Here is a 57,671-nt window from a genome sequence, read left to right on the forward strand (position 1 = left end):
TCCTCGATGACCGGCGCTGCGGGCGTCGCCCGCGTCTCCGCGACGCCTGCGCGGTAGGTGACGCCGAGGACGAGCACTTTCGCGTCCTCGATGTCGGTGTGGCGACGCGAGAGCCCTTCGAGTAACTTCTCGACGCCGAATCCGGGCATCGAGTCGTTGACGTCGCGGGCGGTCTGTATCAGCGGCGTCTGTTCGGGGACCTGCTGCATCAAAAAGTACGGGTAGTACGGGATGCAGTGGCCGCCGACGCCGATACCGGGCGTGTGGATGTTGCAGTACGACTGCGTGTTCGCGGCCTCTATCGCCTCGGTCGTGTCGATACCGAGGCTGTCGGTGACGCGGGCGAGTTCGTTCGCCAGCCCGATGTTCACGTCGCGGTAGAGTCCCTCGAACACCTTGACCGCCTCCGCGGTGGTCGCGTCCGAGACAGGAATGACGTCGTTGTTCGTGATCTCGCCGTAGATCATCTCCGCGATGCGCGTGCTCTCGTCGTCGATGCCGCCGACGATCTTCGGGTGCGCTTCGCGGAGTTTGTACAGCGCCTTCCCGCTGGACGTTCGCTCCGGGCAGAACGCGAGGCCGAACTCGCCGCGCGAGAGGCCGCTCTCGCGTTCGAGAATGGGCATGACGACGTCCTCGCACGTGCGCGGCGGAACGGTACACTCGATGATGACGAGGTCGCCGGCGTCGAGTCCGCTGCCGATGTCGGCGCAGACCGATTCGAGCGCACCGAGGTCCGCCTCGTGCTCGTCGGTGATGAGCGTCGGTACGATGACGACGTGAACCGACGACTCCTTCGCGACCGCTCGGGAGTCCGAACTCGCCTCGAACCGGTCGCGTTCGACCTGTTCTGCGACGAGCTCCGGCAGACCCGGTTCGCCGTCGATGTGGCACTCCCCGCGGTTGATTCCGCGGACGACGTCCTCGTCGATGTCGACGCCGGTGACGTTACCGCTCATCTCGGCGTAGACGCCGGCCAGCGGGAGCCCCATCTTGCCGAGTCCGTAGATGGCGATGGGAACCGCACCGCTCGTGAGTCCGATGCGCTGTGCTTGCGTCGAGTACTCCGACCCGTACAGGCCGATTCCACGCGGAATGCTACTCATTGGATCACCTCGTGACGTTCGACCTCGGAGGCCAGTTCGTCGATTTTCCGGGTCACTTCGATGGCTCGGAGGGCGTCTTCGCCGGTGACGCGCGGTTTCTCGCCGTTCTTCGCCGCCTCGACGAACGCCGTGAGTTCGTCGCGCAGCGGCTCGTTCTTCTCGACCATCGGCTGTTCGACGATGCTCTCGTGGCGGTAGCGCAGTTCGCCGTTCTGCTTGATGTACTCCGGCAGCGAGTTGCGGTGGATGTCGACCGACTGACTGATGTAGTCGACGTCGACGCGGCACTCGTCGGCGGTGACGCTGAGCGTGCGAACTTTCCGTTGCGTGAGTCGACTGGCCGTCAGCGAGACGACGGTGCCGTCGTCGAAGCGAATCTGGGCGTCCGCGTACTGCGTGTTCCGCGTACCCATGGCCGAGACCGACTCGACCTCCGCGTCGACGAGCGAGAGGACGATGTCCACGTCGTGGATCATCAGGTCCATCACCACGCTATCCTCGAGGTCGCGGTTTATCGGCGGTCCGAGGCGGTGAGCCTCGATGGCGATGATGTCGAGGTCGGTGGTGATGTCGCTGAGCGCCGTGATGGCGGGGTTGAAACGCTCGATGTGGCCGACCTGCAGCGTCACGCCGGCCTCGTCGGCGCGGCGGACGAGTTCCCGGCCGACTTCGAGGTCGTCGACGAACGGCTTCTCGACGAGGAGGTCGACGCCGGCGTCGATGCAGTCTCGCGCGATGGACGCGTGGAAGCGCGTCGGCACCGCGACCGAAACCATGTCGACGGTGTCGAGCAGGCTCTCCATCGGGTACGCCGTCGTGCCGTACTCCTCGGCGATTCGGTCCGCCTGTTCGTCGTCCGCGTCGAAGACGCCCGCGAGGTCGACGCCGGGCATCTCGCTGTAGACTCGGACGTGGTTCTGTCCCATGTGACCGACGCCGATGACGCCGACTTTGGGATTCACGCCATCACCTCCTCGCCGTGGGCGAGGACGGCGTCGGCGACGACCTCCAGGTCGTCGGCCGACAGCGCCGGGTGAACCGGCAGCGAGAGCGCTTCCGCGGCGGCCGCCTCCGCGTTCGGAGCCGCGTGACCGAGGTCCGCGTACGGTTTCTGCTGGTGAATCGGGACCGGGTAGTAGACACCGTACCCGACGCCGTGGTCGTCGAGCGTCTCCTGCAGTCCGTCCCGGTCGTCAGTTCTGACCGTGTACTGGTGGTAGGCGTGTTCGTAGCCCTCGGGCGTGTACGGCGTCGTCACCGACGACGCTTCGAGCAGGTCGTTCAGGCGAGCGGCGTTCTGCCGTCGGGCCTCGATGAACCGGGGCAGTTTCTCCAGTTGCGCTCGGCCGATGGCCGCACCGAGACTGGTCAGCCGGAAGTTGTGGCCGACGGAGACGTGTTCGTAGGAGGAGCTCCCGCCGTAGGCGTTCGAGCGTCCGTGGTTGACGTACTCGGCGACGCCCTCCGCGACGTCGCGGCGGTTCGTAACGACCATCCCACCTTCGCCCGTCGTCATGTTCTTCGTCGGGTAGAAGGAGAAGCAGGCGGCGTCGCCGAACGAGCCGACCGGTCGGCCGTCGATTTTCGCGCCGTGCGCCTGGGCTGCGTCCTCGACGAGCGCGAAGTCGTGCTCTTCTGCGAGTTCGACGAAGCGCGGCATCTCGGCCGGCAGTCCGTAGAGGTGGACCGCGAGCACGGCATCTATCTGTTCGCCGTCTCGCAGCGCCGCCTCCAGCGCGTCGGGGTCGAGGTTGTACGTCTCGGGGTCGATGTCGAGAAACACCGGCTCCGCGCCGGCGAGTCGGACGGCGTTCGCGCTCGCGATGAAGGAGAACGGCGTCGTGGCGACGCGGTCTCCGGGGCCGATGTCCAGCGCCTCGAAGGCGGCGTGGAGCGCGGTCGTTCCGTTGGAGGTGGCGACGCCGTGGTCGGCGTCGCAGTAGGTCGCAAACTCCTCCTCGAAAGCGCGTACCTCGGGGCCGTCCGCGAGATATCCGCTTTCGATGACGTCTTCGACGCGTTGCTGTTCCTCGGGGCCAAGTTCGGGGCTGGCGATTGGTATCATTCGAGTAAGTTACCTCCCTGAAGGTTCTCCGGCAGGGCCCGGTGTTTCGCGGGTGCGCCGACGGCGAGCGTTCGCGGCGGAACGTCTTCGGTAACGACCGCACCCGCGGCGACGAACGCTCCCTCGCCGACGGTAACACCGGGGAGAATCGTCGCGTTCGCGCCGATGGAGACGTCGTCTTCGAGCGTCGGGCCGACGAGGTCGACATCCTTACGAATCGGGTAGGGGTCGTTCGTCAGCGTCGCCGCAGGACCGACGAAGACGCGGTCTCCGATGGTCGTCCCGGTCGGGATGTACACGTTCGTCTGGAGGCTCACGTTCGAGCCGATCTCGGTCTGCCCGTCGATGACCGTGTTCGTCCCGACGAGCACGTCGTCGCCGAGCGTCGTGAGCTCCCGGATCAGCGCGTTGTGACCCGTGTTGAGCCCGTCGCCGGCGACGACGTCCTGATAGATGATGGTGCCCGCACGCACGGTCGCACCCTCGCCCAACACAGTCGGTTCCGACGCGTTACCGTGCGGATGACCCAGTACTGCGGTCTCGTGGACGTCTGTGTCGGAGCCGAGCTCGACGGGCGACTCTCCGGCCGCGTGGCGGCGTATCTCCTCTGTTTCGCCGTGATTGTCTCTTTGTGTCATGAATGACGTAGTGTAACCTCGACCGGGCGTCGGTCTCCCAGTCCGTACAGTTGCAACCCACACCTGATGGTGTCGTAGCTTTGTTATTCACAGCCTGATGGAGGAGTATGTGCCAGTTTACCATTTTCCGTAAGGTTTCGTAGTGTAATTATCCGCAAACGCCACGATAGAACGGGGCGGCAGCTACATTACAACGAACGGTAACTACAGGCCCTCTGAACGTTAGTCGGCGGATAGTAAAGTGGAGATAGAGTGGATGAATAGGATATGTACTGCCAGCCTAGCCGAATCGTGGACGGAGTGAACTCATGGCCTCACGCGAGGGATGACTAACGCGCCGTCCAGTGGACTCACGCAGGGTGAGTTGTTCGACACGCTCTGCAACGAGCGTCGGCTCGGCATCATCCGTCACCTTCAGGCCAGCGATGGCACCTCGGAACTGAGTCCGCTCGTCGACCACGTCGCCGCCGCCGAAAACGACAAGCGACCGGGCGAACTCGCTCGCGCGGAACGCCGGCGCGTCTACATCTCGCTGTACCAGACGCATCTACCGATGCTCGAGGAGCGTGGCATCGTCGAGTGGGACCGTTCGGACAACGTCATCTCGCTCCGTCCCAGCAGCGACGTCGAGAAGTATCTCGGTCACGGCTCCGAGAGCAAACTTCCCTGGCACGTGGGGTATCTTCTCACGGGCGTCTGCGGAATCGGGCTGCTGCTGTTGCAGACACTCAGCGTCGCACCGTTCGATGGACTCTCTCTCTCGTGGACTCTCGCCGTAGTGAGTGCCACCGTTCTCGGCGTCGTCGTCGTCCGATACGTACTCGAACGGCCGTCACGGACACCAATAACACCCTGAGGCAAGAAGTTGTGAAGACAGACGGTCGTGAAAAGACGTCCCGCAGCGACGAGCAGCGTTCGATGACCGACACGGAACGCGACGGGCGACTCGAATCGAAGCACCAGCCGACGGCCGACAGAGTGCTGGTTCTCGACGCCCACTGTCGGTACGCGTTAACGGCGATTCGAAGTCTCGGGAGACGGGGCGTCGAGGTAGTTGCTGGCAGCCCCCTCCACCGGTCGGCGGGGGCGCTATCCAAGTACGCCGCCGAGGCTCGACGGTACCCCTCGCCTCAACAACACCGAGAGGAGTTTCTCGCGTGGCTGGAGGCAGAGCTCCGAGAGGGCGACTATCGGATGGTGCTTCCGGTCGCGGAGGCGACCGTTCGACCCGTCTCGGAAGCGCAGGAGCGACTCGAACCGTACGCTGTCGTCCCGTTGCTCCCGTACGAACGGTTGCTCGTCGCCCTCGACAAGTCGAGAACGATTCGGGCCGCCCAAGCGGCGGGCGTGGCACATCCGAAAACGCTGTTTCTGGACTCTCCGGCGTACGACCGCGCGGTCGAGGAGCTCGGTCGACCGCTCGTCGTCAAAGCGCGACAGGGCTCGTCTCGGGCGGGCGTGTACGTCTGTGAGAACCGGGCGACGTTCGAAGAAGCGTTCGAGGCCGCCTACACGCCGGCCGGCGCTCCGCTCGTTCAAGAGTACGTCCCTGACGGTGGGGAGCGCGGAGTGTACACGGTGTACGGCTGCGACGGAGCGTTGCTCGGACTCACGATACAGCACCGCCTCCGCTCGAGCCACGACGACGGCGGTGCGAGCACGTACCGCGAGACCGTCGACGACCCGAAGCTGCAGCAGACGGCGAGACGACTGCTGGACCACCTGGAGTGGCGGGGTGTCGCGATGGTGGAGTTCCGCGTCGACGCGCGGACCGGCGAACCGAAGCTAATGGAGATAAATCCCCGTCTGTGGGGAAGCCTCGCGCTCACGGTCGAAGCCGGCGTCGACGTCCCGCATCTGCTGTATCGGACCGCGTGTTTCGGCGACGCGGAACCGACGCTGACGTACGACGCCGGCGTCCGGATGCGGTGGCTACTCGGTGACGTGATGCGACTCAGGAAGACGGACGACCGATGGCGAGTGATGACGGAGTTCGTCTCCGACAGCACGGACCGAACGGGGTACGACGTCCTGTCGTTCGACGACCCGCTCCCCTTCTTCGGCAGCGTCGAGACGGTGCTCAGAGACGCCTACTCGCAGGCGAGCGGCGTGCTACCGGTTTCGATTCGGTAGTAGCGACGAACCGAACCGGAACCGCGGCAGACCGGGAGCGCCGTCCCACAGCCAGAGCAGAAACGCCGTCCCGAGAAGACCGAGTTCTAAGAGGATGTACACGACGCCTTCGGGACTGGCGAGCGTCTCCATGTAGTTTCCGAGATAGTAGAAGAAGTTGCTGAAGAGGCCGGCCCGCGACGGCGAAGACGTCTCGTACAGCGGCCAGAGCAGGAACGAAAACGACGGGCTGTCGCCGTAGGCGACGCCCGAGACGCCGTCGCCGACGAGGTGCGAGAGGTAGCCGACGAGGAACGGAATCCAGAGGCGTTTGAACCCCGTCACGCGGCCGACGAGATACGCCGCCAGCGTGACCGGCGGGACGAAGAACATCGAGTGAGCCAGCGAGACACCGCTCGGGAGGACCTCGAACGTCCACGCCAGCGGTTTGTCTATCAAGTCCGGCAGCTGCGTCGCGAACGCGACAGCGAGTGCCGCGGGAGTAGTGACTCCTCGGCGTGCGGCGAGTCGATGCGCGACCGAGTACAGGATGTATCCGAACGCGAGATGTTCCCAGGGCCACATCTCAACGACACCTCGTACCGGAGTTCGCGCACGGTCGAGAGCGTGCCACGGCGGGAGTCGTGCCGGAAGTTGTCGAGACGGATGCCGTCAGGGTGCGGTTACAGTGATCCATATGTGGAGGGTGTCGTCGGCGTTCTGAGTGCGGGGGTCGGCCGGTGGTTCTCCCTCGTACAGGAGATACTGGACTCTGAGGTCCTCGCCGGTCATCGAGGGGACGATAGAGTGTTTGTGCTGCCACGTTCCGCCGTCGCCGACGGTACGCGAAAAGCGGGTGAGTTCCTGTCGTTCGACGACCTGTTCACCGTCCATCCGCTGCAGTTGGACGACGACCGAGTAGTTCGTCTGCTCGCCCTCGTTGTTCTCGATGCTCGTCGCCATCGGGATGGCCGTTCCCTGCGTCACCTCCGACGGGAACCCCGCCGACGAGAACGTCCCGTTCTCGTTCTGCGTGAGAAGCGAGAAGTCGGTGAACTCACCGCTGGCCGGCGGTGCGGCGAGTGCGAACGCCATGCTGCTGGCGGCGGCGAGGACGCCGAGGACCAGCAGGACGTTGACCGCCGTCACGGCGGTGCCGCCGTTCGAGAGGCGGCGGCGGAAGCGGGCGTATCCGACGGTGAACGACGGGTTGTACCGTTCCTCGACGGGGAGTCGGTAGCGACGGACGACGCTCACGAGCGAGAACAGCGTCACGAAGAGGCCGAACGCGCCGAGAACCGACTGGAGCGTGATACCCCAGACTGACGCACCGAGGCCGAGGACGAGCAGCGGTCCGATCACCAGGCTCAGGCCGAGCGAGAGCGCCAGACGTTCTCCGCCGCTGACGCCGTGGACGAGCGGTTCGCGTACGTTCGACCACGTCCGGTCGGTCTCTCCGGATACCTGGCGCGGGAACAGCGCCGCGACCAGCGCGTACCCGGGGAGGAACAACAGGAGCGGAAGTCCGAGGAGTAGGCGAACAAATCCCACGGATGGCGGGACGAACAGCGCCGCGAGTACGCCCCCGCCGGCCAGCAGCAACACTGCAAAGATGTCGGTCGGGAGCAACTGTTCGGTAGAGAGCTGTGTCGATGTCTTAGTTTCTGATTTCATATTGCCCGTCGTGCGTTCAAACTCGTCCGTAGCTCGCAACTAGTCAGTCACACAGAGGCCCGCTTCGGGTTTTGTTATGCCGCGGTTACCTCTGGCTACGCGAATCGCGTGCGAGTTCACTCCTGGAACGAGAAATGCTTCTCTTCCCACTCGCGGCGTTCTCGCATCGATTCCTCACCGCGTTCGGTGAGCGCGTAGTAGTTCGTCCGCCTGTCGAGCTGACCCTTCTCCACGAGTTCCTTGTTGACGAGCGTATCCAAGTTCGGATACAGCCGTCCGTGGTTGATCTCGGTGTCGTAGTACTGCTCGAGTTCGTCTTTCACTTGCTGTCCCGACGGTTTGTCGTACCCGCTGATGACGTACAGCAGGTCTCGCTGGAATCCGCTCAAGTAGTGCATCTGTACATTCTGGTAGACCGTTCACTGGACTGGGTATTTGTTATCCGTGTCATAAACGACAGTACCCTCCGATTTCTCCCGCTCGAACCGCTGAGACCGCGTTACTGGTGGTTCTGGCCCCAAATTTCGACGAACTGCTCGAACATCTCGTCGGAGAGGCCGATCTGGACGGTGAGTTCCCGGTCGACCGCGTCGGTGCGGACGTGTTCGAACGGCATCTCCGAGAGCAGTCGCATGAGGTGGTACGAACTGCCGTTCTGGTCGTGCGACGTGACCTCGAACCCCTCGTCGGAGAGGTCGATGTCGACGTGCGAGAACGTCGTCCTGTACACCTTCTGTCGTCCCGAGTTCGTGCCGAACTCGATGGACTCCTCCAGGAGGCCGTGGTCGAGGAGCGTGTTGATTCGGCGATACACCGTCGCCGGCGAGACGTCGCAGGAGTTCGTCAGCTCCTTGGCGGTCATCGACTCTCGGCCGGCGGCGGCGAGGATCGAGCGCGAACACTCGTCACCCAGTACGTCGAGAAGGGCTGTACTCGCAACCGGACTGTCGGTTTTCGTTTCGGTGATATTCTCTGGCATGTGTGGACGTGGAGTGGAATCGCTACTGACACACCGGGTGACCCGGGTCGTCGGTACTCCCACGAGCGGTCACATAAGCCCTCGTGGGAGGCGTGTCAGCAGCGAGTCGGGTTCGATCGATGTCGTGCCTGAAAGCGGGTCGACTCGGAGTCGGACGAACAGCGCTGCGTCCGATTCCGTAGCGACGAGCGCCGAGAGCCGTCGCCGGAGTGCCCGTTCGATGTGGAGTAGTGTCGGTCACCTGTACAGTTCTCCCTGCAGTCGATATACTCAGACGGATGTATGTCCAAGAGGCTGTAACATTATTACTTGCAGGTTAAAAATCGGCTACGGGCGGAAACCGGTCCGTGAGTTCGAATCAAGCACCGCTTTCGTCGTTCATCGCGTTTCCGAAACCGTTGAACGATACGGAACGAACTGCCTTACCGGGTGGTTACGCGAAGATGCGGATTCGGGGGGTGTAACCCTCATTCGCGGAGAAATGTACATCTACCCGGCATGAACTCGAATAAACCCTAACAAACGGTGTTCCTCTTTTATCAGGTCTCTGCACTCACGAGAGTACTGAAGGCGGAGACACCCGGTCTGTGGCCGTTCGCGGCCACGAGCGGAGAACCAACGACCGTCGGTGGTGGTCGACGCCACCGAAGCAAAACGGACACACAGGGAGAATCCAACAATGGCAGACCTGAACTGGAACGGAAGGGGAGCATCGAACACGAGTCCACGCTGTAGCAACTGTGGTCGGCACGTAACACCGCAGTTCGCTCGGGTGTTCGGTGACAACATCGACGACGTACACGGCTGTCTCGACTGTACGACGTCCCGCGAGCGACAGACGGGTGAACACATTCCGCAACAGCGGATGAACGGTTGAGCGGCGGCGAACGAAGTTCGTTTTCGGATATCGTATTCACCGAACGGGGCCCAGAAAATATATATAATGCTATGCAGAGCGTGGACAGTGTACTATGAGGATCTCCGGACTCCTGTCTACGTTCACCGACAGCCGCTCGGCAGGCGACGAAACGGGCGGACAGAGCGGGCGTAGCGACGCCGACGGGACTTCGGAGATAACCGACCGGCTCGTCGAGCGCCTCCCGCTCGACGGCGTGGAGACGACCGTCGCCCGCGAAAGTCTCAGGCTGATGCTCGAACGCGGAACGCTTCCGGTCGCCGTCGGGTCCAAGACGGTTACTGACCACGGCGAGACGACCGACGGTTCGCTGCGGCTCTCTATCGACTCCTTCCCCATCGAGGGGGTGTCGTGGAACAGTTACTACCTCAGCACTGCGAGCGTCGGCGTGTTGTTTCTCCTCGGAAAGCTACTCGGAGCGCCGTACATCCGGACGTTCAACGCGTTGCTTCCCATCGTCGTCGTCTTTACGCTCCTCGTCTGCGGGGCGCTCTACCAACTACATACGCGGACGAATCTCGTGTTGTTCGGACTCGTCAGAGACACGGAGTGACCGTTCCCACGACTGAAGCCGGGGAGCACCTCCTCGACTTCCGTAACGCGTTTGTCTGTTCGCTATCCATTATTTTAACACAGTATTTTAGTTGTAAATGTAATACTGAAAGCGAACGTGACAGTGCGAACTATTAAACCTGCCTGAAGACACAAGCAACATATTGAGCCGAGACTGGGACAGTGGGTCACACGACGCCGTGCGAGGACTGAAAGAGGGACAATGAACTCGTTAGAGAGAATGACCGGCGAGGTAAACACGGAAGGAGAGCTGGACGAGGCGGAGATATTCCACATCTTGGGGAACGACCGCCGGCGGGCCACGATCAACGGGTTGGCCGAAAGCGGAGGGAGCATCGCCGTCTCCGAGCTCGCAGAGCAGATCGCCGCGCAGGAGGCAGACGACGAGGAGGACGCACAGAAGCTCTACAAGAGCGTCTACGTTTCGCTTCGCCAGACGCATCTTCCGAAGCTCGAAGAACAGGGAATCATCCGGTACGACGCGGACGACCAGCGTATCATGCCGGGCGCTCGTATGAACGAGATTCAGGTGTACACCGACGGGACTACCGGCCTCGAAGCGATGCAACAGTCGGTGTATCTGATAGTGAGCGTCGTCGGACTGCTCACGATCATCGGCGCCCAACTCGGCGTTCCCGTTCTCGACGCGCTCGCCGTCGAGGTGTGGGCGGTCATCTTCCTCACGCTCATCATCGTTCTCGGCGTCTACCAGCAGTACCGCTGAGGGTCGTTTTTAGAGGTCGAGGTCTTCGAACGCCACCAGATCCGGGAGTTCCGCGACCGCCTGGTGAGTGCCCCGATACGCCGCGACTTCGGTCGCGCGGTTGAACGTCGGCACGTCCGGATACTCGCGGAGCGTGAGGACTCGGCCGTCAGAGACTGCGAAGACGACCTCCACCGTTCCGTCCTCGTACTGGTACTGGTCGGCTTTGAGAGCGTCTCCGGGGGCAGTCGAATCCATACCTCACCGTCGTCTGCGACCGACTTATCCCTTCGGCAGGATAGCAGCGAGTGAGACCTCAGCGTCGGGATCGACGCGTGAGGCCGACCGCGAACAGCATCAACGAGAGGAACGCGACGACGGTTCCGAACCCGGGCGTCGTGGTCGAACTCGTCGTTTCGGACGCGCTCTGCTGGTTCTGAACCTCGTCGACGGAGATGTCTAACGTCTGTCTCGTCTCCGCGCCGAACTCGTCTCGAACGACGACGACGACAGACTGTTCTGTCGCGGACTGCGGCGTGTACTCGACCGTCGAACCGGTCTGGTTGCCGCCCGGCAGCAACCACGTGACCGTGGCGTTGCCGACATCGTTGTCGACTGTTGCACTCAGTTGCGCGGATTCACCGACCGACAACGACTGCGGGGCGTCGACGGTGACGGTCGGTTGGTCGTTTACCAGGACCGAAACCGTCCGTTCGTCGGTGAGACCGTGCGCGTTGGTCACCGTCGCGGTGACGTTGTGGTGACCGGGCTCGTCGAACTGGACGGTCGCAGATTCGCCTTCGGCGGTGCCGTCGGCGAACGACCACGAGACCGAGACGTTCTCGTCGGACCCGCCGGTCGAAGCGGACGCGTTCAGGTCGACGGACTCACCGGGGGCGACCGCTCCCTGCGGAACGCCGTCGACGACGGCGGTCGGGGTTTCGAGCGACGAGACGCCGTACGTGGCGTCAGCCGACGAGGGCAGCGTCGCGCGGACGACGACAGTTCCGTCGTCGACGGTCGTCTCGCTGTTCGCGAACTGCCACTGTCCGTCGGCGTAGTAACCGAGACGGAGCGACGTCGCGGAGACGTTCCGTTCCTGGAGCATCGCCTCGTCGAACCGCGCGCTGACCTGCGTCAGTGACGCTTCACCGTCGTCGGCGCTGTCGATGCTCGCCGCGTACATCGGGGTTCCCGGCATCGACCGGTCGAGGAACTGACGACGCGTGAGCGACGGCGACGTGTCGCTCTCGTTTCGTTCCCCGTCGTAGCTGAGCTGCAGCGGTTCGTCGCCGAACGTCACCGTCGAGGTGCCGTTCTCGGTGGAGAGCGTCCCGTCGACGCGGCGGGAGATGCTGACGTACCAGCCCTCGTCGCCGGTGAACCCGGCGGCCGCGTAACCGCTGTCGGTGGCGACGATCGGCCAGAAGGCGTCACGGTCGGTCGTTCCGAGACGCTCTCTCCACTCGGAGTTGCCTTTCTCGTCCGTCCGGACCAGCCAACCGTCGAGGTCCCAGGAGGCGAACAGTCGATTGCCGCCGCTGAGGATGTACCCGTCGCCGGTGTAGGCGATACCCTCCAGCATGTCGTAGCCTCGGTCACCGTACGTTCGGCTGTTGCGGAACTCGCCGGTGTCGCTGAAGCGCGCGAACAAGCCGTCGGGTTTCTCGTTCGATTGCCCGCTGTCGACGCCGGCGATGGCGAACTCGCCGTCACCGGCGGCGACGGCGCGGTACTCCACGTCGACGCCCGCGTTCTCGTGGGTCTGTTCCCAGAGGAGCGTCCCGTCGGTGTCGAGTTTCGCCACGTAACCGGCACTGTCACCGGTGGACGCCTCCGAGTCGCCGACGAACACGACGCCGTCGTCGGTCACGACGCTGTCACGGATGTACTCGTCCTGTGAACCGTCGGTGGTCCACTCCCAGTCGACTTCGCCGGTTTCGTCGACGGCGGTGACGTACCCGTCAGCACCGTCGTCCGTCGGCGTCCATCCGCTCAGCAGGTAAGTGTCGTCCGCTCGGCTGACAGACCAGAAAGCGTCGCCGCGGGCGTCGCCGTACTGCTTCTCCCAGTCGACGGTGCCGTCGTTCGAGAGCCCGACGGCCCACGCCTGCGACCAGCCCGTGTCGTCGTTCGAGCGGCCCACGGCGATGTAGCCGTCGTCGGATTCGACGATGTCGAACAGGCGGTCCGTGCCCTCGTCACCGAATCGCTTCACCCACTGGCGCTCGCCCGCGGCGTCGACTTTGACGACGGTCGCCTGCTCGCCGAGGTCGTCTTTCCCGCTGTCGACCCACCCGGCGAGGAGGAACCCACCGTCGTCGGTCTCTACCATACTCGAGAAGACGACGCCGTCGGCGCCGTGGTACGTTTCGTTCGATTCGATCGGTGTAGAGTTCGAGGCGACCGTGTCGAGGTCCCCGACGGCGGCCTGGTCGGTCGCGTCCGGAGTCGCCGCGGCGACCGGACCTGCTATCGAACTCACGAGAAGCACCGCAGCGAGCACGATCGCGGCGGAGCGTCTCGATGCCGTCGAACCGGCTACAGACCGGCACAGACGGCGCGTCGTAACGAGAATTCCTGTTTGTAGACTCATAATCACTCCCCACCCGCACCGGTAGATGCGGGCGTCGGTTCGGAAATTGACTGGTTGGGGAGATTGTTATTCGTCTGCTGAAACAGGTTAGGTGATAGTTACTACGCGGGGTCTCAGTTCTCCTGAGCGGCGGCGAACGGAGAGCGGGACGCTTCTGGTTCGCAACCGCGGGTGCAGATGAGGTTCTCGCGGCCGAGGCGGAGTTTCGTTATCTCGCCGTCCTCGTCTAACTGCGAGAGCAGTCGGCTCACCTTGGCTTTCGACCACTCGACTTCCTCGACGATCTCGACCTGTCGCATCTGGCCGTCGTGCGCTTCGAGTAGTTGCAGGATGCGCTCCTCGTCGCTGAGCGTCGACTCCGGTTCCGCGAGCGACGGTTCGACCTCGCGTTCGATACCGTTCGGTGCGGAGAGTCGGCGGTACGCGACGAGACCGATGCTCACGAGTACCGTCGTGAGGCTCAGCATGAGCGCGAAGTAGTCGATTTCGGCGAGTTGTTCGTCCGGATTCGGATTCATCCACTCGATGGGCGGTGCGGCGTGCACGTCGTCGCTCGTCGCCGACGTCACATCGACTCGCTGCGTCGCCGCGGTCGACGCAGCGTCTAAACGACCCAAGAACATCGTCAACGCGAACCCGGGCGAGTGCTCTCGGAACAGCGAATCGTCGAGGACGGTGTCCACCAGTCTACTGCCGACGTCCGCCACGAACGACGGGAGGACAGCGGCCGAAAGGGAATCGACGTCAAGATACGCGTCCGAGTCGCTCGCGGTGAACTGCCAGAGCGGATGGGCGAAGGGCGACGTACCGTCGGTGCTCCAGTCCGCGACGGCCGTCGAGACGTCGGTGGGTTCGGCGGCGGAGGCTGCCGATTCGCCAGTTGCGGCGACCGAACCGCACGCGACGCTCAGCAGGACGATGCAGAGTACGAGCAGTTTAGCGTACGCGCCAGTATCGCTGCCTCGAATCATGTTCGAACGACGCTGATATCTTGTCTCATCTTTCCTTCAAAGTGATACGGGGTCAGCCGCGACGGCGTCGCTGTCTCCGGATTACTTATGCACAGACTGTTTCGGGGAATATAGCCTTTATCACGTTACAAACGTTCGAAAATAACTGCCGAATAGTCTGTCGCTCTCGTTGATGTGTGCGACAACGGGGCCATCGAACCGGAGCGAACCGAACCGGGACGAACCAAACCGGGGCGAACCGAGTCGGGGCGAACCGAGCCGGGGCGAACCGGACGAGGCTACCGGAGATCCGATGTCGCGCACCCGTTCACTTATCGGGGGCTACTCGCACAACGACGCCAAGCCGTCGGCGAGCGTCACGGTCGGTTCGAAGTCGAGTGCATCGCGGATACGCGAGATATCCGCCCGACTGTCCCGAACGTCGCCGGGACGAGCGTCGACGTGCGTGATCTCCGACGAGGAGTCCGCGGCCTCTCGAATCTCCTCGGCGAGGTCGTTTATCGATATCGTGTCCCCGGTGCCGACGTTGTAAGCACGACCGACCGCATCGGTCGTCCCCGCCGCCAAGTTCGCCTGAACGACGTCGCGCACGTGGACGAAGTCCCTCGTCTGCCCTCCGTCGCCTTCGACGGTTATCGGTTGGTTCGACCTCGCCTGTTCGAGAAAGATGCTGATGACGCCGCTGTAATCGCCGGCAGTCTGGCGCGGACCGTAGACGTTGAAGTATCGAAGCGCGACCGTCTCGAGTCCGTAGAGGTCGTGATACAGTCGCGCGTACGTGTCGAGCGCGAGTTTGTCCGCGCCGTACGGCGACTCCGGATTCTTCGGATGCGACTCCGGGACCGGAACCTCCTCGGGTTGCCCGTAGATAGCGGCGCTCGACGAGAGAACGACTCTCGCGCCCTCCGCTCGGGCGTGTTCGAGCAGCGAGACGGTCGCCGACGCGTTCGTGCTGTGGCTCAGCACCGGATCTTCGACTGACGCCGAGACGCTGACCAACGCCGCAGTGTGGTAGACGAGGTCGACGCCCGAGGTTGCGCGTCCGACGAGGTCGTCGTCTCGGATATCCCCCTCGAAGACGGTGACGTCGTCGCGGAGGTTCTCCCGCCGTCCGGACGAGAAGTTGTCCAGCACTCTGACCTCGTTCTCCTCGACGAGGGCGTCGACGAGATGACTGCCGATGAATCCTGCGCCGCCGGTTACGAGCACGGTCTGTCCCGTTGGTGATTCGCTCATTGTGTACTCGTTCGAGCGACGGCCCTTTGGTATGCGTCGGTTTCCGTCGGCGGTCGCGGACGATTCGACGCCGAAACCCGCTCGCCTCTTTACACGGGTATCCGTGTAATCCGAGCGAGCGCAGGCAGTTAGATTCGGGTGCGCTTCCGACGGGGAGGGCTGTGGAGAAAGACAAAAGAACGTGAATTACACGTTCGACGAAAAGTTTAACTCGTCAATCGGATACGGGAGTAGCAGCCATGAACCAGCAGCGGGACACGGCCGACGAGTCAGAGGACGGCTGCGGGTGCAAGGTCGAACGGGTCGCCGAGCAGTACGAACTGGACCGAATCGACGAGGTTCTCGTCGCTCGATGGTTGGGCGAAAGCGGCGAGCGATACAGTCTCCGTCGCCTGGAGACGCACTTCAACGAACGGGTACTGGAGTCGGCGATGGCTGAGACGCCGATAACGGTGTTAGACGGCGACGTCGCCCACCTCTACGAACGCCTGAGCGACGGATCGGTGAGCGCTGGACAGCGAGCGGAGACGGAGAACTATCTCAAACGCGCGGGAGTCAACGTAGAACGCGTACGCAACGATTTCGTCTCACATCAGACCGTCCACACGCACCTCCGGGAGTGTCTCGGCGCGACGCGGGACCGAATACACGACCCCGAGTCGCGCGTCGAGAAAGCCGACAAGACCGTCCTCTCGTTGCAAAACAGGATGCGATTAGTTACCGAAGAGACCATCGAGCGGTTGGAACGCGCGGATATCGTATCCATCGACTCGTTCGACGTGTACGTGGATACGACGATCGTCTGTGGCGAGTGCGACCGGTCGCTGTCGTTTTCGGAGTTGCTCGACCGTGGGAACTGCCGCTGTCAGGTCGACGAACGGGGCGCCGACAATCCAGCAGTCTGACTACGGTTTACTCACCGCCTCGCCAGCGAAGTGGGTGTGTCCCGCCGTGCGTGGACGGAAATCGACCGAAATGTCGTGAGCAGCCGCCCGGTTACAGCGCGATTCCGGCGAGCAAAAGCACCAAAAACGCGTACCAAAGGCCGACGAGGAGGTTGCGCTTTGGAGCGTGTGGACGCATTCCGGGTACGTGTCGTGTGGCTGTCATGGTGGTGGGCGCGACTTGCGTTTCGGGTACTCGCCGAGACGACTGTTCTCACGTACACGGGCTTCACAGATAGCTATGGACGGCGTTACCGAGAGTAACAGTAGCTTAGTCGGTCAGAGAAACCGTCGCAACTGCCGAGCGAAACTCGGGGGCGCGGCGGCGAAAGCGGTGTTGTTCGAACAATCTGTCGATAATCAGGAGGAAACATCAGGCTGAATGATAACTTCCACGGGTGCCAAAATCACCGTATTCACAGTCATTAAACGCTATATTACTGGATTTTCTGAATAAGAATGAATACGGACTACACACTTGGTAAGGTGTGATGTTCGCGGAACTGAGTCCTGTCGGTGAAAACGGGCGTGCCGAGACACCGAATCCGACGGCGAGAGAGGACATCGTCTTCGATCTCCTCAAAAACGATCGCCGCCGGATGGTGATGTCACTGCTGGCCGAAGAGGCCGAATCGGTGACTATCGGCGATATCGCTCGGACGATCGCGACCGCCGAAGCGGATGAGAGCCCAGCGCCGGAAAAAGTGTACAAGAGCGTCTACGTCTCGCTCCAACAGACGCACCTCCCGAAGTTGGCGGAGAACGACGTCATCGAGTACAACCGGAGCACTGGGACGGTTGCACCGGGGCCGAACCTCGAAGACGTGCTCGTGTACGTCGAGCCTTCGAGTGCTCGTGACGTCTGGCAGTCCGAAGAGTTGATTCTCGGGTTCGTTGGACTCGTAGTGACGCTCGGCGCGGTCGTCGGCGTACCGATCGTGAGCGCTCTAGCGGCGGAGGTGTGGGCGGTGCTCTTCTTCACCGCTATCATCTGTTTGAACGCCTATCGCCTCCTCGCGTAGCAGAGCTCACAGAACGACCGAACAGGACCCAAATCGGGCCGCGAACCGTTACGTCCCGCCGCCGTCGAACTCGTCGAATCGATCGTCGGCGGCGATCACTTTTCGCACGATATCGGCGTCCTCGAGCAGGCGGTGCGTACTGTACACACCGCGTCCGCGGCCGCGACTCGTGCGAGTGGAGTTGATGACGTTCAAAAACGCCTGTTCTTGGAGGATTTCGTTGACTCGTCGTTCCGACAGCTGGTCCATCCCGATCTCGTTTACGATAGACGTGTACGTGTCGTACACGCGTTTGGTGGAAAACTCCGTCTCGTCGGAGGCGAGCGTCAGCATCGCGAGGGCCAGGAGAATCGCCTTCCCCTGAACCGGGGTTCCGGCGACGATTTCGTTGAATCGGTTCGCTTCGGTCCGCTCTTTCGCTTTGCGCACGTGGTCTACGACTACCTCCGTGAGCTCCTCTTCGGTAGCGATGCGGCCGGCGTTGCGGAGGATATCGATCGCTTTCCGGGCGTCACCGTGTTCCTGTGCCGCGAGCGCGGACGTGAGCGGGATGACGTCGTCACCGAGGACGCCGGGGCGGAACGCGTCGCAACGGTTGTCGAGGATGTCGCCGAGTTGGTCTGCCGTGTACGGTTTGAAGACGATTTCGTCGTGTTGGAAGCTGCTCTTGACTCGCTCCGTCAACTGGTCCGGATAGTCGATCTTGTTGCTGATGCCGATGACGCCGATACTGCAGCGGGAGACGCGGTTGTTCTCACCCGCTCGCGAAAGTTTTCGGAGAATCTCGTCGTCGTCGAGCATGTCGATCTCGTCGAGGAGAATCAGCGCGACATCGCATCGAGCGTCGAGAATCCGCCAGAGTCGCTTGTAGTAGTCGCCCGTGGCGAGCCCCCGTTCGGGAACCGAAACCCCGGTCTCAGTAGGTTCGTTCAGTTGACTCGCGATCGTCTTCACCGCGGACGTCTCCGTGTTCTCCTCGCCGCAGTCGACGAACGCGGTTCGGACGACGACCTCGTCTTTAGCCGCTTCGGCCGCGAGTCGCTCGGTCACGTGTCGGGAGACGAGCGATTTTCCCGTCCCGGTCTTGCCATATATCAGGAGATGTTTCGGCGGCCGGCCGAATATCGCCGGGTTGACCGCGTTTGCGACCCGCTGCATGTGGGTGTCCCGACCGACGATTCGGTCCGGGCCGGGGATGTGGCGGATGTCCAAAAGCTCCTCGCGCGCGAAAATCGGCTCCTCGTACCGGAAGAGTGAATCACGGTCCGCCTCGGAGGGATTTTCGTCGGTCATCGGGTGAGCGAACGTTCCGAAGCGATGCCGATAAGTCTACCGCCGAAACGGGGGGTGCACCGCGAATGTAACGCCGCGTTTTGGTGGGCTAATTTCGGCTAATACGGTAGAACTGCCGAGGAGAGGATTGAGAGTTGCGTCGCGGATGTAATCCGACTCGGAGTGGTCGACGACGACGGAGACGAGAAACCGGACACACCACCGCCGCGAATGTATTCGACGGAAACCGACCTTGAGACACCAGTGCCGCGAGTCAACTGCCTCGGGGTCAAGCTCCGAGCACTCGCCTTGCTCATCTGTAGGTCCGTTCGAAAAGGTAAAATATCAGTCTAGTAACTGTGCTGTCGTTTCCTACTTTCACTGAGATATCGACTGAACTGTAGCTGGTGTGTTTCCACCTGAAATTAGAAGTCGACAGGAAGCAGTCGAAGCAGTCGAAGCGGTCATTTTGGGGTGATTCGAAGGGGGTACCGTCGCTAATGTAAACGTGGTCTGAAACCAGATTGCGGGGTTTTGGCTCGTTTACAGGAGTTTTTCAGCGTTTGAGTGGGTACTAGGAGAGAGCGCCCCCACACACACCATGTTCGCGAATGTAACGGCCACGAGAGAGGGGGGGTCCACGAGAAGAGGAGGTTATCGCCGGGAGTTGGGGAACACGCTCCGAGAGAACGACGGTAGATCGAGTGGCTGCCGAGTTTATGCGCGGTTTGTGCTCGAGTATTCTATCCCCGACAAACCCACGTTTCACCTGTGAAAAGTCCATAAGCAACGAAGTATCGTTGCTTTTCTGTTTCGCAACGAAGTTAACTTAGTGGACTTTTCTCGTCACTAGGTAATAAACTAAACTATTTGTCTTCCTCGAGTAGGAAATTTGATATGACCGATTGGCGACTCTTCCTGCCGGGATACCGGCAACAAAACCCGGCTCATAGAGGCCGCCCCCACCTTCGAGACCGTTACATTCGCGACGGTGGTGTGTGTGTCCGAACACCCGCAACGTTACCAACCGATCGTCGAGCACGTGGCAAAAACTCTCTGCACTATCACTTTCTAACCCGCGTTTCGACTCGAGTATCCGAAGCAGCGGACTCGCACCGATCCGGGTGTAGACTCGACAACTGTCGTCGGATACACCCTCCCCTGCTATAGCAACCGGTATCGAGATATTGCCGACGGAGCTCCGTCTCACTCAACGAGACCTATTCGATGACAGTAACTCCGTGTCCTCTCTCTAATCACTGTGTACAACTCTTCTTGTACGAAGTGAATCTCCCATCCCACTTCGCCGACCTGCCAATCGACTACTGACGTCCGAATCCCGGTCGATGCTCGGCGAGTCGTTCGACACTCGGCTCGCCCTGTCGCTACTGCTCCAGGTGGAAGGGTCGACGATTCTCGTTTCTCCTACCTCCGTCTTTTCGTCATCTTCCTCGCGTCCTAGACCGTCTTTTACTAATCCACTACAGTAAATGATGTACTACATTATATAATGCACTACAGCAAATGATACACTACAGCAAATAATGTACCACATCAACTAATGCACTTCTGCAAACAGTGCAACACAGCAAACGGTACGCTGCCGAGATAATGCACTACATTATCCTCCTCCCTCCCTCCCTCCCTCCTTCCCTCCCTTCTCAGGCAAAATGCAGTGCATTATCTAATTCACTACACCCGCAACGTTATTGCATTACGCTATGAACTGCCGACAGTCGTGCATACGATTGCAGTTACGAATCAGAAAGGAGGGGTCGGCAAGACGACGATCACCGCCCATCTCGCGGTTGGACTGGCGCGGCGCGGGCACCAGGTTCTAGCGGTCGATCTCGATCCGCAGGGGTATCTCACTCGCCATTTCGGCCTCAAGGAGAAACTGTACCGGCTAGACACGGACAACATCGCTCTTCATCTCACCGGCAGCGCTCGCGGCGATCCGGTCGACCTCGTGGTCGAAACCGACGAAAGCGTCGACCTCGTGCCGAGTAACTACGATATGCGCGGCGTCGCCGATGCGCTTTCGAACGCTCGAAACAGGGAGCGTCGACTGCAGAACGTCCTCTCGGCGCTTCCGGACGACGGTTACGACTACGTTCTCATCGATAGTCCGCCGAACTTGGGCGTCCTCACCGACAATGCGATTCTCGCGTCGCGTCGGCTACTCATCCCGATACAGGCCGAGGACTCGTCGCTCGACGCACTGGAGATGGCGCTCGACGAGATCGAGGAGATCGAAGCCGCGTTCGGTATCGACGTCGATATCCTCGGTATCGCACCGAACTTGGTCCCCCGAGACGGCGTTGCGAAGTCGACGCTCGAGACGATCCGTTCGACTCCGGGGCTGGAAGAGCTCGTTCTCCCGTACGAGATCAGAAAACGCGCCGACATCAAGTACGCGATGCGGAGGGGAGAGACGCTCTACGCATACAACGAGACGTCCGATATGGTTCCCGTTTTCGACCGTCTCGCGGCGGACGTCGAACAGGACGTAAATTAAACAATGCACTACATTATATCTGTCCCGGTTCCGAAACGCACGCACGAACGCATGCGACAAACGCGACTGCAACTCCGACCCAGCAGTTCGAGGAACGTCCCATGACGGCAGAAGACGACGAACTACAGCGCTCGACCCGTCGACTCGGGGACCGATTCGGTGCGGCGACGGAGGCGAACGACCGATCCGAGGACATCGATGGGGCGGCTACCGAAGCTAACGAAAGCCCGGAAGTCGATAACGAGGAACCGGAGGCCGACTCCGAGCCAAAATCGGCGTCGCCTGCTGGTTCGGGTTCGGGTGACGACTCCGACTCCGATGACGACTCCGACTCCGATGACGACTCCGACTCCGAGTCAGAATCCGAATCGACACCCGAAGCGGAACCCGACTGGGTCCCGACGACGCTGTACCTCCCCGAAGAGACACGACGCGAGTTCCGTCGGTTCCTGAAACGACTCACGCTCGACCACCCGGAGATCGAGAGCGCGAAGAAACGCGAACTGCACACCGCGTTGATTCAGGTCGGCATGGAACAGTCGGAAGCGGTCGCCGAACGAACGAAGAGCCTCTCGAGCGACGATAGCTGAAGAATCGACCGCCGATTTCGGTCCGTCGACTCGACCGCCGAACGGGTACCGCTTCCGAGAGACTCGTGCTCGACCGTCCGGAGAGCTACACTTCGAGAGGACACCCTCCGGTCAGAGTTTCGCTAAAAGGGTGCAGACCGACGCCTTCGTCTCGGCTCCACGGCCAGTAGCCGAGCAAGCGCAGATGGCCTGCGAACCGACATCCGGGCAAGTGCCGGCTCAGCGCTCGAGGGAAGTCCACGTGCGCCACTGCATTCATAAAGAGCTACCCTCTTCGTTATATGCTAATTACCGCGCTGAAACCCTGGCCTAAGTAAAGTACCACGGGTCGGGTGACCCGTGGCGTTCGTCTCTGGCCACGTCCACGAAGCCCGTGGAACGGTGACGGCACCGAACTTTAATTCCCTCCGCGCTCGCCGTAAGGCTCGCGTGGAACCAGTAACACCCGAACACGACCGTGAATCCTACCCTAATAGAGGTCGTCTATCAGGCAATAGGAACCGTGTCCGTGGAGGTCAGCCGCTTTACGTCGACTCGACACCACCCGGCTCACCGAGTTTGTTGCAGTCGGTTTTTGCGAGGTCGTTAACGGTGAGTTCCACCCCAAGATACGTCATATTAGCACTTGAAACTATGGATTGTAGCGGAAGCGTACGCGATTCATCCACGGGTCAGGTGACCCGTGGAACTCTCGCTGTTCTCTTTAGAGAACGGGCCGCATTTCGGCCGAGCGGCGCGAAATCGGTTCGGCTCGCAGTCGGTCCGCCGAAAGTGAACTCGCTCCGATTTCCCGAACTCGCCGGTACGCGATGGACTCCCTCGCTACGTGACGACCTCGAGCTGCTCGCGGTAGCGATTTCGGATCGTGACGTCTGTCACTTGTGCTACCTCTGCGACTTCCCGCTGCGTCAGGTTCGTATCCGTGAGCACGGCGGCGGCGTAAATCGCCGCAGCAGCGTACCCAGGCGGCGACTTCCCGGAGTGAAGCCCCGTGGCGGTCGTCTTCTCCAGAATCTCGCGCGCCTGTGCCTGCACTTCGTGGCTGACACCGAGTTTCGAACAGAAGCGCGGAAGATACTGCGCGGGGTCGGTCGGCTCCAACTGGAGGTCGAGTTCGTCCGCGATATACCGGTACGACCGCCCGATTTCACGCTGTTCGACTCGCGAGACGTTCGACACTTCCTCCAAACTTCGCGGTACGTTGCCCTGACGGCACGCCGCGTACAACGCGCTCGTCGAGATTCCCTCGATGGAACGTCCCCGAATGAGGTCTTTGTTGAGCGCCTGCCGGTAGATGACCGCCGCCACCTCCCGGACGGAGTCCGGTATCCCCAGCGCGCTCGACATCCGGTCGATTTCGCTCAGCGCGTACTGCAGATTCCGTTCGTCCGCGTTTCGCGTCCGAATCCGCTCCTGCCACGTGCGCATACGCGACAGCTGTCGTCGCTTCTCGGAGTCGATCATCCGACCGTGCGCGTCGCGGTTGCCCGCGCCGATCTCGGTCGTCAACCCCTTGTCGTGTATCATCTGCGTGATCGGCGCTCCGACACGCGAGCGACTGTCCCGCTCCTGTTTGTTGAATGCACGCCACTCTGCCCCTCGGTCGATAGCAGTCTCCTCTGCTACGAGACCACACGAGTCACAGACGACTTCCCCTCGCTCTGTGTCGGTGACGAGCGGCCCTCCGCAGTCCGGGCACTCGTCCCCTCTGTCTCCCGTGCGCTGCTCGACGGTCCGCGTCATCGAATGATAGCTCAGCCGGATTGCACGTAAGGACAGGAGTCGGTTTCACGCGAAACGAAAGCTTACGGCGCTGAACGTTGTGAAACGAGCGCTCAGTCGGAGGGGTTGACGCTCGGCGCCGTCTCTCTCGCCCCGTCGACAATCTCACTCACCTCGGCGAGTATCGCCTCCGCTTCCTCCTCGGTCCGGGCTTCCGCGGTGAGACGAATGATCGGTTCGGTACCGCTCGCGCGGACGAGGAACCAGCCGTCGTCGCGCTCGACGCGAACGCCGTCGGTCGTGTCGACGGCGGCGTACTGGGCTGTGAGCCGCTCTTGAACGGTTTCAATCGTGGACAACTCGTCGGTCACTCGAATCGACTTCCGTCGAATCGGATACCGTTCGATGCTCGACACGAGCGTCGACAGCGGACCTCGTCGGCTCACGAGCGACGCCAACTGACAGGCGGCGAACGGACCGTCAGGGCAGAGCGTCTCGTCGGGCCAAATCCACGCTCCGCTCGGTTCGCCACCGAACACAACGTCGGGTTTTGCGGCCTCGGCAGCGACGTATACGTCGCCTACCTTCGTTCGGACGACGGACCCGCCGGCGTCGGCGACCACGTCGTCGACGAGCAGACTGGTGTCGACGGGGACGGCGACCTGCTTGCCGGGTTTCACTGCCTCGCGCGCGAACAGAGCTAACAACACGTCGCCGGAGACGAACTCGCCCGTCTCGGTGACGGCCATCGTCCGGTCGGCGTCACCGTCGTGAGCGATACCGAGATCGGCGTCCGTCGCGGCGACGAACTCGCAGAGCGACTTGCAGTTCTCCGCGGTCGGTTCGCTCGGACGACCCGGGAATCGGCCGTTCGGTTGGCCGTTGAGCGTCTCGACCGAACAGCCGAGCCGTTCGAGCGCCTCGGCTACGACGCCGCCGGCTCCGTTTCCGACGTCGACGGCGACGGTCAACCCCCGGATCGGGTCGAGCGCCGTCTCGATTCGGGTGGCGTGCGTCTCTATCGCCTGGTCCCACGACCACTCGCTGCCGTGTTGGTCCCAATCGGCGAACTCGAACGCCTCGCTGTTGATTCGTCGAGTCACTTCCCGGCGTTTTGGCCGGTCGAACGCCTGTCCGCTCGGCGTCCAGAGCTTGAACCCGTTGTCGGTCGGCGGGTTGTGAGAGGCGGTGACGACGACACCCGCGTCCGCGCCGAGCCATCCGACGCTCCGCGCTATCGTCGGCGTCGAAGCGACTCCGAGGCGGACCACGTCCGCACCGCACTCACGTGCGCCGGCGCTCACCGCGTCGGCGAGCGCGGATCCGCTCTCCCGAGGGTCTCGCCCGACGACTACCGTTCGTGCACCCTGGGAGGCGAGGGCTCGCCCGACGTCGAGAGCGAGGTCCGCCGTTACGACTCTCCCGACGGGGCCGCGTATTCCACTGGTCCCGAACATTGTACCTCCAAAGGCCGTGGAAACGGCATTAGTATACGTTTCCTAACGGCCACTCTCGAAACTGACCACTTCCTCAGCGTCCGAAATCCGCAGAAAAACGCCACCAACGAGAGTCTCTGGTTAATCTCGCTTTGTCCACGGACACGACTCCGTTCCCCGGCCGTACGCTCTGCGTCACACCGACTGCGCGCGAGAGGGAACTCGCTTCGAGCCTCGTCCCCTCGAACGCGAGACCGGGGCCCGGTTCGACCGGTCGCTGTCTACTCGACGGGAGGAAAACCGAAGCTGGAAGGCGTCAAACGCCGTTCGAGCCGAAACCTGACGAGACGCCACGGGTGAGCAACATCGTCTTACGAGAAGCCCCGTCGCCGTAGGCTCTCACTGTATCTCGATGCCTCGTGGTTATGCTCGGACGGATACGCAGTATGCACCGACAAACGTTAGTTTCAATTGATGCAAATTCGGGGTGTGGTTTTCTCGCCCTGTGAAATGGATGGGCGCGTTTATGGCGTGATGAGTAGTGATTGACAACTGGTGTGTCAACCATGCAAGCACGGATGCAGTCTCTAGAGCGACGTCTCCACTCGACGAATACCTACGGTGACGATACGAAACCGGCTGACAGCGACGAAAACGGAAGCGTGTTCTGTAGATGAGCGTCGCAGAAGGCCAGTTCAAACAGATCCAAGAGTCCCAACAGGACGACGACGCCGAACAACTCTCGCTCGACGTCATCTTCGAGCTACTGAAAAACCGTCGTCGCCGGGACATTTTCCGATACCTGATGGAAGTCGAGCGGACGGTTACGCTCTCGGAACTCGCCGAGCAGGTCGCCGCCTGGGAGAACGACATCGAAGTCCAGGAACTCAACTCCGACCAGCGAAAGCGCGTCTACGTCGCACTCTATCAGACCCACCTTCCGAAGATGGACAAGGCGGGCATCATCGAGTACGAACAGGACCGCGGCAACATCACGCTCTCGGAGAACGCCGACCTGCTCAGTATGTACCTGAACGACGACACCGAAGCCGAAACCGAATGGGAGAAACGGTACCTCGGCCTCAGTCTCGTCGGCGGGTCGTTCGCCATCCTGTTCCAGCTCGCCGCCGTCGGTCAGCTGCTTCAGGTCCTCGTCACCGTCGCGTTCGTCGCGTCGGTTCTGGCCGTCTCGTTGGTTCACGCGCGCGACGTCCGTGAGACTCGCCGCGTCGCGGCCGAGAAGTTCTCTCGGATCAAGTAACCACACTCGCTATCGACGGTCCAGACACGATTTTCGCGGCCACAACCCGATCTGACCCGTCGGTCCGCCGTTCTCTCCCGACCGTCCCACTGACAGTCTGCAGTTCGTCTCAGTATCGAACAGCAGAACGACTCGTATCCCACCGTCTTCGGTATCGGTGCGCTAAATCGCCCAACGCGGCCGTATGGACGGTCTCCTCGTTCGATTAGGGCAGGGTTGCCCGCCGTCAATTAGCGTATAACAATGATTGTACCACGTATAGGCTTGTTCGTTCACTCGACCCTCAAGTCGCAGAACGAAATTACCCATGACACTGGAACATTACACTCCGACGTATCCCGTCGAACGAGTGCCTGCTCCCGGTCGACACGGAGGACACGGCTAATATGTGTGGAATAATCGCCCGTATCGGTGACGGGGACGGCGTTCAGGAACTGCTCCAAGGACTTTCGAATCTCGAGTACCGGGGGTACGACTCCGCGGGTCTCGCGGTCAAACAGCGGAACGGTTCGCAGCCGACCGTCGTCAAGCGACAGGGCAACGTCTCCGAACTCCGCGACCTCGCCGACGGTCAGGTCCTCGGTCCGGTCGGTATCGGTCACACCCGCTGGAGTACCCACGGGCCGCCGACCGACGACAACGCCCACCCGCACACCGACTGCGACGGCCGCGTCGCCGTCGTCCACAACGGCATCATCGACAACTACGGCGAACTTCGAGAGCGGCTCGCGGCCGACGGACACGAGTTCCGCAGCGACACCGACACCGAAGTGGTCCCCCACCTCGTCGAGGAGTTCCTCGCCGACGGACACGACGCGGAGACCGCGTTCCGCAAGACGGTCGACCAGCTCTCCGGTAGCTACGCGATCGCCATGATCGTCGAAGGCGACGACGCCGTGTACGCGACCCGCGAGGGGTCGCCGCTCGTGCTCGGCGTCGGCGACGACAGCTACTACCTCGCCAGCGACGTCCCCGCGTTCCTCGAGTACACCGACCGCGTCGTCTACCTCGACGACGGAGACACGCTGGTCGTGCGGCCCGACGGCTACACGCTCACCGACGCGAGCGGTTCGGTCGCCGAGCCGGCCGTCGAGACGGTGAGTTGGAACCCCGAACAGGCCGGGAAGGGCGCGTACGACCACTACATGCTCAAAGAGATCTACGAGCAGCCTCACTCGCTCCGGCAGGCCATCGAGGGTCGGGTCAAGCCGGAGTCGAACGAGCTCGCGCTCGAGGAGTTCCCGCCGGGGACGTTCGAGGACGTCGACTCCATCCAGTTCGTCGCCTGCGGGACCTCCTACCACGCCGCGAAGTACGCGGTCCAACTGTGTGCGAACAGACAGCTCTCCGCGCAGGCGTTCCTCGCCAGCGAGTACGCCACCGCGATTCCCCACGTCGACGAGAACACGCTCGTCGTCGGCGTCACGCAGAGCGGCGAAACCGCCGACACGCTCACGGCGCTCCGAAGGGCGAAGGACGCGGGCGCACAGACGCTCGCGGTGACGAACGTCGTCGGCAGCACCGCCGCCCGCGAGTGCGACGATGCGCTCTTCATCCGTGCCGGTCCCGAAATCGGCGTCGCGGCGACGAAGACGTTCTCTTCGCAGGTCGTCTGTCTCGCCCTGTTCGTCGAACAGTACTACCGCGACCGACACGACGGCGAACCGTCCGACGGTTCCGAGGAGATGCTCGCGGCGATTCGAGACCTCCCGGACGTCATCGAGTCCGTGCTCGAACAGAGCTCGGTCCAGTCGGTCGCCGAGGCGTACCGCGACGTGGATTCGTACTTCTTCATCGGCCGAAACACCGGGTACACGGTGGCGCTGGAAGGCGCGCTGAAGTTCAAGGAGATCACGTACGAGCACGCCGAAGGCTTCGCCGCCGGCGAGCTCAAACACGGACCGCTGGCGCTCGTCACCCCGTCGACGCCCATCATCGGTATCGTCGACGGTCTCGACAGCGACAAAACCATCCACAGTCTCGCCGAGGCGAAAACCCGCGGTGCGCCCATCGTCGCGGTGACGAGCGACCCCGAAGACGTGCGCGACCTCGCGGATATGGTGCTCGAAATCCCCGAGACGAACGTCGAACTCGCAGGCGTCGTCGCGAACGTCCAGCTCCAGCTGCTGTCGTACCACGCGGCGGCGATGCTGAGTCGACCTATCGACAAACCGCGAAACCTCGCGAAGAGCGTCACCGTCGAATAACCCCGCTTTCGCCGCGACCGGCGACGCTGCTGCTTTCAGACTCGATAGTCGCTCTCGAAGCCGACCGGCGACGCCGACGCTCTGGAGCGTCGAAACAGCCACCCGAAGAATGGTGTGTCGGTCGGGTGGCGTGAGGTTGCCCGCGGTGATGGTGGATGCCGAATCGACGGGACCTAACTGATGTCCGTCTGTGTGATGTGGAAGCGGAGGTGTCGGGCGGGCGCCGACGAACCGTGCCTGCGTATCAGGCGTTCGTGCGGTCTACTCCTGCTGGTAGTCCTTTTTGAGGTTGACGCTCGCGCTGCCACTCAGGTTGAACTGCGTGATGCTCCCCGAGAAGAGGTACGCGTCGATACCGCCAGCGACTGCGCCGCTGGCCTTGTTCCCGTTGACTTCGTCTTCGGGGTCGACGGTGCCGACGGTGTCGGTGTGCTTGATGTCGCCGGTCACTGCCACCGAGTAGTTGGTGACGCCCTCGTCCGGACCGTTGATGACGAGCAGGTGCGGGTAGTCCGAGTCGCGTTCGACCTCTTCCTCGCCACCGGTGTCGCCGCGGCCGTCGTCGGTACTGTCGTCGCCGGAGCTGTCGTCGGTGCTGTCGTCTTCGGAACCGTCGTCGGTGCTGTCGTCACCGGAGCCGTCGTCGGTGCTGTCGTCATCGGAGCCGCCGTCGGTACCGTCGTCTTCGGAACCGAGCTCCGAGGGGTCGACTTCCTCACCGTTGACGAGCACCGTCGCGGTTCCTTCGGTGAAGCGGAACTGCGTGATGCTCCCCGAGAACGAGTACGCGTCGGCGCCGCCGGCGACTGCGCCTTCGGCCGTTGCGCCGTGGATGTTGTCCTCCTCGTTGAACGTCCCCGACTCGGCGGGGCCGACGTCGAGTTCGCCGTCGACGGTGAACTCGTAGCTCGCGAGACCGTTCTCGCCGCTGATCACGACGACGTTCGGACGAGAGACCGACGGGTAGTCGGCCGCGTCGACCGTCTCGCCGTTGACTCGCACGGTGACGCCGTCGTCGGCGTCGACGGCGTTGAGTTCTCCCTCGAACCCGTAGGAGTCGGTTCCGCCGCCGGCGACCTCGCCGCTGGCCGTCTGTGCGTCGATGGAGTCCTCCTTGTCGAGGTTCGCCTGACCGCCGTTGGCGATCTCACCGGAGGCCGCGAACGCGTACTCCCCGTCGCCGGTCGCTTCGAGGTAGTTCGAGAGACCGGACTCGCTGTCGCCGCCCGTGCTCCCGCGGGAGTCGTCGTAGTCGACGGGCTGGTTGTCGAAGTTCGGCGTCGGACAGCTCTCGCTGCCGGAGACGTTGGCCGTGTTCACGTCGGAGCTGTTGAACACGGTCGCCTGACCCGTCACGTTGATGGTCGAATCGCGGAGGGTGACGTTGCTCGACCCGTTGATTTTGATACCGTTCTGGTCGCTCCCGTTCTGTTCGACGCAGAGGTTACGAAGCTCAGAGCCGTCGCGGCCGTAGATGAGAATCGCTTCGTCGCCCGAAGCGGTGCCCGTGACGCTGACGTTCTCCATGATGAGACGCCGCGAGGAAGGCGCGGTGTCCATCGAGACGGCGCGGAACGGCCAGTCTTTCGGCGAACGCGACTTCACGGCCTTGACGTCGTCGTCGACTCGGATGCGCGTGTTCCGAATCGTCATCTTGCCGCCTTCGGTTCCGTGAACGATGCCACCGGAGGAAGCGCCCACGTCGCTCATGACGATATCGCAGTCCTCGATGAGCATCTCGTTGCCTTCCTTCATCCAGATGCCGCGGGCGTTCCGGTCGCGCGGCGTGTGGCTCTTGTCGTCGCAGACGACTTCCGCGCCCTTGACAACCGCCTTCGGTCCGCCGGTACGAATCTGCTGGATGTTGCTGTTCGCGTAGCGGCCACCGATGACGTTGATGGGGCCGGAGTGGGCGCTGACGTAGAGGCCCTCGTGGTCCCAGCGGCTGACGTTACAGTTGATAAAGTTGAGCGTGCCGGCGGGGTCGAGTTCCGGCACCTCGCCGACGTCGGGGTAGTCGCCGACGATAGTCGGCCGGGCCCAGACGCCCATGCCGAGACCACCCTTCGAGAAGTCGACGTTCTCGAACGTGAGAACGGTGTCGGAGCCGGCACACTGGACGAACGCGCCGCCGACTTCGTCGTCTTCGTCCTGTCGGTCGAGAAGCCGCCAGTTCTTGAGGACGTTCGTGCCCGAGGTCGCTTTGAAAACGACGCGGGACGACGTGCTGCCCGGCTGTTCGACGTCGAACCCTTCGATGTGAACGCCCTGCGCGTCCGAGATGCTGATGAGTGTCGTACCGCCCGAGTGGTCGGGAGCGATGGTGGCCCCGTTCGGGGCGACCATCGCGAAGTTCTTGAGTCCGTCTGCGCTGAACGGAGCGAGCTTGTACGTGCCCTGGGGGAACTTCACCAGCGTGTTGTCTTGGAGGTGGTTTTCGAGAACGCTGTTTATCGTCTGGCCGCCCGAGGTGTCCGCACCCGCTTCGGCGATGTTGACGACGGTGTTGTAGTTGTTCTCCGAGACTGCCGCGGACGCGACGCCGCTGGCACCGGCGCCCGTCGCTGCAGCCGCGGCGGCCGCGCCGGCCATCTGGAGATAGGACCGGCGGCCGAGGAGTAATCCGTCATTATCGCCATCAGTAGTCGACTCTTCTTCTGGTTCGTTGGTTGCCAGTTCGCGTGCCATGCACTCGGTTAAGATAAGACTGCACCTATAAATCTTTCCTAGTCCGGGTGATTATCCGATAATACATTCACTAATTCATGAACGAAATCTCATAATCACATGAATATACAGAAATTTGATTGGTGGCAGTAGAACACCATTTTCAGGCGCTTGAAGGGTTGAGGCGCGTCGTAAACCGGTGGTTAACGGAGTATTAGCAGTCTCCACCCTCGGTTATTCCCACGCTTACAGCGGTCACCTGGCCGAGTCCGTAGGTTGTTCCGTAACGAAGCGTTTCAGGACAGGTCGACTAGCGTTCCCACCACGCCGCTGTTGTTGACACCGGTTATCGCGAAGCGACCGTTGTTGGTCCCCTCGCCGAAGAACTGCCTGTCGATGCAGAACGGCAGCGTCTCGTTGACGAGGTACCGGTCCGCGTCGTCGCTCGTCTGGTGGTTCCGGCTCTCGAGTCGAGAGCCCTCCCCGATGAGCACGCCGCAGTCGTCGTCCCCCTGGCCGATGTCGACCAGCAGCGGATACCGACCGACGACGACGGAGAGATCCTTCAGTTCGGTTCCGGGCGAGTCGATGATGTCGACCCCGTCGCGGTCTGTCCCGGACTGTTTGATGTCCACTCTGTCCAGCGCCGAGTCGTCGCGGCCCTCTATCTGTACTGCGCTCCACCCGGTTCCGTTCCCGTGAATCCGGACGCCTTCCAGATTGACGTCCCACCGTTCGGGTCTCGAGCGGAGACTCGGCGCGTAGAAGTTCCCCCGTTTCGGGTACCTGGCTTTGATTCCGTAGGTCGGTGCGTTGACGAGGATGTCCGTGTTCTTGATTGTCGTCTTCCCGTGCTCTTTGTCGACGACGATGCCGCCGGAGCTCAGCGTCCCTTCGAGGCTGGTTATCTCGATCTCGCAGTCCTCGATGATCGTGTCGTCTCCCTCCTTGAGCCAGATTCCGCGCATGTTCTTCATGTCGGGCCGCGGCTTGTCGATTCGGATCGTCGCTCCCTTCACCAACGCGGCCGTGTCGGCGTTTCCGCCGCCGACGCGAACCTGCGAGAGGCCGTTGTTCGCGTACTCGCCGCCGAGCACTTTCATCGGTCCGCCGTGGGCCGAGCCGTACAGGCCCTGCTCCTCCCACCCGATTATTCGACAGTCTTTGAACGTTATCGACCCCGGATCGCTCGTCGGGAAGACGAAAACCGCCTCCGTCACCGACGACCCGTCCGACATGTCGACGTTCTCGACGAGAAGGTCCGTCTCCGCCCCAGCGACCCGATAGACGAACGCCTGCGTCTTCTGCGAGTGGGTGTGGACGCCCTTCAGGACGATGTCCCTGACGACGTTTGTCCCGCCACCCTCGCAGAGTACCTGCACCTGTGGACCGGTCTCTTTTCCCCGGAGGTCGATGGTCACGCCCTCGAACAGCAGCCCGTCGACGCCGTCGAACGCGAGCCACGACCCCCCGTGCCCGTCGGGCGGGTGAAATACGGCCCCGTCTCCGACGACCCCGACGTTTCGGTAGCCCTGAGCAGCCCAGGTCGCGTCGATGCGGTACTCTCCTTCGGGGAAGTACAGCAGCGTATCGTCGCCCACGAGGCTGTCTAGTAGGTCGTTTATCGCCTCCGACCCGCTCGTATCGGCTCCCGACGCTGCGACGTCGACGACGTTCTGATACCGACCTGCGTACGGAATTCCCGAGTTCGACGCCGACTCGTCGGTGGACTCGTTCGACGACGAGGGTGGCTCGTCCGACGAGTCACCACAGCCGGCTACCCCGGTCGTCAGTCCCGTAGCAAGCCCCGCCAGGTACGTTCGTCTGCTTACTCCTGAACGAGACTGCTTCTCTGTCACGCGTAGTTCTCTCTTCGAGTGGGACATTGTTATATTTCACCTACCTAACATCCAGCCGCCTCTCCGCCGCCTACGCTGGATTAGCCCCCTCATTCCAAAGCCGACTTCTACCGAACGACTACTCCGATGGAGTTTACCTTCGACGAGTACGGGCGTCTCTTAGACTCGCTCATCGAGGCCGGCTACTCGTTCACCGATTACGAGCGGATGCCGTCACGCGGACAAGTTATCCTTCGACACGACGTCGACTGGTCGCCGGAGAACGCCCTCCGGATGGCCCGAATGGAGGCCGACCGCGACCTGCAGTCGACGTATTTCTTTCTCGTGACGACTCCGTTCTACAACGTCCACGCGAGAGATATTCGCGAGACTATCGCCGAGATCGAAGCGCTCGGACACAGCGTCGGCCTGCACTTCAGCACGCACGAGTACTGGCGCGAGGAGCCGCTCGAATCCGACCTGCTCCGCCGTATCGACGGCGAACGACAGGCCCTCGACGCCGTCGTCGACGACCTCACCGAGACGATCGCGTTTCACATCCCCCCCGAGTGGACGCTCGACCGGTCGTTCAACGGGTTCGTAAACAGCTACGAACCGCGCTTTTTCAGCGCCGTCACCTATCTCGGCGACTCCGGTCAGCGCTGGCGTAGCGGCCATCCGTTCGAGGACGGCATCCCCGAGCGGATGCAGTTGCTCACCCATCCCGGTCTCTGGGGCGACGGAGACGCGACCTTCGAAGAACGCCTCGAACAGCAGCAAGACCGCCGATTCGAGGCGATACGCGGCTTCTTGGCCTCGGAGTTCCTCTCCGAAGGAGGCGATTAACAATGGCCGTTCCTCGCTACCTCTGTACCTGTTTATGAGTTTCAGACAGGCCGGCGAGACGTCCGAGGGAGACGACCTCGTCGCGACCGGGCTTCTCGCCGTCGGGTTCTTCGCGCTCGCCGGGGCAATTCTCTACGCGCGAAGCGTCCCGGCGACCGGGTACGAGCTATCGATATACGCCGGAACGCCGGTTGCGGTTTGGGCTGCGATCGGCGCTGCCGTTCTCATCGCGGCCGTGTACGCGTTGTTTCTCGCGCCGGGACGGACGCGCCTCTGGGCGCTCGTCCTCGGGGGGAGCGCGGTCACGACGGTCGTCTCGATGCCGCTCATCCGCGGCTACTTCTTCGTCGGAATCGGCGACTCGCTGAGTCACCTGGGATGGGCGCGTTCGATTCAACGCGGGTCGATTCTGCCGCAGCAGATGTTCTACCCGAGTCTCCACAGCCTCACCGACGCGATAGATTTGGTCACCGCGATGGGACTTCGGCGCTCGATGATGCTGGTCGTCGTCGTCACGCTCGTCGTGTTCCTCGTCTTCGCGCCGCTGACGGCGCGCGCGATAACCGGCAGCAACCGAGCGCTCGTGTTCGGCGCGCTCTCGGCGTGGTTGCTCCTGCCGATAAACCACATCGCGGTGCACCTGATGCCGCATCCGAGTACGCAGGCGATTTTCATCGCTACGCTCGCGGTGTACCTGCTCGTCCGCTACGTCCAGAGCTCCTCGGACGACGCCGCCGGCGGTCCGTTCGCCTTCGGCGCGCTACTCTTCCTCACCGGCGCGGGTCTCGTGCTCTACCACCCGATGCAGGCACTGAACCTGTTCATCCTCGGCGGAACGGTCGGGTTCATCCAGTTCCTCGCGCGGCGGCGGGCGATGGACTCCATCGTCGCCAGCCACCAGCCGGTGTACGCTCAGACCGGCCTCCTGGGGCTGTTCCTGTTCGCGTGGATGGTTCCGCGCGAACGATTCCAGGACGCGTTCGAGGGCGTGTACGTCGACATTCTCACGTGGAACAACCAGGGCGTCGAACGGAGCGGCGACGTCAGTGAAGGCGCGGCGAGCGTCGGCGCGAGCCTCCCCGAACTGTTCGTCAAAATCTTCCTCGTCTCCTCGATTTTCGCCGCGCTCACGGCACTGTTCTTCCTGCTTACGTCGACTGGCCGCCTCGACGACGACGTGCGGAGCCAGTCGCTCGTGCTGTACCTCGGTGCGGCGCTCGTCCCGCTGGTCGGCCTGTTCGGCGCGTACTTCGTCGGGTCACCGACGCTCGGCTACCGACAGCTCGGCTTCATCTTCGTCGTGGCGACTATCGTCGGCGCGGTGGCGCTGAGTAAACTCGTCGGCGGCGTACAGAGCCGTCTCACGTTCGACGCCGCCCGCTCGGTCGCGGCCGTGGTGATGGTCGCGATGCTCGCCCTGTCGATGGTCGTCATCTTCCCGTCGCCGTACATCGTCAAGACGACCCAGCACGTCTCCGAACAGCAGTACTCCGGTTTCGAGACGACGTTCGAACACCGCAACGAGGAGGTGTTCTTCTCCTCGGCCGGCACCGGTCCCGAGCGGTTCTCCGACGCGGTGTACGGCTTCGAGAACGTCACCGAGCCGGCCGGCCCACCGGTCGCCGACACGCAGATCGAACCCGGAAACAGCACTAACGAGAGCAACTTGAGCAACGTCTCCGGGCAGTTCGACGGTCCGAGATACTTCGTCACGACGGAGACCGACTTCAGACGCGAGGTACTACTCTACAACGAGAAAGCGTACACCAGAGCAGACTACGAGTCGCTGTCGACACAGCGACAGATGAACCTCGTCCAGTCGAATCCGGAGTACACGCTGTACGTCACCCGTGACGGCTTCGAGTAGCTAGCGCCTCTCACGATTTTCGGCTCACGACGCCTCTCAACGCCGACCTACTCGGTTCGAGCGAGGGGATACGCGACGCATAACAAAGCGCGTATCCGGCATGTTTCCGTGTAGTAGCAATGCATTCCGATTCATCGACGCGAGCGTTCGTGCTCGGTCTTGACGGCGTCCCGTGGGGGATGCTTCGGTCGTGGATAGACGACGGGCATCTGCCTAATTTCAAGCGTCTCGCGGACGAGGGCGCGTCCGGTTCGCTTCAGAGCACTCGCCCGGCGTCGACGCCGCTGGCGTGGCCTTCCATCGCGACGGGCGTCTGGCCGGACAAACACGGCCTCTACGACTTCCAGCGACTCATGGAGGACTATCGCCGCGAGATGTACACGAGTTCGGACCTCTCGCGACCGGCGCTCTGGGAGATGCTGTCGCCGTCTGTCGTGGCGAACGTACCGATGACTTACCCCGCAACCGACATCGACGGCAAGATGGTCACCGGGATGCTCACGCCCGGTTTCAACGACCGATTCACGAGTCCGGAGTCGCTCTCGGACGAGATACAGGAAGAGATTCCCGACTACGTCATCGGGATGCGGTACGCGGACTACCACAGCCGAAAAGACGAGTTCCCCGACGCTATCGAGAATCTCGCCACTCAGCGCCGCAAACTGCTCTCGAAACTGATGACGGAGGAGGACTGGCGGCTGTTCTTCTTCGTCTTCACCGCGCCGGACAGACTCCAACACCTCGTCTGGGACGAGGAGACGCTGTTGACGCACTACCGACTGCTCGACACGGTTCTCGGCGACGTGCTTCGATACGTCGAGGAGCGGGAGGCGAATCTCTACGTGGTCTCCGACCACGGCTTCGGCCCCATCGACCAGTACGCCTGCGCCAACACGCTGCTCGAACGGGAAGGGTTCCTCGTCCGAAAACAGGACAAGAAACGCGGCGCGCTCCAGCGCTTCGGCTTGACGAAACAGCGCATCGAGGAGACGCTCGGGTCGGTCAACCTCGACATCGACACCGTCGCCCGACACCTCCCGGACCGGTTCGTCGACTCCGTCGCCGACCAGGTTCCGGGCGACCACGCGCTCTACGACGCGGACTTTTCGAGGACAGAGGCGTTCGTCCACGGCTCCGGCCACGTGTTCGTCAACGCCGCGGACCGGTTCGACGAGGGAATCGTCCCGCGCGAGCGCGTCCCCGAGGTCAAAGCCCGCCTGATGGAACTGTTCGAGAACTACACGGACCCCGAAACCGGCGAGCGCGTGTTCGAGGTGTTCGACGGCGACGACATCTACGACGACGACGAACGCTCCGCCGACATCGTCCTCGAGGGCCAACCCGGCTACGAGGTCCGCGCGTCGCTCGCGGATGACGTCTGCATCGACAGCGGCCACCTCGAAGCGTCTCACCGCCCGGAAGGCATCTTCTTCGCCTGGGGCGACGACATCGCCCCCGGTTCGGCCGTCGACGGTGCGACGGTCGTCGACGTCGCCCCGACGCTGCTGCACGCACTCGGCGAGCCGGTTCCGGAGGACACGGACGGCCGCGTGCTGCTCGAAGCGTTCGAGGACGGTTCCGAACCCGCAACTCGGGACGTCGAGTACGGCCCCTACAGCGAGGTCGGCCGCGGCGAAGCCGAAGAAGAGGACTTCTCCGGCGTCGAGGACCGCCTGAAAGGCCTCGGCTACATGGAGTAGCCCGAACGGGATTTTACGGTTATCGTGCTTTAGGCACGTTTTCTCAAGGATTCGGCGGTATCTCCTAACCGTTCGTTATTCTGGGGTAAATTCTCGAGGACAGTCTCGAGGTCGAGAGCGAGTTGGTACTTATTCTCGACGCCTCTGCCTCGCCCCTGAGTTTTTATCAGGATATTTGTATCAGCGAGGTCGTTAACCCGGTCACGAAATCTGCGGTTTGACAGAATATTAGCGGTCTCATTCTCTGCAAATACCTTGTACTGCTTGTACAACGGCGTTGTTTCTACTGGGGTGTGGTTTTGAATAGCGTACCAACACACAGACATGACCGCGAGGTGTTTCTGAGCAGGGAGCGTTTGAATCCCGGTTTCAACTGCTTTCGTTGCCAAGAACTCGCGTGCTTGGTGGACGTGAGCGTTGGTCACTTTGTCGGCAGCATTGTCATCTGCGAACCGTGCAGCTCGGAAGAGGAGTTTGATTGCTTCGCGTGCGTCTCCAGTATCTTGTGCAGCGAGTGCCGCACAGTGAGGGATAACGTCGTCTTCGAGAATATCGCTCTCGAGGTGCTGGTAGGTTTGGATATCGTTTATGAAGTATGTATCATGAAGCGCACCGACAGCTCGTCTAGATAGGATATCACGCAGCTCGTTTGCGTCGTATGGAGTAAACGAAACCTCGTCTTCACCGAGGCTTGATCGGACATCGGAGGCGAGGCCATCTCTGAACTGGAGGTCATTGGTGATGCCTATGATGCTAAGACGGACGCCTTCTGGATTCGATCTGGGAAGTTCATAGAGGACGTAGTCATCATCTCCGATGGCGTCAATTTCGTCGAGTACGATGATAATTGTCCCACCGATTTTTTCAAGCTCATTGAGCACCATGTTGAGGAGGGTTTTGCGTTGGTATCCGCTTGGGAGTTCTTCACCGGGTCCGAGTCGTTGCTCTCGGAGAGCTTTGACGATGTTTGTGAGGACATGGTAGGATTTGTCGAGTCCTTTGCAGCGTACAGTGATCACGCTGAGGTCCATACCAGCGTTGTCGGCGTATGTGCGTAGCTGGTTCGTTTTTAATTCGATTCCGACGGTCTTGCCTTGCCCCGAATGCCCGTAAACCAGAACGTTGAGTGGGGTTGAGCCCATGGTCGCTGGACGTAGGGCACTGTGGATCTGGTCGAGTTCTTCTTTTCGTTCGGGTAGATCGTTCGGAAGATAGGTCTTGGTGTTTGGATTGAGAACGTCGATTTCTCGGAAGATGGTTTCCTCGTCGCCGAAATCTCTCATTGGACGATGTGCGGATTTATGCTACATATACCCTTGTGTCTGAGACACGGGGGTGTGTCCGACAATAGCAATGACTCACGAGAGAGCAACGAAAAGGGAGGGGGAGGGGGGTGCGTCCGGCAAATCGTCTACGAGGATACTTCCAGAGATTACCGCGCTAATTCTGCAACTACGCAAACTTTCACATGACCACCGGGAAAATTGGTCCGTAGTAGTAGAAAACCGGAATATATTCATTCTATATGGCGCTGGAAACAGCCAGTTGATTTGGGCGTGATGATTTGCGGTGCATTTGCCGGACGCACCCCCCCCCCTCCCCCTGTTTCGGTAATCTGGCTATGGAGGCGTCGAAACCGATGCGGAATCTTCACTCAACTGTTCTCACAGCTGACCTGCCCACAACCGAATCATTACAATACCCTTCCTCACCGACGTTCCGTTCGTGCCTACCGAACTACGCGCCTCCGACATCGCATCGTTTCTCGGCGCGAGCCTCGACGGCGACGACGTTCCCATCTCCGGCGTCGAGTCGCTGTACGACGCCGGCCCGGGCGACTTCGCCTTCTCGCGCTACGACGACCCCGAGAAACTCGCCCGTTCCGACGCGGGGCTGCTCGTCTGCCCGGAGTCGACGCCCGAACTCGACCGCGCGCTCATCCGCCACTCGGACCCGAAACTCGGATTCGTGAAGGTCGCCCGCAAGTTCTTCGCCGACCCGATAGAAGAGACCACAATCCACCCCAGCGCCGTCGTCGAAGACGGCGCGGAACTCGGCGAACGGTGCTACGTCGGCGCGCAGGCGTACGTCGGCGACGCCGTGACGCTCGGCGACGACTGCCGAATCCACGCCGGGACGACGTTGGGCGAACCCGGATTCGGGTTCACCCGCGACGAGACCGACCGACCGCTCCGACAGCCTCACCTCGGCGAAGTCGTCGTCGGCGACAACGTCGAGATCGGCGCGAACAGCAGCGTCGACCGCGCCGCGTTCTCGGAGACGGTCATCGGCGACGGCTCCGTCCTCAGCGCACAGGTCCACGTCGCACATCAGGTCGTCGTCGGCGAGAACGTCTCCATGGCGTACGGCGTCGGTGTCTCCGGCAGCACCGAAATCGGTGACCGGGTGGTCGTCCACCCGCACGTCTCTGTCGCCGGCCACCTCACCATCGGCGACGACGCCGAGTTGGGTATCGGCTCGACCGTCCTTGACGACGTCGACGCGGGGACGACCGTCGTCGGGTCGCCCGCCCGGCCGATACGGCGATAGCTCTGCTCGCGGCGATTCGCATCAAAAAGTCGTTCCCCGCTCAGGCCGTCTGCGCGATCTTCCGTCCGTTCTCGGCGAGGACCTCCTCGTACACCTCGTAGATGTGGTCCGCCATCTGCTCGATACCGATGCGTTTCGCCTCTTCGCGGCCGTTCGACCGCTCGTTCAGTTCGAGTACCCGGACCAGATTCTCGACGAGTTCGTCGTCGGAGTCGCAGACGAAGGACGGATCGACCTCCGCGAGTCGTTCGGGGACGTCACCGACGCGCGTCGAAACGACCGGGAGGTTGCACGCCAACGACTCCTTGACCACGTTCGGCGAGCCCTCGCGTTTCGAGGTGAGAAGCAGCGAGTCGGACGCGTTCATGTACACCGCGACGCGGGGATGCGGGAGGCCGCTGATGGTGTGGAGTTCGACCGGTTTCTGTACCTGTTCGCGGGCGGCCTCGACGACGCGCTCGGCTCGCGGGTAATCCTTCACCGTTCGGTCGGGGGAGTACGGGAACAACACGTGGTACGTGTCGTCGCTCCACCCGAGTTCCGCCCGCGCTTCCGACTGCGGCGTCGGGCTGAACCGCTCTAAGTCGACGCCGTGCGGGATGACCGAACACTCCTGTCCGAGCGATTCCTTCATCTCCTCGGACATCACGATGACGGCGTCGCAGAACCGGGCGGATATCCTGCTCACCGGTCGATAGGAGCCTTCGAGGTCCGACCCCCACAGCGACAACACGACCGGGAGGCGGGGCTGCGAGAGCGCCATCGGCGCGGTGAGGCCGTAGTTCGCGTGGATCAGGTCGTACTTCCCGAGCGAGCGGCGGATGACCTGCGGGAAGAATCGCAGATAGTCGGTCGCCGTTCGCGGGGACCCCGCGCGGTGTTTGCCCGGAACGGAGAGCGTCGTACAGGTTACCCCGTGCGACTCTTCGAGAGCCCGGACCTGTAGTCGGTAGAATCTTGCGTCGGCGTTGGTAGTCAGGTTGAGAACGTGCATGCGACGAGGTGCTACTAACGGGTGTACTCTCTCGTCGGGCTTTGTTATCCACACCCTGATTGACCGCCTGTGGTGAGGGTTCGCTCACTCCCAAAATCGGTAGACGGAACGGGGCTCTCCCCGAACGCACCGGTAGACGGGCCATAACAAAGGCCGGAAGAGGGTATTCTACGAGCGGGATGAGGTATCTAATATTCACGAACACTCCGGCCCACGTTCACGTGTACAAGAACGTGGTTCGGCGACTGGAGGACCGCGGACACGAAGTCCGCATTCTGGCGCGTGATTACACGTGCACGAAGGACCTCCTCGAGTACTACGACCTCCCGTTCGAGATATACGGTCACCACGACACGGCGGCGTACTCGAACGTCGGGATGGCTCGGGAACTGGCGACGCAACTACTCACGATTCCGGTCTCTGCAAAGCGCTTCGACCCCGACGTCGTCGTCGGTCTCGGCGCGTACGCCGCCTACGCGGGGACGCTCCTCCGCGCGGAGACGATTCTCCTCCGCGACTCCGCTCCCGGAACGCTGCTGCCGAAACTGGCCAGCAAGTTCGCAGACGCAGTACTCACGCCCGACGTGTACGGTCTCGACCTCGGACCGAACCACTACACGTTCCCCGGGCTGAAGGAGTGCGCGTACCTCCACCCCGACGTGTTCGAGTCGGACCCGAGCGTCCGCGAGGAGCTCGGCGTCGGCCCCGACGAGCGCTTCGTCATGCTTCGCTTCAACTCGTTCGACGCGATGCACGACGCCGGAAAGAAAGGGTTCTCGCTGGAGGACCGCCGCAAACTCATCGAGCACCTCTCCGAACAGGCGACGGTGCTCGTCTCCGACGAGGGCGACAACATGGACTTCGACGACCTCCCGGCGCGACCGTACGACATCCACCCCGCGCGGATGCACGACGCGCTCGCGGAGGCGTCGCTTCTCGTCGCCGACACCGGGACGATGGTCACCGAAGCGTCGCTGCTCGGGACCCCCGCCATCCGGTCGAGCGCGTTCGTCGACCAGGAGTTCGGCGAGTTCGCCGAACTCGAACGATACGGCCTCATCGACAACATCACCGACTTCGACGCCGTCGTCGAGCGGGCGGACGAGCTGCTCGCAGACGAGAGCGTCCCCGCGCGCTGGCAGGAACGTCGTCGGACGTTCATGGACGAGCGGGTGAACCTCACCGAACTCGTCGTCGACGTCGTGACCGACCCGCGAGCGGTCAGCAAGAACGCCTCGCTGACTCGCTACAGTGAACGAAAGGGCGTCGAACAGACCGACGCAACACCGCTGTAAGATGTACGAAGGAAAGACAATCGGCGCCGTGATACCGGCGTACAACGAAGAGAAGTTCATCGGCGAGGTCATCGAGACGCTGCCGGAGTTCGTCGACAGAGCCTACGTCGTCGACGACGGGTCGAGCGACGACACCTGGGACGCCATCTGCCGTGCCGCCGACAGGGTCAACGAGGGCTGGGACGCGCCCGCGCCCCGCGCCGACGGCGGCATCGGCTTCGACCGCCGCGTCGTCCCCATTCAACACGAGGAGAACCGCGGCGTCGGCGGCGCCATCAAGACCGGCTACCAGCGCGCGTTGACCGACCGCGTCGACGTGACGACGGTCATAAGCGGCGACGGGCAGACCGAACCCGACATCGTCGAGCGTATCATCCGACCCGTCGCGCTCGGCGACGCCGACTACTCGAAGGGTAACCGCCTGCGCGGACGCGCACGTGAGGATATGCCCAAGTTCCGGCAGGTGGGCAACTTCGTGCTCTCGCTTCTGACGAAGATCGCCAGCGGTTACTGGAAACTGATGGACCCGCAGAACGGGTCGACGGCCATCTCCTACGCCGCTTTGGACGAAGTCGACCTCGACGAACTGTACGAGGACTACGGCTTCGCGAACGACCTGCTCGTCCGCCTCAACGTCCACGGGATGGTCGTCGCGGACGTCTCCCGTCGGGCGGTGTACAAAGACGAAGTCAGCCACATCAAGTACCAGGAGTTCATCCCGAAGGCCTCGGTGCTGCTGCTGCGCGACTTCCTCTGGCGACTCCGCGCGAAGTACCTCGTGAAGGATTTCCACCCGCTGCCGTTCTTCTACTACTTCGGCGCGGCCGCGACGGCGCTCGGTGCCGGGTCGGCGGTGAAGAAACTGTTCGAACACGAAGACAGCACGCCCTCGGTGCTCTTGTTCTTCGTCGGATGGCTGTTCATGCTGTTCGCGATGGTGTTCGACCTCACCGAGAACGACGACCTGCAGGTCATCGTCCACGACCCCCACGAGTTCGACTAGCTCCCTCGTCCCGATTTTCGATGGTGACTCGGTCTCTTCTCTGCTTTCTACATCAATTTCCGAGTGCAATCGAAGCGATATCCGATATTCTTCTTTTAGCCGAAATCCCTGAAACAGTGGTGGGTGTGCCCTTCCAACTTACTGTACGATTCGTATGAGTTTGGCAGAGACAGCATTAGAATCACCGGTTACTCCCAGTAACCAGGTTTCGATATCCTCGATCGATACGGAGGGACAGAGACACACCACTGTTGCAAGTGAAGCCGAGAAATCAAGGGCGGAAGAAAGCAAACAGAAGGCAAATAGGGGAAAGGAGAAGATTGAAACGCCGAGATCGGCTCGAAGTTGGCCTCTAGCTCGTGAATTAACACAAATAGCCTCAACACAGAAATGTCAGCGCTTTAGTTGTAACTGTGGACTGTTGCGCTAGTCACTACTCTTAGCCTAGTTCTTCACTTGTAACAGTGGGGTGTGTCTATACCTTCACTTGAAACAGATGCAGAGGTGGTTTTATATAGAGTACGCGAGAAGGCGGTGATATGCGTCGATTCGAGCGGAAGAAGAACATTTTCCGCAACAAAGACGCCCTTGGCGAATCTTACCAACCCGACCAAATTGAGGAACGAGACGAGGAGATTGAGAAGTATATGGACGCACTCCAACCGGTCGTCGACGGTTGGGAACCAAACAACATCTTCCTCTATGGGAACACCGGTGTCGGGAAAACTGCGGTCACCGACTACCTCCTCAATAGACTCCAGGACGACGTGATAGATTATGACGATGTCACCCTCTCAGTTATTTCGTTGAATTGTAAGACGCTGAACTCCTCCTATCAGATTGCCGTAGAACTTGTGAACAAACTCCGACCTTCTGGTGGTGAAATCAGTTCGACCGGGTATCCTCAGCAAACCGTCTTTAAAAAACTGTACACGGAACTTGAGGCGATTGGCGGAACGATTTTAATCGTCTTGGACGAGGTCGACTCGATCGGCGATCGTGATGAGTTGTTATATGAACTCCCACGAGCACGAGCCAACAATAAACTTGATTCGACGAAGGTCGGAGTCATTGGGATCAGTAACGATTTCAAATTTCGCGAGAAACTCGACCCACGCGTTCAAGATACACTTTGTGAACGAGAACTTCAATTCCCACCGTATGACGCCCCGGAACTCGAGAATATCCTCGAATCCCGGGCAGAAAGCGCAATCACCGAGAATGCCGTTGAGGAGGGAGTCTTAAAATTCTGTGCTGCACTCGCTGCTCGTGATAGTGGAAGCGCTCGGCAGGCACTTGACCTTCTCCGATTGGCCGGCGAGATCGCTGAAAATCGTGAAGCGGACCTCATCGAACGTGAACACGTCGAAGCCGCTCGTTCCCGACTTGACCAGGAACGAGTTGAGGAGGGAATGCGCGAACTGACCACGCACGGTCGCCTCGCCCTACTAGCGGTTATCTCGAAGGCTGCCAAGGAAGAGACACCATGCCGGTCCCGAGAAATTTACGAAGAATACACCATGCTCTGTGACTCCTCTGGAACTGACTCGCTCGTTCAACGGTCCGTACATAATCATCTGTCCGATCTCCGAATGCTCGGAATTCTGTCGGCTTACGAGAACCGGAGCGGATCCCGTGGTAACTACTACAGCTACGAATTGGATGTCCCCTTCACGAGTGCAATCGAAGCGATGTCCGATGTTCTTCTTTTAGATGGCGAAATAGAGACAATCCGGGAAATCGCGTCGATGAACAACGTCACATAGGTACACTACGTTACAAATAGTGTCGATACGCAGCGATTTCTCGTGTTCACTTGTAATGGTGGTGTGGTTCACTTGTAACGACGGTGTGTGTCTATCGGACTCCGTTCTGTTTGGGCCGGAATCGAATTTGTATTCTCTGAAAAGAAGGGTGGGGACTCCCACACTCGGTCATAATCAGAATAACAATGAGGTTTGTTGCCAAATCATTGTGAAGCAGTCTCTCTAATGGTCTGCTTAGAGAATTATGCGGACACGGTGGGGGGTCCCTTTTCGTCATTCACGCCGAGGTGTCCTCAGATGAGCGCTCCTCCCTCAGTGTGGGATTTGTATTCTCTGAGAAGAAGGGAGGAGACCCTCATACTCAGTCATAATCGCAATAACCTCCTCTACTACCGGGAGAGAATTTCGATTATGAAGTCAGCTTTTGGTGCCCGAGAACCCCGATACCTCCAAAAACAAGGCTGAATCGCATCTAGGAACTGCAGTTGCATCAAGCGTTGAAATACTGGTCGAAAACGGGCCTACGAATCCCACAGGAACGAGTCATTGCCTGGATAGGTCGTGGATCCGAATTCTTGTGAGCTCATCTAATGGAGATTTGAAATTGGATGATACACCCCGATTCCCATGTCGAATTCATGGTTTTCGGGGCAGTTCCAAACTAGCCCTTGATAGATTTTGTGGCTGTACAGCAAGGTGTGTATCCGGAATAAACTGGTCATGCCAGTGTGTACAGGACCGACTATCAACAGAGAGCCAAACATGAACTGAGCGAAGCTGTGAGGTGAGACCTGATTGTCGCAGAGAGGGTCTTAGAGCGGCATTCTCTGGGTTAGTTAATAATCGAAGACAGCACCAAACTCCACGGTGGAGCGTCGCACCGAATCGCTATACCTGACGGAGTTGTACATCGATAGAATAGCCGAAAAAGTGAACACAGTGAGAGTAGAAGTTCTGGTACCAAAAATACCGTTTTCCCGATTTAGAGGTTAGAGACTGTCTGCGGACGCCAATTTTAAGTTAATAATCGGTCGCTGTCGACGACGACATTAGAAACCCGTTCGTCCATGAAATCATGGGCGAGAGCCCGAGTGTATGGAAAATTCGAAGTCATCGTAACCTGTGGAGACTACGCTCGCTGTGGATACACCGGTATCTGCAAACCGCGTCGTGGAAGCAGAAAGTCCTATCCTTGCCGAGCAAACGGCGTCAGTCGCGAGCGAGTAGGGTAGTTCACGCCGAAAAGTACCGACGAACGAGCGGGATACGGACACCAACTTGCTCCTCGACGAACTCGACAACGATGAGGTCCTCCTCCTGGAGCGCACCCCCGACAGCCACGACGGCGATTCCGAGAAGGCCGGTAACGACGAGAAACGGCAGCAGTGTCAGCATCGAGAGCGAAACCCAGTTCGATAACACCAGCGCGGGCGGAATCAACGCGAGAGGTAGCAGCACGAACGTTCTCACGGACTCGCTCGACAATGGCGAGATATCGAACCGCAGCTTGAGTATCCCGCAGACGACCGCGTGCATGATCGCCATCGAGGCGGCCGAAGTGAACGCCGCGCCCTCCATCCCGTACTGCGGAATCAGCACGAGGTTCACGAGGAAGTTGAAGACGAACCCAGCGACGTTACCGACGAGGATGTAGTTCGTCTCGCCGAGCGCCGACAGCGTCTCGCGGTTTCTCCCGACGGCGGCGCTGAGGAAGAACCCGACAGAAACGACGATGAGCGCCAGAGCTGCCGGTTCGTACGACGCGCCGAAGATTATCCGAAGGACGTCTCGCGGGAACGCGACGAACGTCAGAAAGGCGGGGAACGTCACGATGTACACCCACTTCGTCGTGGTCTGGTAGATGGTGCCGAGTTCGTCGCGCTGTCCGCCGGAGTCGAGCCGGGATGCGAGCGGCAAGTAGAGAAATCCGAACGCCGAGAGCACGACCAGCATCCCGGTCCCGAGCGTGTACGCCGCGCTGTACAGTCCGGCTTCCTCGGACGCGCGGAAGTAACCCAGCATGAGCGTGTCCGTCTGCGTCAGCATCGTCGACATCACCGTGGAGATGACAAGCGGCGCGGAGAACCGTAGCATCTCGCGCGTGTGGGTCTCGAACGGCCCCCGAAGCGACATCAACCGACTCAGCAGGACGTGCGACAGAACGAACGCGGCTATCGCCGCGGCTAGGTACGCGTATCCGACGACCACGATGCCGTAACCCGCCGAGAGCAGCGCGAATACGAGAACGATTCGTCCGACCGGGTAGAGGAGGTCCTGTACGTACGTCTTGTAGATGGTGTTCTCGTGTCCGCGAATCGCGCCAACGCCGATCTGCATCCCGACGACGAACGGGACGGCGACCGCGAACAGCTGAATCAGTCTGACCGAGTCCGCCTCGTCGAGTAGGTTCTCCGTGAGAAACCCCGCCGAAGCGAACACCGCAGCGCCCACGACGACCCCGATTAGACCGGCGAAGACGATACCGCTCACCCACACTCCGCGGCGTTCCTCGTCGCTCTCGTACCGCGAGAGATACCGGGGGACGCCCTGCGTGAAGCCGACGAGCGACAGCGTCGTCACGAACGTCAACAGCGCGAGTCCGATGCTCACTTCGCCGTAGTCGGCCGGGGAGAGCTCCCGACCGATTATCACGCGCTCGGCCAACCGCCCCGTCGCGCCGACGAGCCCGCCGACGACGACGAGCGTCGCACTCGACAGTAGCGACTTCAGTTCCTCACCGGACGTGGCCATCAGAGATATCCGAGGTCTTCGAGACGTTCGGTTACTTCCTCTTCACCGCCGGTGTCGATCCGCTCTGTCCCGTACGGAACGTCTCCGTACGCTCGAACCGACGGCGAAAACGAGAGCAGCCCCTCCGGAACCGACCCGGTCATCCGTTCGGGGACGTCGAATCCGGCGAGAGCCATACAGACGGGTGCGACGTCGGTCAGCGACATCGTCTCCGGTGCCGGGCCCGCGAACGCGGGGCCCGCGCCGATGAAGACGCCGTTCTGTTTGTGGTCGTAGCTGTCGATGGAGAGGAACGGCGGGTCGTACACCTTTACCGAGAGCTGGTGGTTCATGTCTCGCGGGCGAATCAGCACGTCGGGCGCTTTGTGGGCGTACTCCCCCTGATACACTTCCTCTCGTCGCTTCACGAAGTCGAATGCGGGCTCTCCGTCGGGCGTCTCCAGACCGGAGAGTAGTTCGACGAGTTCCGTCCGCACGTCTTCGTACTCCGACTCCGGAACGACGCCGTCGGGTTCTCTTCCTTCGAGGTTGATCCTGACCCCGAGGCGAGTCCCGCTCGGCAGGTACGCTTTCGAGGCGCGCCAGTCGACGTGTTTGCCCGCAGCGTCCCGGACTGCGTCCGGCGTGAGCGACACGAGCGCCGACTCGACTCCGAGCCGCTTCGCCGTCGTGTACACCTTCGTGGGCGAGAGACCGGCCTTCTGGAGCATCGTCCCGGCGGAACCGAACAAGCGAGTGCGCACCGATTTGTCGTCCCCAGCCTCCGCGTTCTCGTCCGCGGACGACTCACCGGTGAGGTCGCCCTTGATGGTGCTGAGTGACTCCTTGTTCCCCTCGGTGGTCGTCTCGACGTAGCCGTGTCGACGGAGTATCTCGTTGAGGTAGATTCGGTACCCAGTCGTCTGCCCGATGCCGTGGTCCGAACAGACGACGACGTTCGTCGACTCGTCGACGGCGTCCAGAACCGCCCCCGCGAGTTCGTCGGCGGCGGCGTACACGTTCCGCTGGGCGGTCTCTTCGTCGAAGTTGTGAAACACGGCGTCGGTCTTCTGTACCTGTATCACGGCGACCTCCCAGTCGTACGTCTCCATGAGCGAGAGCGCGGCGCGCTTTCGGAGGTCGACGAGTTCGAGATAGCCTGCGAGTTTCTTCTCTTTGTCCGACGAGGTCTCGCCGCGCGAGTAGATCGTGTACTCCTCGCCGAGCGACGCCGACAACGCTTCGCGGACGTCGCTCGGGAACCCGGTTGTGTCCTCTGTCGCGAGATAACCCGGGATGAGTGCGCCCCGAATCGGGTCTGCGGGATGTGTGACGGGGACGTTTAAAACGAGAGATGGAACACCTTCCGAATCGAGATAGTTCCACAGTGCCGGTGCCTGCACGTCGTTTCGGGAGACGAGGGTGCCGTCGTCGGGATAGCCGTCGTAGTCGAAGAAGCCGTAGACGCCGTGGTGACTGGGGTCGGTCCCGGTGTACATCGACGGCCACGCGCTCCCGGTCCACGGCGGGAACGTCGACGCGAGCGACGACTCGACGCCGCGTTCTCTGAGCGCCGAGAGGTTCGGCGTGTCGTCGGCGAACGCGTCTACGTAGCGAAAGTCGAGCGCGTCGAATCCGAGTACGACCGTCTTTCCGTCTCTCTCCGCGGTCTCCGGTTCGTAATGTGTCCGGTCCATAGTAATCGAGAGCCCTCGTCGCATTCGCTGCGACTGTCGTGAATGTCGTACGCAACGGGACAAGACGAGTACCACTTCGCGCTTTTTTACGTTTCTGTCGCGTGTGATGGACACTCAAAATAACTGGACACTCGTCCGAATGCACGGGAACGGCGGAGAACTCGACCGCCGTCGACGCCGCTCAGGAGGCGAAGTAGCGGCGGACGAACGGAATCTGCCGTCCGAGTCGTTCCTCGATGAACTCGACGACGAACAGGTCCTCCTCCTGCAGCGCTCCGACCGCGACGACGACGGCGATACCGAGCAGTCCGACGACGACGAGGAACGGGAACAGCGTCACCAACGACGGAGAGAAGTTGGTGTACCGCTCGAACGCGAACCCCAGCGGCAGCAGCAGTAGCGGGACGAAGACGAACGTCCGGACGTTCGCCGGAGACATCGGCGTGATGTCGAACTTCATCTTCAGCACCAGCACGACGATACCGTTCAGTACCGCCAGCGAGACGGCGGAGGCGACACCGGCGCCGACGAAGCCGTATCGCGGAATCAGGGTGACGTTGAGCAGGAAGTTCACCGCGAACGCGGCGGAGTTCGACACGAGGATGAACCTCGTCTCGCCGAGCGCCGACAGCGTCTCGCGGTTGCGGCCGACCATCGCGCTCGTGAAGAAGCCGATCGCGAGAATCGGCAACACGGCCGCAGCGGGGAGGTAATCGCTGTTGAAGACGATCTGGAGCACGTCACCGGGGAAGATGACGAACGTGAAGAACGCCGGGAACGTGAGGATGTAGATCCACTTCGTCGTCGTCGAGTAGATGGTGTCTATCTCCTCGTGGTTACCGTCGGCGTCGAGCCGCGACGCCATCGGGAGCATGATGAACCCGAACCCCGAGAGCGCGACCAACATCCCCGACGCGAGCGTGTACGCCGCCCCGTACTGTCCCGTCTGGAAGGAGGTCGTGAAGTAACCGAGCATGATGTTGTCCATCTGGATGATGAGGATGGACATCACCGTCGAGACGATGAGCGGCGCGGAGAACGTGAGCATCTTCCTGTTGTGCGTTCTGAACGCTCCGCGAAGCGAGATCAGCCGGTTGAGGAGCACGTGAGCCACGACGAACGCCAGGGCGGCGGAGACCAGATACGCGTACCCGACGGTGAGGAGCCCGCCGCCGAGTCCGAAGAGGAACACGGCGATGAGTCCGATGCGCGTCAACGGGTACGTCAGGTCCTGAACGTACGTCTTGTAGATGGTGTTCTCGTACCCGCGAATCGCGCCCACGGCGACCTGCATCCCGACGACGAACGGGATGGTCAGGCCGAAGAGTCGCAGCAGCGTGACGGCCTGTTCCCCGCTGTCGAAGAACCACTCGGCCAGCTGCTCGGCGAAGACGGTGACGCCGACCGTCGCGAGGAGGGCGAGCGCACCCGTGAGCACCATCCCGCCGACCCAGAGCCCGCGCCGGTCGGCGTCGTCGTCGTATCGGGAGAGATACCGCGGAATCGCCTGCGTGAAACCGACGAGCGACAACGTCGTCGCGAACGTCATCACGGCGAATCCGATGTTCATCTCGCCGTAAGCGTCGGGCGTGAGCGCCCGACCGACGATGATCCGCTCGAACAGTTTCCCGACCGACCCGATGAGCCCGCCGACGATGACGAGACTGGCGCTCGACAGCAGCGTCTTGAGTTCTCCACCTTCGTCTGCCATTACGGCTGCCTCGTGTTCGACTCGCGGTGTTGTACCGCACTGTTCGGCCGTAAACCGCACCCGTTGGAGACCATTATCCGTTGATGAGACTGTATGCTTTCTTCGCCATCTCCATGCTCGCACCCGACGATTCGACCGTGTAGTACGGGACGAGTTCGGCGCCGAACTTCGCTTTGTACCGGCAGAGTCGTTCGGTGTTCGCCCCCATGAGGTCGTAGGCGGTGACCGAGTCGATGGGCGCGTCGCCCTCGGCGATGTCCTGGATGATACGCCAGTGGATCAGGCTGTTGACCGTCGTGCCGTCGTACTCGCTTATCGTTCCGCCCTGCCAGAAGTACGCCATGTCGTTGGAGTACAGCGCGGTGATACCGCTGAGGTACTCACCGTCGGGGGTCCGAGCGAGGTACACCCGACACCGGTCGGTCTCGGAGAGCGCGTTCGTGAGGTCGCGGACGTACGGCCACGACAGCTGGTACTTTTCGCCCTGTTCCTCGTAGCGAGACTTCGCGTCCTCGTACACAAGCTTCGCGCCCTCGGATGCGGGAACCGCCTCGATGACCACGTCGGTGTCCTCGGCGTCTCGAATCTCGCGCCGGAGGCTCTTGCTGAACGAACTCAGCAGGTCGTCCGTACTCGTCCCCTCCGTTTCGAGCACGTAGGTGAAGTAGGGGTTGACGCGCATCTCGTTCCACGAGTACGGCCGCGGGTCGGGGTAGTCGGTGCCGCAGACCATCCGGAAGAGGCTGAGAGACGCATCGAGACCCAGGTCGTCGAGCACCTCCTTGGTGAACTCGCGGTTGACGCGTTCGCGCTTCCGTCGTTTCGGACTCGGCGACATCATGATCGGACCGAGTCGGGGGACTCCCATCGAAGGAGGCGGTGAGAACACGGCCGTCCCGACGGACCGACGGCGGACGACGAGGGGGAGGAGCGCGATCGCCTGCTCTCCTTTGAACCCACCGTAGAGCCGAAGTTCGCCGGGTGCGTGCTCGCGGAGGACTTTCAGCGCTTCCGACGTGTGGAAGACCTCGAAACCAGAAGACGGCAGCGCGTTGTCCCACGCTGTCAAGTCGAGCCGTTCAACTCTCATTGTTGGCGACGAAAAGGGGCGTTCAACCCTTTGTTATCCGCCGCATACCCCGACGCAGTACCGTGGTTGTCGTCAACTACCGACGCGCCACAGAGAGGAGAGTTACCGCTCTGCGTCGACCGCGACCGGATGTTCGAGCGACTGGTAGATCTCGGCGAGCGGACCGACGTAGCCGCCGAGCTCCCGGGCGCGCTCGATGAGCCGCCGATACAGTCGGCGGTAGCCGGGGCGTTCCTCCTCGTCGTAGTAAGTAGGGTGCCACAACACGGTCATGACAGCCTCGTTCTCCGCGGCTTCCTGAAGCAGCCGTTCGCACTCGGCCCACGCCTCGTCGACGTCCTCGGAGACGTTCGGTAGCGTCCGCTCCATGATGGTGAGCGGGAAGACGACGAACTCGTCGTCGAACGGCCGAATCGGGTCGTAGCCGTGGTCGAACCCGTACGTCGAACTCGACCCGAGCGACGAGTCGTACCGAAGCCCGATGTCTGCGTGGTGTCGCCACGTGTCGGGAACGGTCATGTTGAGACAGTGCTGTCTCCCGCCGACGACGGTGTCGCCGACGACGCGTTCGAGCGTCGCCTTCTGTTCGGAGAGCAGCTCGGGGTCGTCGTAGGAGCTGTACGACCCGTGGAGACCGACCTCCCACCCGCCGTCGTCGAGGCGGCGAACGAGTTCGTGTACGTCCGGCGAGTGGATGTCGTATCGCCCGAGGTGCTCGACCCAGTGTTTGGGGTCTCGCCACTCCTCGAGCGGGCGCTGGAGCATCGACTGCTCCTGCAGAAAGTAAAACGAAGACCGAACGCCGAGTTCGTCTTCGAGCTCCATGATGTCGTCGAACAGCCAGTAGGGGTTCGAACCAGGTCGGAGTCCCCGGAGGCGGCTCGGATTTCGCTCTCGGAGCGCGTAGTACACCGCGTGAATCGGGCTCTGGTACGGTCGATCTACGTCGTGGGTGAGTCCGAGTGCGAAATCGTATCCGGGTATCATGTCGTGTATCTGGTTGGTGAACTACTGTTCGAGGCGTTCTTTCGTCCGCATCTCACCGGGGCCGACGCCGATGGTGTAAACGTAGTGGTCGGTGTCGGAGAGGTCGAGCGCCTGCCGACCGTCGACGACGATCATGTCGGCGAACTCGTTCCAGTCGATCTCCTGGAACTGCTCGTGGGCGGTGACGAGCACCGCGGCGTCGTACTCGTCGTCGGTGATGTTCTCGAGGTCGACCGGCGTCGCCCCGAACTCGGCGACGTCGACGAGCGGGTCGGTCGCGTACACATCGGCGCCGAGTCCCTGCAGTTCCTCGATGACCGGCGCTGCGGGCGTCGCCCGCGTCTCCGCGACGCCTGCGCGGTAGGTGACGCCGAGGACGAGCACTTTCGCGTCCTCGATGTCGGTGTGGCGACGCGAGAGCCCTTCGAGTAACTTCTCGACGCCGAATCCGGGCATCGAGTCGTTGACGTCGCGGGCGGTCTGTATCAGCGGCGTCTGTTCGGGGACCTGCTGCATCAAAAAGTACGGGTAGTACGGGATGCAGTGGCCGCCGACGCCGATACCGGGCGTGTGGATGTTGCAGTACGACTGCGTGTTCGCGGCCTCTATCGCCTCGGTCGTGTCGATACCGAGGCTGTCGGTGACGCGGGCGAGTTCGTTCGCCAGCCCGATGTTCACGTCGCGGTAGAGTCCCTCGAACACCTTGACCGCCTCCGCGGTGGTCGCGTCCGAGACAGGAATGACGTCGTTGTTCGTGATCTCGCCGTAGATCATCTCCGCGATGCGCGTGCTCTCGTCGTCGATGCCGCCGACGATCTTCGGGTGCGCTTCGCGGAGTTTGTACAGCGCCTTCCCGCTGGACGTTCGCTCCGGGCAGAACGCGAGGCCGAACTCGCCGCGCGAGAGGCCGCTCTCGCGTTCGAGAATGGGCATGACGACGTCCTCGCACGTGCGCGGCGGAACGGTACACTCGATGATGACGAGGTCGCCGGCGTCGAGTCCGCTGCCGATGTCGGCGCAGACCGATTCGAGCGCACCGAGGTCCGCCTCGTGCTCGTCGGTGATGAGCGTCGGTACGATGACGACGTGAACCGACGACTCCTTCGCGACCGCTCGGGAGTCCGAACTCGCCTCGAACCGGTCGCGTTCGACCTGTTCTGCGACGAGCTCCGGCAGACCCGGTTCGCCGTCGATGTGGCACTCCCCGCGGTTGATTCCGCGGACGACGTCCTCGTCGATGTCGACGCCGGTGACGTTACCGCTCATCTCGGCGTAGACGCCGGCCAGCGGGAGCCCCATCTTGCCGAGTCCGTAGATGGCGATGGGAACCGCACCGCTCGTGAGTCCGATGCGCTGTGCTTGCGTCGAGTACTCCGACCCGTACAGGCCGATTCCACGCGGAATGCTACTCATTGGATCACCTCGTGACGTTCGACCTCGGAGGCCAGTTCGTCGATTTTCCGGGTCACTTCGATGGCTCGGAGGGCGTCTTCGCCGGTGACGCGCGGTTTCTCGCCGTTCTTCGCCGCCTCGACGAACGCCGTGAGTTCGTCGCGCAGCGGCTCGTTCTTCTCGACCATCGGCTGTTCGACGATGCTCTCGTGGCGGTAGCGCAGTTCGCCGTTCTGCTTGATGTACTCCGGCAGCGAGTTGCGGTGGATGTCGACCGACTGACTGATGTAGTCGACGTCGACGCGGCACTCGTCGGCGGTGACGCTGAGCGTGCGAACTTTCCGTTGCGTGAGTCGACTGGCCGTCAGCGAGACGACGGTGCCGTCGTCGAAGCGAATCTGGGCGTCCGCGTACTGCGTGTTCCGCGTACCCATGGCCGAGACCGACTCGACCTCCGCGTCGACGAGCGAGAGGACGATGTCCACGTCGTGGATCATCAGGTCCATCACCACGCTATCCTCGAGGTCGCGGTTTATCGGCGGTCCGAGGCGGTGAGCCTCGATGGCGATGATGTCGAGGTCGGTGGTGATGTCGCTGAGCGCCGTGATGGCGGGGTTGAAACGCTCGATGTGGCCGACCTGCAGCGTCACGCCGGCCTCGTCGGCGCGGCGGACGAGTTCCCGGCCGACTTCGAGGTCGTCGACGAACGGCTTCTCGACGAGGAGGTCGACGCCGGCGTCGATGCAGTCTCGCGCGATGGACGCGTGGAAGCGCGTCGGCACCGCGACCGAAACCATGTCGACGGTGTCGAGCAGGCTCTCCATCGGGTACGCCGTCGTGCCGTACTCCTCGGCGATTCGGTCCGCCTGTTCGTCGTCCGCGTCGAAGACGCCCGCGAGGTCGACGCCGGGCATCTCGCTGTAGACTCGGACGTGGTTCTGTCCCATGTGACCGACGCCGATGACGCCGACTTTGGGATTCACGCCATCACCTCCTCGCCGTGGGCGAGGACGGCGTCGGCGACGACCTCCAGGTCGTCGGCCGACAGCGCCGGGTGAACCGGCAGCGAGAGCGCTTCCGCGGCGGCCGCCTCCGCGTTCGGAGCCGCGTGACCGAGGTCCGCGTACGGTTTCTGCTGGTGAATCGGGACCGGGTAGTAGACACCGTACCCGACGCCGTGGTCGTCGAGCGTCTCCTGCAGTCCGTCCCGGTCGTCAGTTCTGACCGTGTACTGGTGGTAGGCGTGTTCGTAGCCCTCGGGCGTGTACGGCGTCGTCACCGACGACGCTTCGAGCAGGTCGTTCAGGCGAGCGGCGTTCTGCCGTCGGGCCTCGATGAACCGGGGCAGTTTCTCCAGTTGCGCTCGGCCGATGGCCGCACCGAGACTGGTCAGCCGGAAGTTGTGGCCGACGGAGACGTGTTCGTAGGAGGAGCTCCCGCCGTAGGCGTTCGAGCGTCCGTGGTTGACGTACTCGGCGACGCCCTCCGCGACGTCGCGGCGGTTCGTAACGACCATCCCACCTTCGCCCGTCGTCATGTTCTTCGTCGGGTAGAAGGAGAAGCAGGCGGCGTCGCCGAACGAGCCGACCGGTCGGCCGTCGATTTTCGCGCCGTGCGCCTGGGCTGCGTCCTCGACGAGCGCGAAGTCGTGCTCTTCTGCGAGTTCGACGAAGCGCGGCATCTCGGCCGGCAGTCCGTAGAGGTGGACCGCGAGCACGGCATCTATCTGTTCGCCGTCTCGCAGCGCCGCCTCCAGCGCGTCGGGGTCGAGGTTGTACGTCTCGGGGTCGATGTCGAGAAACACCGGCTCCGCGCCGGCGAGTCGGACGGCGTTCGCGCTCGCGATGAAGGAGAACGGCGTCGTGGCGACGCGGTCTCCGGGGCCGATGTCCAGCGCCTCGAAGGCGGCGTGGAGCGCGGTCGTTCCGTTGGAGGTGGCGACGCCGTGGTCGGCGTCGCAGTAGGTCGCAAACTCCTCCTCGAAAGCGCGTACCTCGGGGCCGTCCGCGAGATATCCGCTTTCGATGACGTCTTCGACGCGTTGCTGTTCCTCGGGGCCAAGTTCGGGGCTGGCGATTGGTATCATTCGAGTAAGTTACCTCCCTGAAGGTTCTCCGGCAGGGCCCGGTGTTTCGCGGGTGCGCCGACGGCGAGCGTTCGCGGCGGAACGTCTTCGGTAACGACCGCACCCGCGGCGACGAACGCTCCCTCGCCGACGGTAACACCGGGGAGAATCGTCGCGTTCGCGCCGATGGAGACGTCGTCTTCGAGCGTCGGGCCGACGAGGTCGACATCCTTACGAATCGGGTAGGGGTCGTTCGTCAGCGTCGCCGCAGGACCGACGAAGACGCGGTCTCCGATGGTCGTCCCGGTCGGGATGTACACGTTCGTCTGGAGGCTCACGTTCGAGCCGATCTCGGTCTGCCCGTCGATGACCGTGTTCGTCCCGACGAGCACGTCGTCGCCGAGCGTCGTGAGCTCCCGGATCAGCGCGTTGTGACCCGTGTTGAGCCCGTCGCCGGCGACGACGTCCTGATAGATGATGGTGCCCGCACGCACGGTCGCACCCTCGCCCAACACAGTCGGTTCCGACGCGTTACCGTGCGGATGACCCAGTACTGCGGTCTCGTGGACGTCTGTGTCGGAGCCGAGCTCGACGGGCGACTCTCCGGCCGCGTGGCGGCGTATCTCCTCTGTTTCGCCGTGATTGTCTCTTTGTGTCATGAATGACGTAGTGTAACCTCGACCGGGCGTCGGTCTCCCAGTCCGTACAGTTGCAACCCACACCTGATGGTGTCGTAGCTTTGTTATTCACAGCCTGATGGAGGAGTATGTGCCAGTTTACCATTTTCCGTAAGGTTTCGTAGTGTAATTATCCGCAAACGCCACGATAGAACGGGGCGGCAGCTACATTACAACGAACGGTAACTACAGGCCCTCTGAACGTTAGTCGGCGGATAGTAAAGTGGAGATAGAGTGGATGAATAGGATATGTAC

At 61.9% G+C, this 57,671-nt stretch carries 46 protein-coding genes; 18 read left to right on the forward strand and 28 right to left on the reverse strand.

Annotation, left to right across the window (positions count from 1 at the left end):
* From DV709_RS17235 to DV709_RS17250, 4 genes are all read right to left on the reverse strand, one after another.
* Positions 1-1,106, reverse strand: a 1,106-nt coding sequence (locus DV709_RS17235) for a nucleotide sugar dehydrogenase (RefSeq protein ID WP_117595689.1), incomplete at its 3' end; no start/stop codon positions are given.
* Positions 1,103-2,068, reverse strand: a complete 966-nt coding sequence (locus DV709_RS17240) for a Gfo/Idh/MocA family protein (RefSeq protein ID WP_117595690.1) — start codon at positions 2,066-2,068, stop codon at positions 1,103-1,105. The genes DV709_RS17235 and DV709_RS17240, both read right to left, overlap by 4 nt.
* Positions 2,065-3,171 (reverse strand): DegT/DnrJ/EryC1/StrS family aminotransferase, encoded by a 1,107-nt coding sequence (locus tag DV709_RS17245; RefSeq protein WP_117595691.1) that lies wholly within the window; start codon positions 3,169-3,171, stop codon positions 2,065-2,067. The genes DV709_RS17240 and DV709_RS17245 overlap by 4 nt, the downstream gene beginning before the upstream one ends.
* On the reverse strand, positions 3,168-3,809 hold the full coding sequence (locus DV709_RS17250; RefSeq protein ID WP_117595692.1) for an acyltransferase: 642 nt from the start codon (positions 3,807-3,809) through the stop codon (positions 3,168-3,170). Before DV709_RS17250 ends, DV709_RS17245 begins: the two co-directional genes overlap by 4 nt.
* A 325-nt stretch (positions 3,810-4,134) precedes the next feature.
* Here DV709_RS17250 and DV709_RS17255 point away from each other — a divergent pair, with 325 nt between their 5' ends.
* Both DV709_RS17255 and DV709_RS17260 read left to right on the forward strand, forming a co-directional pair.
* On the forward strand, positions 4,135-4,665 hold the full coding sequence (locus DV709_RS17255) for a DUF7344 domain-containing protein (protein WP_117595693.1): 531 nt from the start codon (positions 4,135-4,137) through the stop codon (positions 4,663-4,665).
* A gap of 62 nt (positions 4,666-4,727) precedes the next feature.
* Positions 4,728-5,942, forward strand: a complete 1,215-nt coding sequence (locus tag DV709_RS17260) for a carboxylate--amine ligase (protein ID WP_117595694.1) — start codon at positions 4,728-4,730, stop codon at positions 5,940-5,942.
* Here DV709_RS17260 and DV709_RS17265 read toward each other — a convergent pair.
* The 4 genes from DV709_RS17265 to DV709_RS17280 form a co-directional block, all read right to left on the reverse strand.
* Complete coding sequence (locus tag DV709_RS17265; RefSeq protein WP_117595695.1) at positions 5,922-6,506, reverse strand: metal-dependent hydrolase; 585 nt, start codon at positions 6,504-6,506, stop codon at positions 5,922-5,924. The genes DV709_RS17260 and DV709_RS17265 overlap by 21 nt on opposite strands.
* A gap of 87 nt (positions 6,507-6,593) precedes the next feature.
* On the reverse strand, positions 6,594-7,595 hold the full coding sequence (locus DV709_RS17270) for a DUF1616 domain-containing protein (RefSeq protein ID WP_117595696.1): 1,002 nt from the start codon (positions 7,593-7,595) through the stop codon (positions 6,594-6,596).
* A gap of 116 nt (positions 7,596-7,711) precedes the next feature.
* Entirely contained in the window at positions 7,712-7,993 is a 282-nt protein-coding gene (locus DV709_RS17275; protein WP_117595697.1) for a PadR family transcriptional regulator, read from the reverse strand.
* 101 nt (positions 7,994-8,094) lie between these two features.
* Positions 8,095-8,574: a helix-turn-helix domain-containing protein gene (locus DV709_RS17280; protein ID WP_117595698.1), complete on the reverse strand. Its 480-nt coding sequence runs from the start codon at positions 8,572-8,574 to the stop codon at positions 8,095-8,097.
* A 679-nt stretch (positions 8,575-9,253) separates the two neighbouring features.
* Here DV709_RS17280 and DV709_RS18470 point away from each other — a divergent pair.
* The 3 genes from DV709_RS18470 to DV709_RS17295 all read left to right on the forward strand — a co-directional run bounded on the left by DV709_RS18470 (position 9,254) and on the right by DV709_RS17295 (position 10,787).
* Entirely contained in the window at positions 9,254-9,451 is a 198-nt protein-coding gene (locus DV709_RS18470; protein ID WP_117595699.1) for a DUF7563 family protein, read from the forward strand.
* A gap of 94 nt (positions 9,452-9,545) precedes the next feature.
* On the forward strand, positions 9,546-10,043 hold the full coding sequence (locus DV709_RS17290; protein ID WP_117595700.1) for a hypothetical protein: 498 nt from the start codon (positions 9,546-9,548) through the stop codon (positions 10,041-10,043).
* 240 nt (positions 10,044-10,283) lie between these two features.
* Entirely contained in the window at positions 10,284-10,787 is a 504-nt protein-coding gene (locus DV709_RS17295) for a DUF7344 domain-containing protein (protein WP_157972777.1), read from the forward strand.
* A gap of 9 nt (positions 10,788-10,796) precedes the next feature.
* Here the strand turns inward: DV709_RS17295 and DV709_RS17300 are convergent, their stop codons facing one another.
* The 4 genes from DV709_RS17300 to DV709_RS17315 form a co-directional block, all read right to left on the reverse strand.
* Positions 10,797-11,024, reverse strand: coding sequence for a hypothetical protein (locus tag DV709_RS17300; RefSeq protein WP_117595702.1), 228 nt, complete (start codon positions 11,022-11,024; stop codon positions 10,797-10,799).
* A gap of 58 nt (positions 11,025-11,082) precedes the next feature.
* On the reverse strand, positions 11,083-13,251 hold the full coding sequence (locus DV709_RS17305; protein ID WP_157972778.1) for a PKD domain-containing protein: 2,169 nt from the start codon (positions 13,249-13,251) through the stop codon (positions 11,083-11,085).
* A 224-nt stretch (positions 13,252-13,475) separates the two neighbouring features.
* On the reverse strand, positions 13,476-14,333 hold the full coding sequence (locus DV709_RS18135) for a helix-turn-helix transcriptional regulator (protein WP_198665773.1): 858 nt from the start codon (positions 14,331-14,333) through the stop codon (positions 13,476-13,478).
* A 321-nt stretch (positions 14,334-14,654) separates the two neighbouring features.
* Positions 14,655-15,569: an NAD-dependent epimerase/dehydratase family protein gene (locus DV709_RS17315; protein WP_117595704.1), complete on the reverse strand. Its 915-nt coding sequence runs from the start codon at positions 15,567-15,569 to the stop codon at positions 14,655-14,657.
* 239 nt (positions 15,570-15,808) lie between these two features.
* Between DV709_RS17315 and rdfA the strand changes: the two genes are divergently transcribed.
* Positions 15,809-16,474, forward strand: a complete 666-nt coding sequence (rdfA, locus tag DV709_RS17320) for a rod-determining factor RdfA (protein ID WP_117595705.1) — start codon at positions 15,809-15,811, stop codon at positions 16,472-16,474.
* Positions 16,475-17,004: 530 nt separating this feature from the next.
* Positions 17,005-17,535 carry a DUF7344 domain-containing protein gene (locus tag DV709_RS17325; protein ID WP_117595706.1) on the forward strand — a complete coding sequence of 177 codons (531 nt, stop codon included), beginning with the start codon at positions 17,005-17,007 and terminating at the stop codon, positions 17,533-17,535.
* A 48-nt stretch (positions 17,536-17,583) separates the two neighbouring features.
* On the opposite strand, the gene DV709_RS17330 is transcribed toward DV709_RS17325, so the two are convergent.
* Positions 17,584-18,828: a Cdc6/Cdc18 family protein gene (locus tag DV709_RS17330; RefSeq protein ID WP_117595707.1), complete on the reverse strand. Its 1,245-nt coding sequence runs from the start codon at positions 18,826-18,828 to the stop codon at positions 17,584-17,586.
* Positions 18,829-20,545: 1,717 nt separating this feature from the next.
* Between DV709_RS17330 and DV709_RS17335 the strand changes: the two genes are divergently transcribed.
* Positions 20,546-21,325, forward strand: coding sequence for a ParA family protein (locus DV709_RS17335; RefSeq protein WP_157972780.1), 780 nt, complete (start codon positions 20,546-20,548; stop codon positions 21,323-21,325).
* 101 nt (positions 21,326-21,426) lie between these two features.
* Complete coding sequence (locus tag DV709_RS17340) at positions 21,427-21,915, forward strand: hypothetical protein (RefSeq protein ID WP_117595709.1); 489 nt, start codon at positions 21,427-21,429, stop codon at positions 21,913-21,915.
* Between the two features lie 822 nt (positions 21,916-22,737).
* Here DV709_RS17340 and DV709_RS17345 read toward each other — a convergent pair.
* Together DV709_RS17345 and glmM are read right to left on the reverse strand one after the other, a co-directional pair.
* Positions 22,738-23,658 (reverse strand): transcription initiation factor IIB, encoded by a 921-nt coding sequence (locus tag DV709_RS17345; protein WP_117595710.1) that lies wholly within the window; start codon positions 23,656-23,658, stop codon positions 22,738-22,740.
* A 92-nt stretch (positions 23,659-23,750) separates the two neighbouring features.
* On the reverse strand, positions 23,751-25,094 hold the full coding sequence (glmM, locus tag DV709_RS17350) for a phosphoglucosamine mutase (RefSeq protein WP_117595711.1): 1,344 nt from the start codon (positions 25,092-25,094) through the stop codon (positions 23,751-23,753).
* 652 nt (positions 25,095-25,746) lie between these two features.
* On the opposite strand from glmM, the gene DV709_RS17355 reads away from it, so the two are divergent.
* Positions 25,747-26,334, forward strand: a complete 588-nt coding sequence (locus DV709_RS17355) for a DUF7344 domain-containing protein (RefSeq protein ID WP_117595712.1) — start codon at positions 25,747-25,749, stop codon at positions 26,332-26,334.
* Positions 26,335-26,720: 386 nt separating this feature from the next.
* A complete protein-coding gene (gene glmS / locus DV709_RS17360; RefSeq protein WP_117595713.1) occupies positions 26,721-28,541 on the forward strand; it encodes a glutamine--fructose-6-phosphate transaminase (isomerizing) in 1,821 nt (606 codons plus the stop codon).
* A 261-nt stretch (positions 28,542-28,802) separates the two neighbouring features.
* Here glmS and DV709_RS17365 read toward each other — a convergent pair whose 3' ends face one another.
* Positions 28,803-31,229, reverse strand: coding sequence for a hypothetical protein (locus tag DV709_RS17365; RefSeq protein WP_157972781.1), 2,427 nt, complete (start codon positions 31,227-31,229; stop codon positions 28,803-28,805).
* Between the two features lie 275 nt (positions 31,230-31,504).
* Positions 31,505-33,067 (reverse strand): hypothetical protein, encoded by a 1,563-nt coding sequence (locus DV709_RS17370; protein ID WP_157972782.1) that lies wholly within the window; start codon positions 33,065-33,067, stop codon positions 31,505-31,507.
* 126 nt (positions 33,068-33,193) lie between these two features.
* On the opposite strand from DV709_RS17370, the gene DV709_RS17375 reads away from it, so the two are divergent.
* The 3 genes from DV709_RS17375 to DV709_RS17385 all read left to right on the forward strand — a co-directional run bounded on the left by DV709_RS17375 (position 33,194) and on the right by DV709_RS17385 (position 37,459).
* On the forward strand, positions 33,194-33,892 hold the full coding sequence (locus DV709_RS17375) for a hypothetical protein (RefSeq protein WP_117595716.1): 699 nt from the start codon (positions 33,194-33,196) through the stop codon (positions 33,890-33,892).
* A gap of 34 nt (positions 33,893-33,926) precedes the next feature.
* Entirely contained in the window at positions 33,927-35,759 is a 1,833-nt protein-coding gene (locus tag DV709_RS17380; protein WP_117595717.1) for a hypothetical protein, read from the forward strand.
* A 119-nt stretch (positions 35,760-35,878) separates the two neighbouring features.
* The gene (locus DV709_RS17385) at positions 35,879-37,459 is read left to right on the forward strand and encodes an alkaline phosphatase family protein (RefSeq protein WP_117595718.1); all 1,581 of its coding nucleotides are present in this window, start codon (positions 35,879-35,881) and stop codon (positions 37,457-37,459) included.
* 29 nt (positions 37,460-37,488) lie between these two features.
* Here DV709_RS17385 and DV709_RS17390 read toward each other — a convergent pair whose 3' ends face one another.
* On the reverse strand, positions 37,489-38,742 hold the full coding sequence (locus tag DV709_RS17390; RefSeq protein ID WP_117595719.1) for a Cdc6/Cdc18 family protein: 1,254 nt from the start codon (positions 38,740-38,742) through the stop codon (positions 37,489-37,491).
* 442 nt (positions 38,743-39,184) lie between these two features.
* Between DV709_RS17390 and DV709_RS17395 the strand changes: the two genes are divergently transcribed.
* Complete coding sequence (locus DV709_RS17395; protein ID WP_117595720.1) at positions 39,185-40,009, forward strand: DapH/DapD/GlmU-related protein; 825 nt, start codon at positions 39,185-39,187, stop codon at positions 40,007-40,009.
* 40 nt (positions 40,010-40,049) lie between these two features.
* On the opposite strand, the gene DV709_RS17400 is transcribed toward DV709_RS17395, so the two are convergent.
* Entirely contained in the window at positions 40,050-41,003 is a 954-nt protein-coding gene (locus tag DV709_RS17400) for a glycosyltransferase family 4 protein (protein ID WP_117595721.1), read from the reverse strand.
* A gap of 179 nt (positions 41,004-41,182) precedes the next feature.
* Between DV709_RS17400 and DV709_RS17405 the strand changes: the two genes are divergently transcribed.
* The 3 genes from DV709_RS17405 to DV709_RS17415 all read left to right on the forward strand — a co-directional run bounded on the left by DV709_RS17405 (position 41,183) and on the right by DV709_RS17415 (position 45,067).
* Positions 41,183-42,298: a DUF354 domain-containing protein gene (locus DV709_RS17405; protein ID WP_117595722.1), complete on the forward strand. Its 1,116-nt coding sequence runs from the start codon at positions 41,183-41,185 to the stop codon at positions 42,296-42,298.
* Position 42,299: 1 nt separating this feature from the next.
* Positions 42,300-43,301, forward strand: coding sequence for a glycosyltransferase family 2 protein (locus DV709_RS17410; protein WP_117595723.1), 1,002 nt, complete (start codon positions 42,300-42,302; stop codon positions 43,299-43,301).
* Between the two features lie 539 nt (positions 43,302-43,840).
* Positions 43,841-45,067, forward strand: coding sequence for an orc1/cdc6 family replication initiation protein (locus DV709_RS17415; protein ID WP_117595724.1), 1,227 nt, complete (start codon positions 43,841-43,843; stop codon positions 45,065-45,067).
* 1,233 nt (positions 45,068-46,300) lie between these two features.
* Here the strand turns inward: DV709_RS17415 and DV709_RS17425 are convergent.
* From DV709_RS17425 to DV709_RS17465, 9 genes are all read right to left on the reverse strand, one after another.
* A complete protein-coding gene (locus tag DV709_RS17425) occupies positions 46,301-47,818 on the reverse strand; it encodes a flippase (protein ID WP_117595725.1) in 1,518 nt (505 codons plus the stop codon).
* Positions 47,818-49,494, reverse strand: coding sequence for an alkaline phosphatase family protein (locus DV709_RS17430; RefSeq protein WP_117595726.1), 1,677 nt, complete (start codon positions 49,492-49,494; stop codon positions 47,818-47,820). The genes DV709_RS17425 and DV709_RS17430 overlap by 1 nt, the downstream gene beginning before the upstream one ends.
* 181 nt (positions 49,495-49,675) lie before the next feature.
* A complete protein-coding gene (locus tag DV709_RS17435; RefSeq protein WP_117595727.1) occupies positions 49,676-51,205 on the reverse strand; it encodes a flippase in 1,530 nt (509 codons plus the stop codon).
* A 73-nt stretch (positions 51,206-51,278) separates the two neighbouring features.
* Positions 51,279-52,295, reverse strand: coding sequence for a GNAT family N-acetyltransferase (locus DV709_RS17440; protein WP_117595728.1), 1,017 nt, complete (start codon positions 52,293-52,295; stop codon positions 51,279-51,281).
* Positions 52,296-52,397: 102 nt separating this feature from the next.
* On the reverse strand, positions 52,398-53,282 hold the full coding sequence (locus DV709_RS17445; RefSeq protein ID WP_117595729.1) for a polysaccharide deacetylase family protein: 885 nt from the start codon (positions 53,280-53,282) through the stop codon (positions 52,398-52,400).
* Positions 53,283-53,303: 21 nt separating this feature from the next.
* Positions 53,304-54,695 (reverse strand): nucleotide sugar dehydrogenase, encoded by a 1,392-nt coding sequence (locus DV709_RS17450; protein ID WP_117595730.1) that lies wholly within the window; start codon positions 54,693-54,695, stop codon positions 53,304-53,306.
* Positions 54,692-55,657 (reverse strand): Gfo/Idh/MocA family protein, encoded by a 966-nt coding sequence (locus DV709_RS17455; protein WP_117595690.1) that lies wholly within the window; start codon positions 55,655-55,657, stop codon positions 54,692-54,694. Before DV709_RS17455 ends, DV709_RS17450 begins: the two co-directional genes overlap by 4 nt.
* The gene (locus DV709_RS17460; protein ID WP_117595691.1) at positions 55,654-56,760 is read right to left on the reverse strand and encodes a DegT/DnrJ/EryC1/StrS family aminotransferase; all 1,107 of its coding nucleotides are present in this window, start codon (positions 56,758-56,760) and stop codon (positions 55,654-55,656) included. The genes DV709_RS17455 and DV709_RS17460 overlap by 4 nt, the downstream gene beginning before the upstream one ends.
* Positions 56,757-57,398 carry an acyltransferase gene (locus DV709_RS17465; RefSeq protein WP_117595692.1) on the reverse strand — a complete coding sequence of 214 codons (642 nt, stop codon included), beginning with the start codon at positions 57,396-57,398 and terminating at the stop codon, positions 56,757-56,759. The genes DV709_RS17460 and DV709_RS17465 overlap by 4 nt, the downstream gene beginning before the upstream one ends.
* Between the last annotated feature and the right edge of the window lie 273 nt (positions 57,399-57,671).

Source organism: Haloprofundus halophilus (assembly GCF_003439925.1).
Lineage (GTDB): Archaea > Halobacteriota > Halobacteria > Halobacteriales > Haloferacaceae > Haloprofundus > Haloprofundus halophilus.

What these genes read in the sequence shown, in the direction of transcription:
- DV709_RS17245 (WP_117595691.1), bottom strand. Translation starts at nt 3,171, where the DNA reads ATGATACCAATCGCCAGCCCCGAACTTGGCCCCGAGGAACAGCAACGC.
- DV709_RS17250 (WP_117595692.1), bottom strand. Translation starts at nt 3,809, where the DNA reads ATGACACAAAGAGACAATCACGGCGAAACAGAGGAGATACGCCGCCAC.
- DV709_RS17255 (WP_117595693.1), top strand. Translation starts at nt 4,135, where the DNA reads ATGACTAACGCGCCGTCCAGTGGACTCACGCAGGGTGAGTTGTTCGAC.
- DV709_RS17260 (WP_117595694.1), top strand. Translation starts at nt 4,728, where the DNA reads ATGACCGACACGGAACGCGACGGGCGACTCGAATCGAAGCACCAGCCG.
- DV709_RS17265 (WP_117595695.1), bottom strand. Translation starts at nt 6,506, where the DNA reads ATGTGGCCCTGGGAACATCTCGCGTTCGGATACATCCTGTACTCGGTC.
- DV709_RS17270 (WP_117595696.1), bottom strand. Translation starts at nt 7,595, where the DNA reads ATGAAATCAGAAACTAAGACATCGACACAGCTCTCTACCGAACAGTTG.
- DV709_RS17275 (WP_117595697.1), bottom strand. Translation starts at nt 7,993, where the DNA reads ATGCACTACTTGAGCGGATTCCAGCGAGACCTGCTGTACGTCATCAGC.
- DV709_RS17280 (WP_117595698.1), bottom strand. Translation starts at nt 8,574, where the DNA reads ATGCCAGAGAATATCACCGAAACGAAAACCGACAGTCCGGTTGCGAGT.
- DV709_RS18470 (WP_117595699.1), top strand. Translation starts at nt 9,254, where the DNA reads ATGGCAGACCTGAACTGGAACGGAAGGGGAGCATCGAACACGAGTCCA.
- DV709_RS17290 (WP_117595700.1), top strand. Translation starts at nt 9,546, where the DNA reads ATGAGGATCTCCGGACTCCTGTCTACGTTCACCGACAGCCGCTCGGCA.
- DV709_RS17295 (WP_157972777.1), top strand. Translation starts at nt 10,284, where the DNA reads ATGACCGGCGAGGTAAACACGGAAGGAGAGCTGGACGAGGCGGAGATA.
- DV709_RS17300 (WP_117595702.1), bottom strand. Translation starts at nt 11,024, where the DNA reads ATGGATTCGACTGCCCCCGGAGACGCTCTCAAAGCCGACCAGTACCAG.
- DV709_RS18135 (WP_198665773.1), bottom strand. Translation starts at nt 14,333, where the DNA reads ATGATTCGAGGCAGCGATACTGGCGCGTACGCTAAACTGCTCGTACTC.
- DV709_RS17315 (WP_117595704.1), bottom strand. Translation starts at nt 15,569, where the DNA reads ATGAGCGAATCACCAACGGGACAGACCGTGCTCGTAACCGGCGGCGCA.
- rdfA (WP_117595705.1), top strand. Translation starts at nt 15,809, where the DNA reads ATGAACCAGCAGCGGGACACGGCCGACGAGTCAGAGGACGGCTGCGGG.
- DV709_RS17325 (WP_117595706.1), top strand. Translation starts at nt 17,005, where the DNA reads ATGTTCGCGGAACTGAGTCCTGTCGGTGAAAACGGGCGTGCCGAGACA.
- DV709_RS17330 (WP_117595707.1), bottom strand. Translation starts at nt 18,828, where the DNA reads ATGACCGACGAAAATCCCTCCGAGGCGGACCGTGATTCACTCTTCCGG.
- DV709_RS17340 (WP_117595709.1), top strand. Translation starts at nt 21,427, where the DNA reads ATGACGGCAGAAGACGACGAACTACAGCGCTCGACCCGTCGACTCGGG.
- DV709_RS17345 (WP_117595710.1), bottom strand. Translation starts at nt 23,658, where the DNA reads ATGACGCGGACCGTCGAGCAGCGCACGGGAGACAGAGGGGACGAGTGC.
- glmM (WP_117595711.1), bottom strand. Translation starts at nt 25,094, where the DNA reads ATGTTCGGGACCAGTGGAATACGCGGCCCCGTCGGGAGAGTCGTAACG.
- DV709_RS17355 (WP_117595712.1), top strand. Translation starts at nt 25,747, where the DNA reads ATGAGCGTCGCAGAAGGCCAGTTCAAACAGATCCAAGAGTCCCAACAG.
- glmS (WP_117595713.1), top strand. Translation starts at nt 26,721, where the DNA reads ATGTGTGGAATAATCGCCCGTATCGGTGACGGGGACGGCGTTCAGGAA.
- DV709_RS17365 (WP_157972781.1), bottom strand. Translation starts at nt 31,229, where the DNA reads ATGGCACGCGAACTGGCAACCAACGAACCAGAAGAAGAGTCGACTACT.
- DV709_RS17375 (WP_117595716.1), top strand. Translation starts at nt 33,194, where the DNA reads ATGGAGTTTACCTTCGACGAGTACGGGCGTCTCTTAGACTCGCTCATC.
- DV709_RS17380 (WP_117595717.1), top strand. Translation starts at nt 33,927, where the DNA reads ATGAGTTTCAGACAGGCCGGCGAGACGTCCGAGGGAGACGACCTCGTC.
- DV709_RS17385 (WP_117595718.1), top strand. Translation starts at nt 35,879, where the DNA reads ATGCATTCCGATTCATCGACGCGAGCGTTCGTGCTCGGTCTTGACGGC.
- DV709_RS17390 (WP_117595719.1), bottom strand. Translation starts at nt 38,742, where the DNA reads ATGAGAGATTTCGGCGACGAGGAAACCATCTTCCGAGAAATCGACGTT.
- DV709_RS17400 (WP_117595721.1), bottom strand. Translation starts at nt 41,003, where the DNA reads ATGCACGTTCTCAACCTGACTACCAACGCCGACGCAAGATTCTACCGA.
- DV709_RS17405 (WP_117595722.1), top strand. Translation starts at nt 41,183, where the DNA reads ATGAGGTATCTAATATTCACGAACACTCCGGCCCACGTTCACGTGTAC.
- DV709_RS17410 (WP_117595723.1), top strand. Translation starts at nt 42,300, where the DNA reads ATGTACGAAGGAAAGACAATCGGCGCCGTGATACCGGCGTACAACGAA.
- DV709_RS17415 (WP_117595724.1), top strand. Translation starts at nt 43,841, where the DNA reads ATGCGTCGATTCGAGCGGAAGAAGAACATTTTCCGCAACAAAGACGCC.
- DV709_RS17425 (WP_117595725.1), bottom strand. Translation starts at nt 47,818, where the DNA reads ATGGCCACGTCCGGTGAGGAACTGAAGTCGCTACTGTCGAGTGCGACG.
- DV709_RS17430 (WP_117595726.1), bottom strand. Translation starts at nt 49,494, where the DNA reads ATGGACCGGACACATTACGAACCGGAGACCGCGGAGAGAGACGGAAAG.
- DV709_RS17435 (WP_117595727.1), bottom strand. Translation starts at nt 51,205, where the DNA reads ATGGCAGACGAAGGTGGAGAACTCAAGACGCTGCTGTCGAGCGCCAGT.
- DV709_RS17440 (WP_117595728.1), bottom strand. Translation starts at nt 52,295, where the DNA reads ATGAGAGTTGAACGGCTCGACTTGACAGCGTGGGACAACGCGCTGCCG.
- DV709_RS17445 (WP_117595729.1), bottom strand. Translation starts at nt 53,282, where the DNA reads ATGATACCCGGATACGATTTCGCACTCGGACTCACCCACGACGTAGAT.
- DV709_RS17450 (WP_117595730.1), bottom strand. Translation starts at nt 54,695, where the DNA reads ATGAGTAGCATTCCGCGTGGAATCGGCCTGTACGGGTCGGAGTACTCG.
- DV709_RS17460 (WP_117595691.1), bottom strand. Translation starts at nt 56,760, where the DNA reads ATGATACCAATCGCCAGCCCCGAACTTGGCCCCGAGGAACAGCAACGC.
- DV709_RS17465 (WP_117595692.1), bottom strand. Translation starts at nt 57,398, where the DNA reads ATGACACAAAGAGACAATCACGGCGAAACAGAGGAGATACGCCGCCAC.